The organism is Pseudomonas sp. CGJS7, assembly GCF_036961695.1.
Genome location: NZ_JBAMDI010000068.1, coordinates 1 through 57159, shown reverse-complemented (window position 1 = coordinate 57159; position 57159 = coordinate 1). Strand labels below are relative to the sequence as shown.

Here is a 57159-nt window from a genome sequence, read left to right as displayed (position 1 = left end):
CCGCCAATCCGGAGCGGGTTTACCCGCGAATACGGTGGCGGCGGCAACGGTGAGCGGCGGGTAGAAATTGGCCAGCAGGGCCGGCCTCTTCGCGGGTAAACCCGCTCCTACACGGCGGCCTGTGTCCAACCACCGATGTGCGCCCACCACCAATCCGGTGTAGGAGCGGGTTTACCCGCGAATACGGTAGCGGCAGCAACAGTGAACGGCGGGTGGAAATTGGCCAGCAGGGCCGGCCCTTTCACGGTTTACCCGCGAAGAGGCCGGCCCTGCAATAGTGAAGCGTTACTGCTGGGCCACCTTCTCCGACTTGCCGTCATAGCGCTTGCGCCATTCGGCCAGAATCTGGTCGCGGTTCTTCGAGGCCCAGGCAAAGTCGTTCTTGATCAGCCGCTGCTCATAATCCGCCGGTAGCTCGGTCTGCGGCTTGGCGATGCCCGGCGCGGCCAGTACGGCGAAGTTTTCCTTGTACAGTTCCATGGCCGCCGGGCTGGCCGAGAAATCGGCCAGGCGCTTGGCCGCATCTGCCTTGGGCGAGCCTTTGATCACTGCGGTTGCCTCGATCTCCCAGCCCAAACCCTCCTTTGGCAACACGATGTCCAACGGCGCGCCTTGGCGCTTGAGCTGAACGGCCGGGTATTCGAACGAAATACCGATCGGGAACTCGCCCGCCGCCGCCAGCTTGCACGGTTTGGAGCCGGAATGGACGTACTGGCCGATGTTCTGGTGCAGCGCATCCATGTAGGCCCAGCCCTGCGGCTCGCCAAAGGTCTGCAACCAGGCACTGACATCCAGGAAGCCGGTGCCGGACGAGGCCGGGTTGGGCATGACGATCTTGCCTTTGTACTCAGGCTTGGTCAGGTCCTGCCAGCTCACCGGTTTGCTCAGGCCCTGTTTCTCGGCCTCGATGGTGTTGAAGCAAATGGTGGCGGCCCACACGTCCATGCCGACCCAGGCTGGCGGGTTGGCGGCGTCGCGATAATTGCCGGAGATCTTGCCCAGGTCCTTTGGCGCATAGGCTTCGAGCATGCCGTTCTGGTCGAGGATGGCCAGGCTCGATGCCGCCAGCCCCCACACAGCGTCAGCTTGCGGGCGCTCTTTCTCCGCCAGCAGCTTGGCAGTGATGATGCCGGTGGAATCACGCACCCACTTGATCTCGATATCCGGGTTGGCTTTCTCAAAGGCCTGCTTGTAGGTTTTCAGCTGCTCGGCTTCCAGGGCGGTGTAGACCGTCAGTTGGGTATCGGCGGCCGAAGCCTGCAGGCTGAACACGGCGGAAACGGCAACGGCAAGTGCAAGGTGCTTGTGCATGGGTAGGTTCCTTACAGGTCAGACGGTCGCGGCGCGTTGGCGCCAGGCTTGGGAGCGGCGCAGCAGGCCGCGCGAGGCTGCAGCCAGCAACAGTGAAGCGCCGGCACTGGTCAGCAGGATCAAGGTGGACATGGCGGCGGCACCGCCAACGTTGCCGGCGTCGTCCATGTTCAGCACGGCAACGGCAGCCAGGATGGTGTCGGGGCTGTACAGAAAGATCGCTGCCGACACGGTGGTCATCGCCGATACGAACAGGTAGCGGATGATGTCCAGCAGTGCCGGCAGGCAAATCGGCACGGTCACGCGCAGGAAGTGCCTGTACAGCGGCGCTTTCAGCGACATCGCGGCAGCCTCGAACTCGCCGTCGAGCTGGCGCAGGGCGGTGGTCGCGGTCATCTGCGCGGTGGTCAGGTAATGGGCAATGGTGCACACCACCAGCAACCCCATGCCGCCGTACAGCACATGCAGCGGGTTACCGTTCAGGTTGAAGAAGAATACGTAGCCCAGGCCCAGCACCAGGCCCGGCACGGCCATGGGGATGAAGCTGAGCAGGCGCAGCGCATGGTTGAGCAGGCGTTGGCCCTGGGTCTTCTCCATCAGGTAGGCACCGGTGAAGATCACGATGCTGCCGATCAGTGCGGTGCCAATGGCCATGGTCACGCTATTGCGGTAGGCCAGCCAGCCGCCACCGGCAGTGTCTTCGAACAGGTAGTGGCGCAGCGACAACGACAGGTTGTAGGGCCAGAAAGTGACCAGCGAGGAGTACACCGCCATACCGATCACCACCAGCAACGCCGCGCACACCAGCAGCACAATGGTCAGGAAGCAGGCATCACGACCGCGTGATGGCTTGGGTTCGAACACCTGCGCACGGCCACCCATGGCGTCGCCCTGGCGTCTACGCAGCCAGGCGTCGACGGTAAAGCTGAACAGGGCCGGCAACAGCAGCACCATGCCGATCAGCGCGCCACGGCCGAACTGTTGCTGGCCCACCACCGCCTTGTAGGCTTCCAGCGCCAGCACTTGATAGTCGCCCCCCACCACGACCGGTACACCGAAGTCTGTGATAGTCAGCGTGAATACCAGGCAAAACGCCGCGAATACCGCCTGGCGCGAGGCCGGCCAGGTGATGCTGGTGAACGCACGCCACGAGCCTGCCCCCATACTGGAGGCCGCATCGAACAGGCGAGCATCGGCCAGTGACAGTGCCGACAGCAGAATCATCAGCGCATGCGGGAAGGTGTAGATGGCCTCGCCCAGCACGATGCCCCAGAAGCCGTAGATATTGTCGCTGAGCAACCCACGCAGCAGGCCCTGGTTGCCAAACAGGTAGACCAGGGCGATGGCCGGCAGCATCGACGGTGCCAGCAATGGCAGCAGCGAAATCCCCCGCCACAGGCCCTTGGCCGGAATCAACGTGCGTTGCAGGGCAAAGGCGAACAAATAGGCCAGCGGTACCACAATGGCCGCGACGGTGAAGGCCACCGACAGGCTGTTGCCAAGCAACCAATGGAAGCTGGCGCTGGTGAACAGTTCACGGGCCGCCAGCAAGCCACCGCCCTGGCCCGCTTCACCGCTGAAACCACGCCAGAAGATCGCCAGCAACGGCATCAGCACGGCCAGCACCAACAGGATCAGCAGCAGGCTCTTGCCGCCGACGACGAACAGCCGGTCACCCAGGGCGATGCCAGCACGCGGCGCGGCTTTGGCCTGGCTCAACGGCAGGGACATTGGCGCGGCCATCTCAGGCAAACACCTGCAGGCTCTGCGGCGGCAACGCCACCCAGATGTCCTGCGAGCCCAGGCGCGGCATGGCCTCAGGGGCCAGCTCGGCCAGCAGGGCATGGCCTGGCAGGGCCTTGAGTTCAAAGCTCATGCGGCAGCGGTTACCGAGGAAGGTGATTTCGCGGACCATGGCCGGGAACAGGTTCTCTTCGTGCACCACCGGGTTGACCGTGATCGCTTCCGGGCGGCAGAACAGCCGGCCACTGCTGGCCTGGGCTGAACCCGGCGCCAGGCGCATGTTCATGTCGCCGACCAGGGCATGGCTGTCGCTGCGGCGCTGGAACGGCAGCCAGTTGCCCTGGCCGACGAACTCGGCCACGAACGGCGTGGCCGGGTGGTCGTAGATTTCCTGCGGGGTGGCGTACTGCTCGACCTGACCGTTGCTCATCACCGCAATGCGGTCGGCCATCAACATGGCCTCGTCCTGGTTGTGGGTAACCATCAACGTGGTGATGCCCAGTTGGCGCTGCAGCTGACGCAGTTCGGTGCACAAGTGCTCGCGCACCCGGGCGTCCAGCGCCGACATCGGCTCATCGAGCAGCAGCAGCGATGGCGACGGTGCCAGCGCGCGGGCCAGGGCCACACGTTGCTGCTGGCCACCGGAGAGCTGGCCTGGGTACTTCTTCTCGCTGCCAGACAGGCCAACCAGTTCGAGCATTTCGGCCACCCGCTGACGGGCCTGCTCGCGACCACTGCCCGTCAGGCCATAGGCGATATTGGCTTCGACGGTAAGGTTGGGAAACAGCGCATAGGACTGGAACAGGATGCCGTAGTCCCGCGCCTGGGGTGACAGCTTGGAGATATCGCGTTCGCCGATGTACAGCGTACCGCGATCCTGGCGCTCCAGGCCGGCAATGCAACGCAGCAGCGTGGTCTTGCCACAGCCGGATGGGCCGAGCAGGCACACCAGTTCGCCCGCGGCGATGTCCAGCGAGACATCGTTGAGCGCCGTAAAGGCACCGAAGCGCTTGTGGATGTTGCGCACTTTAATCTGTGCGCCGGGGGTGGTGTGGTTCATGGCATGGCCTCATCGAAGAGATGGGGCCATGCTAGGCAGGCTGTGCGAAGGTTCTGTGGCTTTAAGGCAAAAGCCGGTGATAGTGGTATAGGTAGATTTAGTAGTGGCCTGTACCGGCCTCTTCGCGGGTAAACCTGCTCCTACAACGGAATGCGTGTTTGCGGAAAATGCAGACATGCGTGTTCGCGGAAAATGCAGGCATGCGCGTTCGCAGAAATGCAGGCATGCGTGTTCGCAGAAATGCAGGAGCGGGTTTACCCGCGAACAAGCCAACACGAATCTAGAACTGCGAACCGGCCACTTCCTGCGCCACCCCCAGGAATGCCGCCGGCAACCGGGCCTGGCGCCGCTCCTTCAGGCAATACAGGTACTCATGCATCACCGGCGCATTTTCCAGCGCCAGCACCCGGAGTTCGGGATTGTGCGGCACCTCATGGCGGGCAATCACGCTGATGCCGATATTGCGCAGCACCGCTTCGCGGATCGACTCGCGGCTGCCGATTTCCATCATGGCGCTGGCCTTGACCCCAGCCTCCTGCATCATCTGCTCGGTCAGCTTGCGTGTGGTCGAGCCCTTCTCGCGCATCAGCAGGCAATGCCCCGACACCACCTCGATCGACACCGTCTGGCGATGGGCCAGCGGATGGTTGCGGTGCACCGCCACCACCAAAGGGTCAGTGCCCAGTATCCGCCGCACCAACCGTGCGTCCTCCACCCATTGCGACGACGCGGCAATGTCCACCCGGTAATCCTCGAGCATTTCCAGCACCTGCTGCGAGTTGCCGATCTCCACCGCCACTTCAACCTGCGGCAGGCGTTCGCGATAGATCTTGACCAGGTCGAGAATGTAGTAAGGCGCAGTGGCAGCAATGCGCAGGCTGCCCTGGGCCTGGCCACTGTTGCGCAGCTCGAACTCGATGTCGGCTTCCTGCTGCAGCAGCGCCTTGACCATCGGCAGCAGGCGTAAGCCCTCCTCGCTCAACACCAGGCGCCGCCCGCCGCGGTAGAACAGCTCCACGGCGTACTGGCCTTCCAGGCTGCGGATCTGCGTGGTCACCGTGGGCTGGCTGAGGCCAAGCTTCTTCGCCGCCTGGGTGATGCTGCCCAGACGGGCCACCATGTAGAAGGCCTTCAGCTCGGAACTCAGCATGTACGTCCTCTATTTGCGCAAAAGGCGCAAGCCGTTGAACACCACCAGCAAGCTCACGCCCATATCAGCGAACACCGCCATCCACATCGTGGCCATGCCGGCGAAGGTGATCGCCAGAAATATCGCCTTGATGCCCAACGCCAGGACGATGTTCTGCATGAGAATCGCCGCACTTTGGCGCGACAGCCTGACGAAGGCCGGGATTTTGCGCAAGTCATCGTCCATCAGCGCCACATCGGCCGTCTCGATGGCGGTGTCGGTGCCGGCAGCAGCCATGGCAAAACCGATTTCGGCGCGGGCCAGTGCCGGGGCGTCGTTGATGCCGTCACCGACCATGCCCACCCGATGGCCCTGGGCGTACAACGCCTCAATGGTTCTCAGCTTGTCGGCCGGCAACAGGTTGCCCTCGGCGCGGTCGATCCCCACCACGGCGGCAATGGCCTGCGCAGTATGCGGATTGTCACCGGTCAGCATGACAGTCTTGATACCCAGCTGATGCAATTCAGCGATCGCCTGACGGCTGCTGTCCTTGACCGTGTCGGCCACAGCGAACAGTGCCAGTGGCCCGGAGCGGTCAAGCAGCAGGACCACGGTCTTGCCCTGGCGCTCCAGCGCATCCAGTTGGGCCTCCAGCGCTGGCGAACACAGCCCCAGCTCCTCGACCAGGCGGTGGTTGCCCAAGTGGTAGACCTCACCCGCGATGACGCCACGTACGCCGCGCCCGGCCAGCGCAACGAAGTCACTGACCTCGCTCAAGGCCAGGCCTTGCTGCTTGCCGAACTCGGCAATGGCGCGGGACACCGGGTGGTCCGAACGCTCGCCCAGGCTGGCCGCCAAGGCTTGCGCACGGTCTTCGAACAGCGGCGCCAGCACCTTGGCGTCGGTCTGCACCGGCTTGCCATGGGTAATGGTGCCGGTCTTGTCTAGGGCCAGGAAATCCAGGTGGCGGCCACCCTCCAGGTACACGCCACCCTTGATCAGGATGCCTTTGCGCGCAGCGGCGGCCAGGCCACTGACGATGGTCACCGGGGTCGAGATCACCAGCGCGCAGGGGCAGGCCACCACCAGCAGCACCAAGGCGCGGTAAACCCAGTCGAACCAGGCGCCAGCCATGAACAGCGGGGGTAACAGCGCCACGGCCAGCGCAATGGCAAATACCACCGGGGTGTAGATACGCGAGAATCGGTCGACGAAGCGTTGGGTAGGCGCCCGCGCGCCCTGCGCTTCCTCCACAGCCTTGATGATCCGCGCCAGGGTCGACTGCCCGGCAGCGGCGGTGACGCGAAACTCCAGCGCCCCCGCCTGGTTGATGGTGCCAGCGAACAGCTTGTCGCCCACCCCCTTCTCCACAGGCAGGCTTTCGCCGGTAATCGGTGCCTGATCCACGCTGGATTGCCCGCTGGTCACTTCACCGTCCAGGCCGACGCGCTCACCAGGGCGCACCCGCACCAGTGCGCCGATGGCCACCTCACGCACTTCCAGCTCGCGCCACTGGCCATCGGCCTGCTGCACCGTAGCCATGTCCGGGGTCAGCTGCATCAACCCGCCGATGGCATTGCGCGCACGGTCCAGCGAGCGCGCTTCGATCAGTTCGGCAACGGTGAACAGCACCATGACCATCGCCGCCTCCGGCCACTGGCCGATCAATACGGCCCCCGTCACGGCGATACTCATCAGCGCATTGATGTTGAGGTTACGGTTTTTCAGGGCAATCCAGCCCTTCTTGTAGGTACCCAGGCCGCAACCGAGGATCGCGGCAAGCGCCAGTCCCGCTACCACCCACTCAGGGGCCAGTGCAGCAAAGTGCACGATTTCGGCGGCGATCGCGGCGACGCCCGACAATGCCAGTGGCCACCAGCGGGCCTTGGCCGGTTGTGGCACGCTGGCGCTGCCGTCGTCCTGGGCGGCAATCGGCTCGGCCTTCATGCCCAGGCTGTCGATAGCCCGCTCGATATCGGCGGTGCCGTCCAAGGTGTGGCGCACGCCAAGCACGCGGTTGATCAGGTTGAATTCCAGCTGTTCGATACCGGCCAGCTTGCTCAGTTTGTCCTGAATCAGGGTCTGCTCGGTGGGGCAGTCCATGGCCTCGATGCGGAAACGGCTGAGTTGTGCCTGGGCACTGGCCGTTTCGCTCAGTTGCACCAGCGGCGGCGCGGCTTTGGCGCCGCAGCAGCTGTGGCCGTGGGCAGCATGGCCATGGTCGTCATCACCATGAGCGTGATCGTGCGGATGCTTGTGTTCGTGGCTGACAGGCTGGTTCATGGGGTCATCCTTAAATTGAGCCTGTTGCCAAGTGAACACCCTGTAGCCACTATAGGGTCAAGCCACTTGCTGGAGATTTCGCGATGAAGATCGGAGAACTGGCCAAAGCCACCGACTGCGCGGTGGAAACCATCCGCTACTACGAGCGTGAAAACCTGCTGCCGGAGCCGGCGCGCAGCGAGGGCAACTACCGGTTGTACACCCAGGCCCATGTGGAGCGGCTGACCTTCATCCGCAACTGTCGCACGCTGGACATGACCCTGGACGAAATTCGCAGCCTGCTACGCCTGCGCGACAGCCCCGCCGACGCGTGCGGCAGCGTCAATGCGCTGATCGACGAGCATATCGAGCATGTTCAGGCGCGGATCGATGGCCTGGTGGCATTGCAGGAGCAGCTGGTGGAGCTGCGGCGGCGCTGCAACGCGCAGGGGAGTGAATGCGCGATCTTGCAGCAACTGGAGACGAACGGGGCGGTATCGGTGCCGGATACCGAGCATTCGCATGTGGGGCGGAGTCATGGGCATTAAGCCAGAAGCTTCGCGGGTGAACCCGCTCCTACATGGACCGCGCAGGACTTAGGCCTGTGCAGTACCCCGTAGGAGCGGGTTCACCCGCGAAGAGGCCAGTTCGAACAATGAAGATCTATCAGACCGCCATCGGCGCTGTCATCGGCGCATGGTGCTCATAGCCTTCCAGCCAGAAATCACTCGGTTCGATCTTCTCTAGCCACTCCGGCTCGTATTTACCAGTCTCGGCAAACGACGGCACACGGTCGCTGATGACCAGCTTCGGCGCTTCCAGCGGCTCGCGCTTGAGCTGCTCGTTGAGCATGTCCAGGTGGTTTTCATACACATGGGCATCGCCGATGAAGTAGGTGAACCAGCGCGGTGTATAGCCGGTCAGGCGGCCAAACAGCGACAGCAGCGCCGCGCCTTCGGTGAGGTTGAACGGCGTGCCCAGCCCCAGGTCGTTGGAGCGGATGTAGAGGGTCAGGGAAATTTCCCTGGTCTCGACATTCGGGTGGAACTGGTACAGCAAGTGACACGGTGGCAGTGCCATTTCGTCCAGTTGCGCGCAGTTCCAGCCGTGGAACAGGATGCGGCGGCTACCCGGGTCGTTGGCGATGGTGTCCAGGCACTGGCGCACCTGGTCGATCGCCTTGTACAGGATGACGAACGCGACGCCGTCCTCTTCGTCCTGGGCAATGCGGCGGAAACCGGCTTGCTCGGCCATTTCGATGGCCGCCGGGTTGCTCAGCGGGATGCGCTTGTAGCCCGGCCACTGGCGCCATTGCACGCCATAGATCTCGCCCAGGTCGTCATGGCCCTGGCGGAACGGGTTGGCCAGCCACTGGGCGTTTTCGTTGGCGTTCTGGTCCCAGACCTTGCAGCCAAGCTCACGGAACTCACCGGCGTTCTTCACGCCACGCAGGAAACCGACCATTTCACCGATCGCCGACTTGAACGCCAGCTTGCGCGTGGTAATGGCCGGAAAGCCCTTCTGCAGGTCGAAACGCAGCATCGCGCCCGGCAGGCTGATGGTGCGGATGCCGGTGCGGTTTCCCTGCAACGTGCCGTTATCAATGACGTCGCGGACCAGGTCCAGATACTGTTTCATGGCTTACCTGTAGCAAAAACGGCAGGGGGATCGCCCCTGCCGTGGGATTAATCAGGCGGGTTTCGCCGTGGGCTTGCGATTATAAGCCCACCAGATCAGACCGAGGCCAGCCAGGATCATCGGCACACAGAGAATCTGACCCATGGTCAGCCAGCCCCAGGCGATGTAACCCAGTTGGGCATCCGGCACCCGCACGAATTCGACGATGAAGCGGAAGATACCGTAGAACAGCGCAAACATGCCTGACACCGCCATGGTCGGCCGTGGCTTGCGCGAGAACAGCCACAGGATGACGAACAGCGCCACGCCCTCAAGGGCGAACTGGTAGAGCTGCGACGGGTGGCGCGGCAACTGGGCCGGATCGCTGAACGGCGGGAAGATCATCGCCCATGGCACGTCGGTGGGTTTGCCCCACAGTTCGGCGTTGATGAAGTTGCCGATACGCCCGGCACCCAGGCCAATCGGTACCAGCGGGGCGACGAAGTCCATCAGCTCGAAGAACGACTTGTTGTTGCGCTTGCCGAACCACAAGGCCGCCAGCATCACGCCGATGAAGCCGCCGTGGAACGACATACCGCCTTTCCATACCTCGAAGATCAGCGTCGGGTTGGCCAGGTAGGCGTGCAAGTCGTAGAACAGCACATAGCCCAGGCGCCCGCCGACAATCACCCCCATCGACAGCCAGAACACCAGGTCGGACAGCTTCTCGCGGCTCCAGGTGGGGTCGAAGCGGTTCAGCCGGCGTGAGGCCAGCAGCCAGGCACCGCCGATGCCGATCAGGTACATCAGGCCGTACCAATGGATTTTCAGCGGCCCGATGGCCAAGGCCACGGGGTCTATCTGCGGGTAAGGCAGCATGGAACTTCCTCTCGATTCAAATCAAAAAGCTGAGGCCGACACAGAACAGCAGGGCTGCGAACAGGCGTTTCAACAAACGGGGCGACAGCTTGTGCGCCAGGCGCGCGCCGAAGCGGGCGAAGAACATGCTGGTCACGGCAATGCCGACCAGCGCCGGCAGGTACACGTAACCCAGGCTGTGGGGCGGCAGGTGCTCCTCGTGCCAACCCAGCAGCATGAAGCTCAGGGCACTGGCCACAGCAATCGGCAGGCCGCAGGCCGATGACGTGGCCACTGCTTGCTGCATGGGCAGGCTACGCCAGGTGAGGAACGGCACCGTCAGCGAACCACCGCCAATGCCGAAAATGGCCGAGGCCCAGCCAATCACGCCACCTGCACCGATCAGCCCAGGTTTACCGGGGACGCCACGGCTGGCCTTGGGTTTGAGGTCAAGGGCCATCTGGGCGGCGATGACCAGGGCGAACACACCGATGATCTTCTGCAGCAGTGGGCCCTGGATCAGCGAAGCGGTCTTGGCACCGACACCGGCCCCCAGGAGGATGCCGATGGTCATCCAGATGAAGATCGGCCATTGCACCGCGCGCTTGCGGTGGTGCTCCCGCACGGCGTTGATCGAGGTGAAGACGATGGTGGCCAGTGACGTGCCGACGGCCAGGTGGGTCAGCACCGAAGCGTCGAAACCCTGCAGGGTAAAGCTGAACACCAGCACCGGCACGATGATGATGCCGCCGCCCACGCCGAACAGCCCGGCCAGCACACCGGCACAGGCGCCCAACAACAGATAGAGCACGAATTCCATTCGGCGTCCCCTAGAAATCAATCCGGCATGGTAACGGAAGCCGGGCTCGGGGCTCTAGTGAACTCTGTGTCAGGATGGATCCGCATCGTTCCTGTGGGTACAGTGACCAAAAAACAAAGAGGCCCAACCTATGTGCCTGATCGTATTTGCCTGGCGGCCGGGGCACACCCTGCCGCTGATCGTGGCGGCCAACCGCGACGAATTCTATGCCCGCCCCACTCAGCCCCTGGCGGCCTGGGAGGATGCACCTGGGGTGCATGCCGGGCGCGACCTGGAGGCAGGCGGTACCTGGCTGGGCGTAGGACCACAGGGGCGCTTTGCCGCGCTGACCAACATCCGCGACCCGGCCCAGGCGCAGGGGCCCCGCTCGCGGGGTGAGCTGGTGGCGGCGTTTCTGCAGGGCGAGCTAGGGGTCGAGGCTTACCTGGACCAGGTGGCCAGCCGTAGCGGGCAGTACTCGGGGTTCAACCTGCTGGTGGGTGATGGGCAGCAACTGGGTTATCTGCATGCCCGTGAGGCCACGCCGCGCCTGCTGAAGGCTGGGGTTTACGGGCTTTCGAACGCCGGGCTGGATACACCGTGGCCGAAGCTGGTGAAGGCACGTGACAGGCTGGAAAACCTGCTGGACACGCCGGAGCCGCACAGGCTGCTGGCTTTACTCGCGGATAACGAGCCCGCGGCTGATGGAGACCTACCCGAGACAGGCGTGGGGTTGGCGACCGAGAAGTTGCTGTCGAGCGTCTTCATCGCCAGCCAGAATTACGGGACCCGGGCGAGTACAGTGCTGATTGTGGATGATCAGGGGCAAAGGCGGCTGGTTGAGCGCAGTTTCGGGCCTTTTGGCGGGCATTTGGGGGAAATTGAGTTGTTGGTCTGAGTATTTGATGTTGTCTGTTCGGGCCTCTTCGCGGGTAAACCCGCTCCTACCACGTACACACATCTGAGGTTGGACACAGGCCGTTGTAGGAGCGGGTTCACCCGCGAAGAGGCCGGACCTGCTGGCCAATCTCCACCACCCGTTCACCGTTTCCGCCGCCATCGTATTCGCGGGTAAACCCGCTCCTACAATAATCGGGTGACACACATCGGGGGTTTAGGCGCTGGTCGGTTGTAGGAGCGGGTTCACCCGCGAAGAGGCCGGCACAGACAGCATCACCCTCACAGGGTTTTATTAGCCCCAGGCCCAATCATCCGCGCCAACCCAAGGTTCTTCAGCGCCAGTTGCAGCGAGCTGTGGATAACCTGCGGGTTGTCATGGCTCAAGGCCTCGGCCAGCAGTTCCTTGGCCTTGCCCATATTGATCTGGCGCAGCATCCACTTCACCTTCGGCAGGTTGGTGGCGTTCATCGACAGGCTGTCGAAGCCCATGGCCATCAACAGGACCGCCGCCGCCGGGTCACCGGCCATCTCGCCGCAGATGCTCACCGGCTTGCCTTCGCCATGGGCGTCGCGCACCACCGTGTTCAGCGCCTGCAGTACCGCCGGGTGCAGGTAATCGTACAGGTCGGCGACCCGCGGGTTGTTGCGGTCCACCGCCAGCAGGTACTGGGTCAGGTCGTTGGAGCCTACCGACAGGAAGTCCACCTGCCGCGCCAATTCCTTGGTCTGGTACACAGCCGCTGGAATTTCCACCATCACACCCACTGGTGGCATCGGTACATCGGTACCTTCGTCACGCACTTCACCCCAGGCTCGGTGGATCAGGTGCAGCGCCTCTTCCAGCTCGTGAATGCCGGAAATCATCGGCAGCAGGATGCGCAGGTTGTTCAGGCCCTCGCTGGCCTTGAGCATGGCGCGGGTCTGCACCAGGAAGATTTCCGGGTGGTCGAGGGTGACGCGGATGCCGCGCCAGCCAAGGAACGGGTTTTCTTCCTTGATGGGGAAGTACGACAGTGCCTTGTCACCACCGATGTCGAGGGTACGCATGGTCACCGGCAGCGGGTGGAAGGCCGCCAGCTGCTCACGGTAGATGGCCAGCTGCTCTTTCTCACTGGGGAAGCGCTGGTTGATCATGAACGGCACTTCAGTGCGGTACAGGCCTACCCCTTCGGCACCGCGCTGCTGGGCACGGGCCACGTCAGCGAGCAGGCCGGTGTTGACCCACAGGGGCATGCGATGGCCGTCGGGGGTGACGCACGGAAGTTCGCGCAGTGCATCCAGCCCTTGGGCCAGCTGGCGTTCCTCCTCGACCACTTCGCTGTACTGCTTGCGCAACACTTCGCTGGGGTTGGTGAACACCTCGCCCTTGTAGCCGTCGACGATCAGTTCAATACCGTCGACCTTGGAGTATGGCAGGTCGACCAGGCCCATCACCGTGGGGATGCCCATGGCCCGCGCGAGAATGGCGACGTGGGAGTTGCCCGAGCCGAGTACCGAGACCAGGCCGACCAGCTTGCCTTCCGGCACTTCACCGAGCATGGCCGGTGTCAGTTCCTCACTGACCAGGATGGTGTTGTCGGCATACACCAGCGACTGCGAGCGCGCTTCCTGCAGGTAGGCCAAAAGGCGGCGCCCCAGGTCCTTGACGTCGGAGGCACGCTCACGCAGGTAGTCGTCGTCCATCAGCTCGAAGCGGTTGACGTGCTCACCAACCACCTGGCGCAGGGCGCCCTGGGCCCATTGGCCGGTCTTGATGACCTCGGTCACCTCACCGCCCAGGGCTGCGTCTTCAAGCATCATCAGATAGACGTCGAACAGCGCACGCTCTTCCGGGCGCAGCTGGGTGGCCAGTTTGGCCGAAAGCTTGCGCATGTCGTCGCGCACACCTTCCAGGGCGTTCTGGAACAGCTTGAGTTCGGCGTCGATGTCATCGACTGTCTTGTCCGGGACCACTTCCAGGTCGGCCGGCGGCAACATCACCACCGCGCGCCCCACCGCGGCACCAGGCGAACCCGGCACACCCACGAAGCGCGCTTCCTGAATACCTTTGCCCTGACGGCCCAGGCCACGGATCGAGCCGGTAGCCTCGGCGTGGGCGATAACCCCGGCAAGCTGGGCGCTCATGGTGACCAGGAAGGCTTCCTCGCCCTCGTCGAACTGACGGCGCTCCTTTTGCTGGATGACCAGTACCCCGACCACACGGCGGTGGTGAATGATCGGCGCACCCAGGAAGGAGGCGAATTTCTCTTCGCCGGTTTCGGCAAAGTAGCGGTAACGCGGGTGGTCGGCGGCGTTTTCCAGGTTCAGCGGCTCTTCCCGGGTACCGACCAGGCCAACCAGGCCTTCGTTGGGGGCCATGCTGACCTTGCCGATGGAGCGCTTGTTCAGGCCTTCGGTAGCCATCAGCACGAAGCGGTTGGTTTCCGGGTCGAGCAGGTAGACCGAGCAGACCTGGCTGCCCATGGCTTCCTTGACGCGCAAGACAATGATCCCCAACGCCGACTTGAGATCTTTGGCGGAGTTTACTTCCTGGACGATCTTGCGCAGCGTATTGAGCATGGCTCGGGGTCGAACTCCGTCGTCAGTCGCGCGTCAACAGACGCGGTGCTAGCTCTTTCAGGGCGCGCCGGTACACCTCGCGCTTGAATGTCACAACCTGGCCCAGCGGATACCAATAGCTCACCCAGCGCCAGCCGTCGAATTCCGGCTTGCCGGTCAGGTCCATCCGCACCCGTTGTTCGTTGCTAACCAGGCGCAGCAGGAACCACTTCTGCTTCTGGCCGATGCACAGCGGCTGGCTGTGGGTACGTACCAATCGCTGGGGTAAACGATAACGCAACCAGCCACGGGTGCAGGCAAGAATTTCTACATCGTCGCGTTCAAGGCCAACTTCTTCGTTCAGCTCGCGGTACAGGGCGTCTTCCGGCGTCTCGTCAGGGTTGATACCACCCTGGGGGAATTGCCAGGCATCCTGGTTGATCCGTCGAGCCCATAGCACCTGCCCGGCATCATTCGTGAGAATGATCCCGACATTGGGGCGAAAACCATCCGGGTCGATCACGGCAGCAACCTCGCAAACGCATGTCAACGCATTGTTCCACAAAGCTTGCGAGCGCAGCAACGCGCCCGCCAAGCTTATGTGCAGCTGCGTGAAAACTGCGTATTCTGCGGGCCTACCCTGTGGCTGATGCGAGTGACCGCGATGCGCCTGGCTTTATTCGACCTGGACAATACCCTCCTCGGTGGCGACAGCGACCATGCCTGGGGTGACTATCTTTGCGAGCGCGGCATTCTCGACCCGGTCGCCTACAAGCAACGCAACGACAGCTTCTACCAGGATTACCTCAATGGCACCCTGGACCTGCAGGCCTACCTGGCCTTTTCCATGGAGATCCTGGCGGCAACACCCATGGCCCGGCTCGACGAATGGCACCGCGACTTCATGCGCGACTGCATCGAGCCCATCGTCCTGCCCAAGGCCCTGGCCTTACTGCAGCAGCACCGCGAGGCGGGCGACCAGCTGGTGATCATCACCGCTACCAACCGCTTCGTCACCGCACCGATCGCCCGGCGCCTGGGGGTGCGGGTGTTGCTGGCAACCGAATGCGAGGTGCGCGACGGCCGCTATACCGGGCGTAGTACCGATATACCGTGTTTCCGTGAAGGCAAAGTGACGCGGCTGGAGCGCTGGATGCTGGAGAACGGCTTTGATCTTGAGGACAGCTACTTCTATAGCGACTCGATGAATGACCTGCCGTTGTTGCAGCGGGTGACGCATGCAGTAGCAGTGGACCCGGCCCCGGACCTGCGGGCCGAGGCGGATAAGCGTGGGTGGCCGGTGATCTCGCTGCGGGATTGAGGTTTCGCGTGCCGGCCTTTTCGCGGGCACGCCCGCTCCCACAGGAATCACCACAGGCCTTGAGGGCTGCGCTGTACCTGTAGGAGCGGGTTCACCCGCGAAGAGGCCGGCACAAACAGCACAAGGCTGTCAGACCGGTTTGGCCCCCATCAGCCCGGCAATGGACAGGAAGCAAACCCCACTGAACACCGCCAGCGCCAAGGTAAACCGCAACCCCACCACCTCGGCCTTGCGCAGCCGGTTCAGCCGCACCAGTAGCCACCACACGGCAAACGCACCAAAGGTATAGATGACACTGGATGCCAACACCCAGGTCTGCCCCAGTGGCCAGCCCACCAGATGTACCAGCCACCAGCCGGTGAACGGCATGCTCACCAGGCACAGCCCCATCACCAGCCAGACAAACACCAACGGCCGGCGCAGCAGCTTGGCGTAGGCTTCGGCATCGCCCTGACGGCGAGCGCGCCAGGTCCAGATCGCCAGGCCCAGGGCGCCCAGAAACAGCAGCGCGGTGGCGATGATGTGCAGGGTCTTGAGCGTGGTCAGGTGTTCCATGTCTCGGTCGTCCTTAAACGGGCATTTTGCGGTCGCTTCTTCGCGGGCTTACCCGCTCCTGCCAAGGTATCTCAGGCCTTGAGGCCTGCGCGTACCTGTGGGAGCGGGCAAGCCCGCGAACGGGCCATCAGCCCTAGCTTAGCCGCTCAGCCCAGGAACAGTTTGTAGGCCGGGTTTTCGGTCTCGTCCCAGTACGGGTAACCGATCTTGGCCAGCGCTGCCGGCACCAGGTGACGTTCGTCCTCCGGCACCTGCAGACCCGCCACCACGCGCCCATCAGCCGCGCCATGGTTGCGGTAGTGGAACATCGAGATGTTCCAGCGCCCGCCCAGCTTGTTGAGGAAGTTGAACAGCGCCCCCGGCCGCTCGGGGAATTCGAAGCGCAGCACCATTTCGTCGCTGGCACCGGCCGAGTGGCCGCCGACCATATGACGAATATGCAGCTTGGCCAGTTCGTTGTCGGTCAGATCGGTAACCGGGAAGCCCTGCTCGGTCAGTTGCTGCACCAGCGCCGCGCGCGGGTCGTTTTCCGGGTGGGTCTGCACCCCAACGAAGATATGCGCTTCGTCAGAGGTGTGCTTGCGGTAGTTGAACTCAGTGATCTGACGCTTGCCGATAGCCTCGCAGAAGGCCTTGAAGCTACCCGGGCGCTCAGGGATGGTCACGGCGATGATCGCCTCGCGCTTTTCACCCAGCTCGGCACGTTCGGCCACATGGCGCAGGCGATCGAAATTGACGTTGGCACCGGAGTCGATGGCCACCAGGGTCTGGCCGCTGACGCCGTATAGCTCGACGTACTTCTTGATGCCCGCCACACCCAGCGCGCCAGCAGGCTCGGTGATCGAGCGGGTATCGTCGTAGATATCCTTGATTGCTGCACAGATTTCATCGGTACTGACAGTGACGACTTCGTCCACATGGTGGCGGCAGATATCGAACGTGTGCTGGCCAATCTGCGCCACCGCCACGCCATCGGCGAACAGCCCGACCTGCGGCAGCACCACACGCTCACCGGCAGCCATGGCCGCCTGCAGGCAGTTGGAATCGTCCGGCTCGACACCGATTACCTTGATTTCCGGGCGCAGGTACTTCACGTAGGCAGCAATGCCAGCGATCAGGCCGCCACCGCCCACCGGCACGAAGATCGCATCCAGCTGGCCAGGGTGTTGGCGCAGGATTTCCATGGCGACGGTGCCCTGCCCGGCGATGGTGTGCGGATCGTCGTAAGGGTGAACGTAGACGAAGCCCTTTTCATCGACCAGTTTCAGCGAATAGGCCAGTGCCTCAGGGAACGAGTCGCCATGCAGCACCACCTTGCCACCGCGCGAGCGCACGCCTTCGACCTTGATCTCCGGAGTAGTCTTGGGCATCACGATGGTGGCCTTGATGCCCATTTCACGCGCGGCCAGGGCCAGGCCTTGGGCGTGGTTGCCGGCCGAGGCGGTGACCACGCCACGGGCCAGTTCTTCCGGGCTCAGCTGGGCCAGCTTGTTATACGCGCCGCGGATCTTGAACGAGAACACTGGCTGCAGGTCTTCGCGCTTGAGCAAAATCTGGTTGCCCAGGCGCTTGCTCAGCTGCCCGGCGCTCTGCAACGGGGTTTCGACGGCAACGTCATAGACGCGCGAGGTGAGGATCTTCTTGACGTACTGTTCGAGCATCGGGAAAGCATCACTGGGCCGCGGGACGAGGGCTGGGAGTCTACCCTAGCGCTACGTCGGGCGACCACAGCAAAGCCGTGCGAGCCGTTATACTAGGCAACTTTGAAACCGCCCTGCCCCTTCCGGAGCCCGCATGACCCAGGACCAACTCAAACAGGCCGTCGCCCAGGCCGCTGTCGACTTCATTCTGCCCAAGCTGGATGAAAAGAGCGTCGTAGGCGTCGGTACCGGTTCGACCGCCAACTTCTTCATCGATGCCCTGGCTCAGCACAAGACCGCGTTCGACGGCGCAGTCGCCAGCTCCGAAGCCACTGCCCAGCGCCTGAAGGGCCATGGCATCCCGGTCTACGAACTGAACAGCGTCAGCGAGCTTGAGTTTTACGTGGACGGTGCTGACGAGAGCGACGCACACCTGCACCTGATCAAGGGCGGCGGCGCAGCGCTGACCCGCGAAAAGATCGTCGCGGCCGTGGCCAAGACCTTCATCTGCATCGCCGACGGCAGCAAGCTGGTGCCAGTACTGGGGGCCTTCCCGCTGCCGGTCGAAGTGATCCCCATGGCCCGCAGTCACGTGGCGCGTCAGCTGGTGAAGCTGGGTGGCGACCCGGTGTACCGTGAAGGCGTGGTCACCGACAACGGCAACGTGATCCTGGATGTGTACAACCTGCAGATCACCAACCCGGTGGAGCTGGAAGCGCAGATCAACGCCATCGTCGGCGTGGTGACCAACGGCCTGTTCGCGGCGCGGCCGGCGGATCTGCTGCTGCTGGGTACCGCTGAAGGCGTGAAGAGCCTGAAGGCCGAGTAAAACCCTTCGCGGGTAAACCCGCTCCTACAAGGTACCCCACAGGCCTGGAACCGTGGCGATCCCTGTAGGAGCGGGTTTACCCACGAATAGGCCCTGACAGGCGATCAGTCAGCCGGCTGCTTGAACACATAGAACAGGTTCGGCTCACTGACCAGGTAAATGGTCCCCGCTTCATCCATCGCAATCCCCTCCGCCTGCGGCACCGTCGCCTGCAACCCCTGGAAGCCCTTGCGCAACGACAAGGTACTCAGCGGCTGGCCCTGTACATCCAGCTCCAGCACCAACCGAGACTCGTCCGACAACGCCAGCAAATGCCCGCTGCGTTCATCGAACTGCAAGCTCGACAAGTCCCGCACAAACAACCGTGAATCGCGCTTGCGGTCCTGCACCACATGCACGGCGTAGGGCTTTTCCGGATTGTCATGCGGGAAGCCATGCACCTCATAGATCAGCATCGGGTCACGCTCTTTCGCCACGAACAGGCGCTTGCCCGCCGAATCGTAGGCCAGGCCCTCGAAGCCTTTGTTGCCATTGAGGCCAATACCCAATGTCAGCTGTTCGGCATCACCGGCATCGAGAAACATCGTGTCGTCTTCCAAACGTACGCGAATCAGCCGTTGCTGACGCTCGTCGGTGATCACATAGCTGTTAGGCCCAACGTACTCCACAGCCTCCGGGTCGCCGAAGCCAGTCAGCGGCACACGGCGCAGGATACGGCCATCCAGCGACAGCTCGATCAGCTCCGAACGGGCGTTGGTGACCGTGAAGAGGGTTTTGCGGTCGGGGTCGTAGGTCAGCGCCGAAATGTCATCATCCAGCCCTTCGATCGGTTGCGCCTCCAGCACCACCCGGTAGCGATCCAGGCCAATGCTGCGCTCCACAGGCTGCCACCAGGTCTTGAGATTGAACCAGCCACGCTCGAACAGGCGAAACTCCTGCCCGGCCCAGCCAAGCAGCAGCAGACCAAGGGCAGCCAGAACAAGGAACAGGCGAACAAAACGACGCATAGGGACAGACTCGACACAAGGATGGCGAATCTAATCATGAATGGCTGAAGCAAAGCTTAATGCAAGCGTCAGGCAAATCTGATGATGTTGTCAGTTTTTTTGGAATCGATAGAAAAGCGCCGGCTCGCTGACCATGTACAAGGTGCCCTTGTCGTCCATGGCCACCCCTTCCGCCCGCGGAATGGTGCCTTCAAGCCCGTTGAAGCCGCCCAGCAGCGTCATGAAGCTGACTTGCTGGCCCTGCTCGTCCAGCTCCAGCAGCATGTTGGAGTCGGCCGAAAGCACCAGCAAGTGGCCAGTACGCGGGTCGACACCCAGCGCAGACAGGTTGCGCAAGTCGAGTTCATCGCTAGGCAACGGCTGCTTCTCACCCTTGAGCGGGCTGCGGCCATCGGTGTTCCAGGTGTACAGCTTGGGCGGGCGCTCCTCGCCAATGATCAGGCGCTGGCGCAGCGGGTCCCAGGCGATGGCCTCGAAGCCCTTGTTGCTCTTGATCGAAGGGCCCAGGTCGTGGCTCGGGAAGTCGTCGTGATTCAGTGCGGTGGTCTGCGCGTCCACCTTGACGACGGTCAGATCGTGCAGGCGCTCGTCGGTGATGGCCAGGTTGCCGTCTTCCAGCACCGCGACGCCCTCGGGGTTGTTCCAGCCGTTGAGCGGGATCTTGCGCAGTACATCGCCCTCCAGGCTCAGCTCGACCAGGAACGGGTTCTTGCCCATGACCGCGAACAGGGTGCGGGTCTGCGGGTTGAAGGCCACATCCGAGGCTTCATCATCGTCCATGCCCGGCAGCGGTTTGGCGTCGATGTCCACCTGGTAATCCGGCAGCCACACGCTTTCGCTGCGCTCGGCGGTGCTTTCGAAGCTTTCTTTTACCCACAGTGCACCGCGGTCATCCCAGTGCATGGCCACGGCCACGCCATAGCCAATCACCGCCGCCACGGCCAGGCCGAAGGGCCAGCGCAGGTAGAAGCGACGCTTGGGAGTTGCCGGGGCGCTGGAGGAGGATGGCATGCGGTGATCCTGGGAAAATGGGCGTAGGTGCGCGCATTATCCGGATTGGGTGTGAAAAATCGGTAAACAGGGCCGGCCTCTTCGCCGGTAAACCCGTGCCCAAGGTACTGCACAGTGTTCAAGGCCCTGTGCAACCCCTGTAGGAGCGGGTTTACCCGCGAAGAAAGCGACGCGGTTTCGAGTCAAAGCACCCGGCTTTCGAAGCGGCTCACACCCGGCAGCTCCAGCACCAGCTCGTCACCGACATTGAACGGCCCGACGCCAGCCGGGGTACCGGTGAGGATCACATCCCCCGCTTGTAGCGAGAAATGCGCTGCCATGTACTGAATCATCGGCACGATCGGGTTCAGCATCATCGCGCTATTACCATCCTGGCGTACTTCGCCGTTCACGGTCAGGCGCACCGGGATGTCTGTCACGTCCTCGAAGCTGGCGGCCGAGACGAACGGTGGCAGCACGCAAGCGCCGTCAAAGCACTTGGCCAGCTCCCAAGGCAGGCCCTTTTCCTTCAGTTTGGCCTGCACGTCGCGCAGGGTCAGGTCCAGAGCCGGTGCGTAACCGGAAATGGCGTCCAGCACCTCTTCCTCGCTCGGGTGGGTCGACAGCGGCTTGCCCAGCAGCACGGCAATTTCAACCTCATAGTGCACCGACCCACGCTCGGCCGGGATCTTGAAGCCACCTTCGGCCGGCACCACGCAGCTGCCTGGCTTGATGAACAGCAGCGGCTCGGTGGGGATCGGGTTGTCCAGTTCCTTGGCATGCTCGGCATAGTTACGGCCGATGCACACCACCTTGCCCAGGGGGAAGTGAATGCGCGTGCCGTCTACGTACTGGTGCTGGTAACTCATGGCCGACTCCTTCTGGATACTGCTTTTTATTCAGGTGCGAAGATCTTACCCGGATTCATGATGCCGTTAGGGTCGAACACGGCCTTTATTGCCTTCATGCAGGCGATTTCTTCGGGGGAACGGCTGTAGCCCAGGTAGTCGCGCTTGGTCATGCCCACGCCATGCTCGGCAGAAATCGACCCGTTGTAACGCTCGACGATCTCGAACACCCACTTGTTGACCTTGGCACACGAAGCGAAGAAGTCGTCCTTGCTCATATGCTCAGGCTTGAGGATGTTCAGGTGCAGGTTGCCGTCACCAATATGGCCGTACCACACCACTTCATAGTCCGGGTAATGCGCTGAGACGATGGCGTCGATATCGCGCAGGAACGCAGGCACTTTCGAGACGGTGACGGAAATGTCGTTCTTGTACGGTGTCCAGTGCGAAATGGTTTCCGACAGGTACTCGCGCAGCTTCCACAGGTTTTTCAGCTGGGTTTCGCTCTGGCTCATCACCCCATCCAGCACCCAACCCTGCTCGACGCAATGCTCGAAGGTAGCCAATGCTTCGTTGGCCACGTCTTCAGTGCTGGCCTCGAACTCCAGCAGCGCATAGAACGGGCAATCCGTCGCGAAGGGCGCAGGCACATCGCCGCGGGCGAGGATCTTGGCCAACCCCTTGTCGGAGAAGAACTCGAAAGCGGTCAGGTCCAGCTTGCCCTGGAAGGCGTGCAGCACCGGCATGATCGAGTCGAAGTCCGGTGTGCCCAGCACCATGGCGGTGAGGTTGCGCGGTGCGCGGTCCAGGCGCATGGTGGCCTCGACCACGAAGCCCAACGTACCCTCGGCACCAATGAACAGCTGGCGCAGGTCGTAGCCGGTGGCGTTCTTGATCAGGTCTTTGTTCAGCTCCAGCAACTCGCCCTTGCCGGTGATCACTTTCAGCCCGGCCACCCAGTTGCGGGTCATACCGTAACGAATCACCTTGATCCCGCCGGCATTGGTGCCGATATTGCCGCCAATCTGGCTGGAACCGCTGGAAGCGAAGTCCACCGGATAATAAAGGCCTTGCTCTTCGGCGTAGGTTTGCAGCTGGCGGGTGACGACCCCTGGCTGGCAAACCACAGTACGGTCGAAAGCATTGAAGCCAAGGATCTGGTTCATGTAGTCGAAGGCGACGACAACCTCGCCATTGGCCGCCACGGCGCCGGCAGAAAGCCCGGTGCGCCCGCCAGAGGGCACCAGCGCCACCTTGTGCGCATTGGCCCAGTGCACAATGGCTTGCACCTGTTCTATCGTTTTGGGAAAGACGATGGCGCTGGGCGCAGGCGGGTAATGCTTGGTCCAGTCCTTGCCATACGCTTCGAGGGAAACCGGGTCAGTCAGGACCTTGCCAGGGTCGACAAGGGTCATCAGTTCTTCAATAACAGCGGGATGGGTCATCGCTGGAACTCTCGACTTATTCATGGTCACCCTGAGCACTCTTCACCTGTCGGGATAAGCTCAGATTGTGTCGCGTATGCTAGCATAGCCCTCCCGCTGTTCATGCTAAGGCTGCCCTCGCGCCTGGCATCACCCCTCGCCAATTTATCTCCGGGATACAGGTTTACGCAGATGAGCAAGACTTCTCTCGACAAGAGCAAGATCCGGTTCCTTCTTCTTGAAGGTGTGCACCAGAACGCGGTCGATACCCTCAAGGCCGCCGGCTACACCAACATCGAATACCTCACTGGTTCGTTGCCGGAAGCCGAGCTGAAGGAAAAGATCGCCGATGCCCACTTCATCGGCATCCGTTCGCGTACCCAGCTCACCGAAGAGATCTTCGACTGCGCGAAGAAACTGGTCGCAGTTGGCTGCTTCTGCATCGGTACCAACCAGGTTGACCTGGAAGCTGCCCGCGAGCGCGGTATCGCCGTGTTCAACGCGCCATACTCCAACACCCGCTCGGTCGCCGAGCTGGTACTGGCCGAAGCCATCCTGCTGCTGCGCGGCATCCCAGAGAAGAACGCCTCCTGCCACCGTGGCGGCTGGATCAAGAGCGCGGCCAACTCGTTCGAAATCCGCGGCAAGAAACTGGGCATCGTCGGCTACGGCTCGATTGGTACCCAGCTTTCGGTACTGGCTGAGAACATGGGCATGCAGGTGTACTTCTTCGACCCGCTGACCAAGCTGCCACTGGGCAACGCCGTGCAGGTCACCAGCCTGAACGAGCTGCTGAGCCTGGCCGACATCGTCTCGCTGCACGTGCCTGAGCTGCCATCCACCCAGTGGATGATCGGCGAGAAGGAAATCCGCTCGATGAAGAAGGGCGCGATCCTGATCAACGCCGCCCGTGGCACCGTGGTCGAGCTGGACCACCTGGCCGCTGCCATCAAGGACAAGCACCTGATCGGCGCCGCCATCGACGTGTTCCCGGTCGAGCCACGCTCCAACGACGAAGAGTTCGAGAGCCCGCTGCGCGGCCTCGACAACGTGATCCTGACCCCGCACATCGGTGGTTCCACCGCCGAAGCCCAGGCCAACATCGGCCTGGAAGTGGCCGAGAAACTGGTCAAGTACAGCGACAACGGTACTTCGGTGTCCTCGGTCAACTTCCCGGAAGTGGCCCTGCCAGCGCACCCAGGCAAACACCGTCTGCTGCACATTCACGAAAACATCCCGGGCGTGCTCAGCGAGATCAACAAGGTCTTCGCCGAGAACGGTATCAACATCTCCGGTCAGTTCCTGCAGACCAACGAGAAAGTCGGTTACGTGGTAATCGATGTTGACGCCGAGTACTCGGACCTGGCGCAGGAAAAACTGCAACAGGTCAAAGGCACCATCCGTTCGCGCGTCCTGTTCTAAGGTCGCTGGAGGTATGAAAAAGGGAGGCCCTGGTGGCCTCCCTTTTTTTATTTCACTTCAACCGTGATCTTCTTCGACTCGACGCTAGGCTTGAACGGCACATGATACTGGTCACCCAGAATCAGTTGCAGGGTGTGCTTGCCCGGGGTCAGGGTAATGCTGGTTTCGGTCTGTGCCTTGCCGAAGTGCAGCACTTGCGGCCCCTTCGGCAGTGCGACGCCGGCCTCTGGCATCAGGCTGGTCGGCAGCGGCATGTCAGCCACCGGCTCTTTGTCGACATCCACCAGCAGATGGTGGTGCCCGGTGTGCGGGGTTTGGTCACCCGCAGGTTTGAGGCCCATACCCTCGATACCGAACTTGACGGTGAAGGTCTTGTCGACCGTGGCACCATCGGCGGGGGAAACGATGAAGACCTTCGCCTCCTTGGGCGGCTCCTGGCTCTTCAGGGCGTCTGCGGCACTGGCGAACACCGACGCTCCCATCAGCAGACCGGCAACGGCAGCACGCGAAAATAGGCTGTTCATTCACTTCTCCTGTGGTTCACTTATTGACCGCAGCTGTCATCCAAAAGCGGCGGTAGTTCACCTTAGTTGAAATAACCGCCAAGGTGTTCACATTGCCTGATAGAAATATTTCCGTCAGGGTTAAACAATGCCGAGGCTTGAAGGTCATAGGCTGCGCTCGATCACGGCGAGGAAGAAAGCCGTGGCGATCGATTTCAAACTGCTAAAAGAAAAGGGGCATACATGCGTTCGACCATAGGGGTACTGCTGGCAGTACTGATCAGTCCATTGGCTCAGGCGGAGCTGATCGACGAAATCGCCGACCGGGGCGAACTGCGCATTGCCGTACAGGCCGAGAACTCGCCATACGCCTTCAAGCAAGACGACCACCTGACAGGTTTCGACATCGAATTTGGCCAGGCCCTGGCCAAGGAACTGGATTTGCGCGCCGAGTTCGTCGAAGCCCCGGCTACCGAAGTGCTGGCGGGTGTCGAGAGTGGCAAGTACGACATCACATTCACCCCGTCGAGTGAATCGCTCACAGGCGACGGCCCGCTCGATGTAAGCCTGCCGATTGGCGAGAAGAAGCTGGTGATCCCGTTCCAGAAGGACAACCCGGCTTTTGAAAGTGCTGTAAACAATGCGTTGCAACGTTTGAAAGACAGTGGCCGGACTGCCGAACTTGAGCAGAAGTGGTTCAAGGGTGTGCAGGAGACTGCAGGCGGGCAGTGAGGTCTTGTTTGCAACCTATGCCGGCCTCTTCGCGGGTAAACCCGCTCCTACGGCGGCCTGGGTCCAACCCTCGACGTGTGTCCACCACCAATCTGTGTTGGAGCGGGTTTACCCGCGAATACGGTAGCGGCGGCAACGGTGAACGGCGGGTGAAAATTGGCCAGCAGGCCTGGCCCTTTCGCGGGTAAACCCGCTCCTACACGGCGGCCTGGGTCCAACCCTCGATGTGTGTCCATCAGCGGGTTCACCCGCGAAAGGGCCGGCACAGGTTCAAACAGATATATCAGCCAAAGCCCGCTGCGCCTGGTCCAGTTCCAGCTCGCTGAACACCTGCACTCCCGCCCGCCGCAGCAGCGCCGTGGTTACCCCTTCCCCCGCCACTTTCACACCACTGAAGGTGCCATCATAGGTCAACCGGTTGCCACACGAAGGGCTGCCAGACTTCAGCACCGCTACACGAATGCCATGCCGCCGCACCAGTTCCAGCGCCATCTGCGCTCCGGCCAGAAACGCGGCACTGACATCTTCACCCGTCACTGTCAGCACCTGTGTGTCACCCTCGAGCACTGCGCTGCCCTGCCCTCCCGGGATCTCCGCTGGCGGCCGCGGTGTCGGCAAGCCGCCTGCTACCTCGGGGCACAACGGCACTACGCGCCCTTCGGCCTGCCACTGCTGCAACAAATCGGGATGGCCGCTGGCCCGGCCGTCATAGCGAACTGGCTGCCCCAACAGACAGGCGCTCACCAGCACCTTGGGCCTATCAGAACGGGTCATTGCCACGCCGCCTGAACCAGCCGGTCAATGACAGCCGCTCACGCCCGGCCGGCAGTACTTCGTGAGGCACTTCGCCCGACAGGAATACCACCAGGCAACCGGCCACTGGCTCGACATCGTGCTCGACACCGTCGGCCAGGAACATGCGCAACTGGCCACCGTCATGCGGTTGCCAGCCTTCATTGAGGTAAAGCACCGCCGAGACCATGCGCCGGTCATCGTCGCGAAAACGATCCAGGTGCCGGCGATAGAATGCCCCCGGTGGATACAGGGCAAAGTGGCATTCGAAGTCTTCCAGGCCCAGGAAAAGGCCTTGGTTGATTGCAAGGCGCAGCTGATCCATGGCCGCCAGGTACTGGTCGCAGGCCTCGGCCTGCCCCGGGTCGATCCACTGGATCTGGTCACCGCGAATGGTTTCGCGCACCTCCTGGGTAGCTCCCCGCCCAACCCCTGCGGGGTTGAGTTCGCCTTCGGCATCACGGCGCCGGCACTCGGCTGCAAGTGCGCGCACCAGGTCGGCAGGCAAAAAGTGCGCCTGCTGGGACCAGCCATGGGTGGCCAGATCGTCGACGACGGCCGCAAGCATCGGGTGTTCAGGGGATATGTGCATGGCGCGCATCATATCCATTCGCCCTGTCGCCGCACAGCGCCACTTGGCCGAGAAACACGCGGGTATCTCGACAAACCGGCGCCGGGCCAAGGACAATAGCCACCTGCCGACAGGAGTCCTGAATGCGCCGTCTGTTTTCCCTGATTCTGCTGATGATCTGCACCATGCCTGTCTGGGCAGACAACCTGGATCAACTGTACAAGGCCGCCGGCTGGCCCGACCAGCGCGCCCACTTCAACGATGCCCTGACCGCTGCCCAGGAGCGCTACCGCAACAGTTTGCCACCCGCCGTCTACCAGGCGCTGGTCAACAACAGCAACCAGCGCTTCCAGGCCCAGGCGGTGGACCGTCGCGCCCAGGCAAAGCTGCGCGCCACCCTGGCCAACCCGGCACCGGCCCTGGCCTTCTTCCAGTCACCGCTAGGGCGCAAAGTGGTGGCGGCCGAGCTCAAGGCCACCCGCAAGGACGAACTGGCCAAGAACGCCAAAGGCCTGCCCAAGATCCAGGCCAGCGACGATCGCCTGCTGGTCATCGGCCACCTGGCCCAAGCCCTGCCTGCGCGTGAAGCCGGCGCCGAAGTGAGCCTTGCCATCGCCGGTGTAGCCGCCGACAGCCTCAGCTCGATGATCCCCGGCCTGTTCGGCGGCGGCCAGGCCCAGAGCCTGCTGGATGGCCAGCGCCAGCGGTTGATGGGGCAGATTGGCGAAGACCTGAACAACACCCTGCTGTACGTCTACCGCGACCTGTCCGATGCCGAGCTGGAAGCGTTCGCCACCTTTGCCGAGTCGCCCGAGGGCAAGGCTTACTACCAGGCGGCCCTGGCCGCTGTACGTGCCGGCCTGGCGGTTGGCCAGAGCACCAACGACCTGAAGTGATCAGCCCAGGCGCTGGTCGATGAAGTCGAAGTAGCGCTGGCGGATGCCCGGCAACTCGTTGGCCAGGTGGTGACGGGCCTCGGGCAGCATCAGGATCTGCGGCTCGGCAAACTTGGCCTTGAGCACTTCGAGGTTGTAGGGCCAGTCCACCGTGCCATCTGCCTCCCCCTGCACGATCAATGGCCGACGCGCACTGCGCGGCGCGGCCTCGATGCGTTTGACCCAGGCGATCAGTGCGCCCACCCAGGCCGTTGGCAGGCGACGCGGTTGCAGCGGGTCGGCCTCCAGGAACGGCAGGAAGGCCGGGTCGTTGGTGTTCTCACTGAAGCGCCGTTCGATGCCATTGACGAAGTGGCGCAGCACGCAATAACTGAACTTCGACCAACGCCAGGAACTTGGCCGCACCAGCGGGGCCAGCAGGATGACCTGGCCATCGACGGGGCTGCGTGCGCCCTGGTGCAGCAGATGGTCCACGGCAATCGCCCCCCCCGTGCTCTGCCCACAAAGGTGCCACGGGTGCGGCAGTTGCAGCGTGTGCGCCTGTTCGAACAGGGCCTCCAGCACCTGCTGGTACACCGCGAAGTCAGTGATGCTGGCCCGCTCGCCGCTGGACAGGCCGTGGCCGGGCAGGTCGCAACTGATCACCGCAAAACCTTGCTTGAGTGCCCACGCAATCACATGCCGGTAGAGGCCCATGTGGTCGTAATAGCCGTGCAGCAGGAACAACGTCGCGCTGGGCTGCTCGGGTAGCCAGGCCTGCCCGACCAGGTCGAACCCCGCCGCCTGAAAGCTGCCCAGCCAGCTGTGTGCCGGCAGGTTTAGGCCATAGAAGCGCTGGTAGTCCTGCGCTTGTGCCGACAGGGGCTGGCGAGTGGTGAACGGCGCCAGGCTGGTGCGCAGGCGGTCGGGGTGAAAGGCAGGGGGCATCGGGTACATCCACATTGATGCAAGTATTGATCTGGAATCTTCAGCTCTGGCCGGCGCCATGGCAAGCTTGCTCACCTCGAACAACCAGCATCGAACTAATTGTGGGAGCGGCCTTTCGCGACGCAAGGCCGCTCCCACAGGGATCGCGCCAGCTTTTAGAAACTGAGCAAGACAGTTGCTACCACAAGGGCCACCGACTCTTCATGAATAGCCGAATCATCAAACCGCTGTGCACGGTCATCGCCTTGTTGGTCGGCGCCGTAATCCTCTGGCAGGCCTATAGCGCCTTTCAGGCCCGCTACCTGCGCCCGTTCGACAACCAGGCCACGCTGTTCGACGGCAGCCAGTTACAGCTACCTGCCGAGCTGGCCGGTGCTGGCCCGATCCGCGTGGTGCATTTCTGGGACCCGGCCTGCCCATGCAACGTCGGCAACCAACAGCACCTGGGCGACCTTATCAGCCAGTTCGCTGGCCACGACGTTACCTTCCATGTGCTGCAAAAACCCGGCAGCCACGGCCAGCTGCCGGCCAATATCGGCAGCTTGCAACCCATCACCCACCTGCCCGGCAGCGAGCACCTGCCGGCGTCCCCGGCCGTGGCCATCTGGGACCGGCAAGGCCGCCTGGCTTATTTTGGCCCCTACAGCGAAGGTGCCGTGTGCAACGCCAGCAACAGCTTCATCGAGCCAATCCTCAAGGCTTTGCTCGACGGCCGCCAGGTCAACGCCTCCAATACCCTGGCGGTAGGCTGCTACTGCCCTTGGTCGGGCTGACGGACCCTCGCCGGGTTACCCACCACCGTCGCGCCCGCGGGCACATCCCGGGTCACCACACTGCCGGCGCCGACGATGGCGTTATCACCGATGGTCACCCCCGGCAGGATGATCGCCGCACCGCCAATCCACACGTTGTCGCCGATGGTCACCGGCCGCCCGCTCTCCAGCCCGCTGCGCCGCACTTCAGGATCGAGCGGATGGTCGGCGGTATAGATCTGCACGTTGGGGCCGATCTGGCAGTCCTCGCCGATACGCACCGGCACCACGTCGAGGATCACGCAGTTGAAGTTCATGAAAGTATTACGGCCAACGCTGATGTTGTAGCCGTAGTCGCAATAGAACGGCGGGCGAATCACCGCGCCTTCGCCAACCTGGCCAAAGTGCTCCACAAGCAGCCCGTGGCGTGCGTCGTTGAGCAGTTCGACACTGTTGTTGTAGCGATGCATCCAGTGCTTGTTGGCGATCTGCTCGGCCTGCAGTTCAGGGCAGCCAGCGTGGTAGAGCTGGCCGGTGAGCATTTTGTGTTTTTCGCTGAGGGACATGGAAACTCCTTCCTGGGGCTATGCTCTGTTCGCGAATCCGCCGATGATCGGACCACATTTTTCGTTTGAATGCACAAGGAGTCTGAATGAAGCGCAGCCTGACCCTGCTGGCGGTGGTAGTCACCGTGGCCGCTGGCGCCTCCGGGTACTGGTACGTTCAGGGCAAGCTGCCGCAGCGCGAGGGCGAGGTCGCCGTTGCCGGCCTGCAAGCGCCGGTCAGCGTGCGCTACGACGCACGCGGCGTGCCCCACCTGCAGGCACAGAGCGAGCCGGACCTTTACCGCGCACTGGGCTACGTGCATGCCCAGGACCGATTGTTCCAGATGGAGATCATGCGCCGCCTGGCCCGTGGCGAGCTGGCCGAAGTGCTCGGCGACAAGCTGCTGCCCACCGACACCCTGTTCCGTAGCCTGCGCATACGCGAGCAGGCCGCGCTGATGGCCAAGCGGCAGGATCCGCAGGCGCCGGCATGGCAGGCCCTGCAAGCCTACCTCGACGGGGTCAACAGTTGGCAGGCCAGCCACCCCAAGCCCACGGAATTCGACCTACTCGGCATCACCCCGAGCCCGTTCACCGCCGAGGACACGCTGAGCATCGCCGGCTACCTGGCCTACAGTTTTGCCGCCGCGTTCCGCACCGAGCCTGCTCTGACCTACATCCGCGACCAGCTGGGGCCTGACTACCTGAAAATATTCGACCTTGACTGGCAACCCGAGGGCGCACTGGGCACGCCACTGGCCGCTGCCGACTGGCAAAGCCTGGAAACACTTGCGCGCTTAAGCGATGAGGCGCTGGGCGACGCCGGCATCCCGCAGTTCGAAGGCAGCAACGCCTGGGCGGTCGCGGGTAGCCGCACCCGCAGTGGCAAGCCGTTGCTGGCTGGCGACCCGCACATCAGCTTTGCCGTACCTGCGGTGTGGTACGAGGCCGAGCTGTCAGCGCCCGGATTCAACCTCTACGGCTATTTTCAGGCACTTAACCCGTTCGCTCTGCTCGGCCACAACCGTGACTTCGGCTGGAGCCTGACCATGTTCCAGAACGACGACGTCGACCTGATCGCAGAAAAGACCAACCCTGCCAACGCTGACCAGGTCATGGTCGATGGCCAGTGGCGCACACTGGAAAAGACCGAGCAGCAGATTGCAATCAAAGGCGAGCAACCGGTCACCATCAACCTGCGCCGCTCACCCCACGGGCCAATCGTCAACGAAGTCCTCGGCGCCACGGCAGGGGCCACGCCGATTGCCATGTGGTGGGCGTTCCTCGAAACCGAGAACCCGATCCTCGAAGGCTTTTACCAGCTCAATCGCGCCGACACCCTGGGCAAGATGCGCGAAGCGGCTGCCAAGGTGCAGGCGCCGGGGCTGAACTTCGTCTGGGCCAATGCCCGTGGCGATATCGGCTGGTGGGCGGCGGCGAAACTGCCGATTCGCCCGGACGGTGTGAACCCGGCGTTCATCCTCGACGGCGCCAGCAGCCAGGGCGACAAACCCGGCTTTTACCCCTTCAGCGTCAACCCGCAACAGGAGAATCCGGCCAGCGGTTATATCGTCTCGGCCAACTACCAGCCACCCGCCGTGGTGCCGATACCCGGCTACTACAACCTCGCCGACCGCGGCCGCCAGCTCGATCGCCAGCTGGCCAATCCGGAGGTGAAATGGGACATGCAGAACAGCCAGGCGCTGCAACTCGATACGGCCAGCGATTACGGCCCGCGCACCTTGGCACCGCTGCTAGCGACGTTGCGTCAGATCGCCCAGGGTGACGAGGAAGAGGAACTGGTCGAGCAGCTGGCTGCCTGGCGCGGCGACTATCCACTGGACTCAACCAGCGCCACGCTGTTCAACCAGTTCCTCTACGAGCTGGCCTATGCCGCGTTGCATGACGAATTGGGCGACACCTGGTTCCCGGTGCTGATCAGCACCCGTGCCATCGATGCCGCGCTGCCACGCCTGGCCGCCGATGCCGAGTCGCCCTGGTGGAACACCCGCGGCGCCAACCAGCGCACTGACCGCAGCTCGATCGTGCGCGAAGCCTGGCAGAAGAGCCTTGGCCACTTGCGCGACACCCTCGGCAAGGACCCAGCCAGCTGGCAATGGGGCAAGGCCCATACCCTGACCCACAACCATCCGCTTGGGGTGAAAAAGCCGCTGAACCTGCTGTTCAACGTTGGGCCTTTCGCCGCACCTGGTACCCATGAAGTGCCGAACAACCTCTCGGCGAAGATCAGCTCTGCGCCATGGCCGGTGACCTATGGGCCGTCGACGCGGCGGCTGATCGACTTTGCCGATGCCGGGCAGGCGCTGACCAGCAACCCGGTTGGGCAGAGTGGCGTGCCGTATGACCGCCATTACGCGGACCAGGCCGAAGGGTATGTGCAGGGGCAGTATCAGAAGGCACAGATGGGGGTAATACCGGCGCAGAGTACCTTGCGATTGGTGCCAGGGCCGTAAGGGGCTGCCTTGCTCAAAACCCAAAAGCTTGCGCGAGCACTGTGGGGCTTTAGCCGCGAACACCGGCGCAGCCGGTGCCATGCACCGCGTTGGATTCTTCGCGGGTAAACCCGCTCCCACAGGGATCGCGCCAGCTTTCAGAGATCCCAGCAATGAAAACGCCGACACAAAGGTGTCGGCGTTGGGTCATGCAAGGTGAAGCAAGCGCATCAGAACGCCGGCAGCACCGCACCTTGGTACTTCTTGGCAATGAATTCCTTCACTTCAGGGCTGGTCAGGGCCTTGGCCAGTTTCTGGATGGCCTCACTGTCCTTGTTGTCCGGACGGGCGACCAGGAAGTTCACGTAAGGCGAGTCGGCACCTTCGATCACCAGTGCATCTTTAGCCGGGTTCAGGCCAGCTTCCAGGGCGTAGTTGGTGTTGATCATGTCCAGGTCGACCTGGTCCAGCACACGGGGCAGCATGGCCGACTCAAGCTCGCGGAACTTCAGCTTCTTCGGGTTCTCGGCGATATCCTTGGGGGTGGCCAGGGCATTCTTCGGGTCTTTCAGGGTAATCAGGCCGGCCTTCTGCAGCAGCAGCAGCGCGCGGCCGCTGTTGCTGCCCTCGTTAGGGATGGCAACGGTTGCGCCTTCTTTCAGCTCGCTCAGGGCCTTGACCTTCTTCGAGTAGCCACCGAAGGGCTCTACGTGTACACCCACCACGGTTTCCAGGTGGGTGCCCTTGCCTTCGTTGAAGTTCTGCAGGTACGGCAGGGTCTGGAAGTAGTTGGCGTCCAGACGCTTCTGGTCCACCTGCACGTTCGGCTGCACGTAATCGGTGAAGACCTTGATCTGAAGGTCCACGCCTTCTTTTGCCAGTGTCGGCTTGATCAATTCGAGGATTTCGGCGTGCGGTACCGGGGTAGCGGCAACCACCAGTTTCTCGGCAGCAGCGGCCAGGCCGGAGAACGACAGGGCAGCAGCCAGGGCAGTGGTCAGCAGGGTCTTCTTCATGGTGGTCCTTGTTCTGAATCTGGGCCATCGACGATGGCGAATCGGGTGCCCAACCGGTTCACCAGTGGGCGTGAGGCGGACGATACCCAAATTTTTTATTCCGCAACAATATCTTTTGCTTAGCTGCTTATTCCAAAAACAGAATGGCATCAGCCTCTTTACCCAGGAGCGATATCTAACGCGCGGGGTCAGGCAGGTCGAGGTCTTCGGGCAGGATCTCTTCGCCGTCATTGACCAGCAAGGCAAAGTGGATGACGTTCTCCAGTTCGCGGGTATTGCCGGGCCAGAAATGCCCCTCCAGAACCCGCTGCGCCGCCTCGCTCACCAAGGGCACAGGCCGCTGCAGGCGCACGCTGTAGATACCCGCGAAGTACTCGGCCAGCGGCAGGATATCGCCCGGCCGCTCGCGCAGCGGCGGCAGTTCCAGCGCGCCCTCGCGCAAATACTGGTACAGGCGCTCGTTGAAGCGCCCTGCACGCACCACACGGGCCAGGTCGATGCTGGTGGCGGCTACCAGACGCACATCCACCGGCTGTGGCTGCTGCGCGCCCACCCGAGTGACCTCGCGGTTTTCCAGAGCCGCCAGCAGCTTGCCCTGGATCGCCAGTGGCAAGTCGGCAATCTCGTCCAGGTACAAGGTGCCGCCGCTGGCCGAACCGAACCAGCCGGCGCGGCTGCTGGCCGTACCGCCATGGCTGCCGGCGCTATAGCCAAACAGCTCGGCATCGGCGTAGGTGGGGCTGATGGCCGCGCAGTTGACGGACACGAACAACCCTCCACGGTCGCTGGTACGGTGGATCTGCCGGGCCAGCAGCTCCTTGCCCGTGCCGGTCTCGCCACGGATCAGCACCGGCAAAGGTTGTGGCGCCAGGCGCTCAAGGTCCTCGCGCAGCTGCTGCGAGCGCGGGTCGATAAACACCAGCGCCTTGGCACGAATGCTCAGCGGGCTCTTGTCCAGCTCGGGGAAGGTCAACAGCGGCTGGCCGAACGGGTTTTGAAAAGTCATGACGAACTCCCGCCCCAGGCCCGTAATGGCCAGGCGTCAGGCAAAGGGTGAACAATAAGGCCGATCAGGCGCGGCGCAGTGCGCGCTGCTCAATCCGGCTCTGCAAGCGATACAGGTAGGCGAAACCTTGTTCCCAGCGCTCATGACCGGACTTGACGTTGATGTGCCCGGCATTGCTCAGCAAACCCGCTTCGGCGCCCCATGCCTGGGCCAGGTACAGCGCCCGTGGCACGTTCACGGCTGGGTCGTTGTCCGAGCTGACGACCTGGCTAGGGAACGGCAGCACCTCGGTAGGGATCGGCGCAAAGTTGCGCAGCACGGGTGCGCAAGTGGGCCGTTCGACATCTGCCGGCGCCACCAGCAGTGCACCACGCACCTGCCGTAGCAAGGCCGAGCTTGCCTGCGCTGCCCAATGGGCGACAGTGATGCAACCAAGGCTGTGGGCAATCAGGATCACCGGCGAGCGGTCGGCGGCAATCGCCTGCTCCAACGCGTGCACCCAGTCCTGCCGCTGCGGGGTGAGCCAGTCTTGCTGTTCAACCCGTGCACTGTTGGGCAGGGTGCGCTGCCAGTGACTCTGCCAATGGTTGTCTGGCGATCCTTGCCAACCCGGCACAATCAGGTAGCGAATCGACTCATTGCGCATGGGGACGCCTCCAGTAAGTTTGCGTGCTTGGAGACAAGTATAGGGAGGGGTGAATATTCGTAAAGGAATAAGAAGATATTTATTAATACCCATATTGCATAACAAGCAGGCTACAGCCACTCGCTTGAGAAAGGCTGCAAAGCTGCCCTGTCACGCGTTCAGGCAAGAAAAACCCGGGACCATGCCCGGGCTCTCTTTGCCTTGTGCGATTTAGATATCCGCCACCTTCTGCCACACCTTCGGCCGGAAGAACAACGTCTCTCCCCGCGCCAACCCGGTCAGGCTGTCATGGTCTTTCACCACTTCGGCCTCGATCAGCTCACTCTGACCTTCCACCTTCAAGGTCACCCGCGTGGTTGCACCCAACGGCCGAATGTCGCGCACCTCGGCCGCATGGTGCCCTTCGGTCTCGTGCCGCGACAGCGACACCTCGTGCGGGCGAAACAGCACGTGATGCCCTTCGCTCAAGGCCAGGCGGTTGGAGTCACCGAGGAAGTGGTAGACGAAATCGTTGGCCGGCTGATCGTACACTTCACCCGGCGAGCCGATCTGCTCGATCACGCCCTTGTTCATTACCACGATGCGGTCGGCTACTTCCATGGCTTCTTCCTGGTCGTGGGTAACGAACACCGACGTCAGGTTGATATCCTCGTGCAGCCGCGCCAGCCAGCGACGCAGCTCCTTGCGCACCTTGGCATCCAGCGCACCGAATGGCTCGTCCAGCAGCAGCACCTTCGGCTCCACCGCCAGGGCGCGGGCCAGGGCGATACGCTGACGCTGGCCACCGGAAAGCTGCTCGGGGTAGCGGTCGGACAGCCAGTCCAGTTGCACCATGTTCAGCAGCTCATGCACCTTCTCGGCAATCTTGCTCTCGCTCGGGCGCTCGCCCTTGGGCTTCATGCGCAGGCCGAAGGCAACGTTGTCGAACACGCTCATGTGGCGGAACAGCGCGTAGTGCTGGAACACGAACCCGACGTTACGGTCACGCACATCATGGCCGGAAACGTCCTCGCCATGGAACACGATGTTGCCCTGGTCCGGGGTTTCCAGGCCGGCAATGATGCGCAGCAGGGTGGTCTTGCCACAGCCGGACGGGCCGAGCAAAGCCACCAGCTCGCCGCTGTTGATGTCCAGGTTGATAGCGTTCAGGGCCTGGAAGCTGTTGAAGCGCTTGCTGACGTTACGAACTTCGATCGACATGAATCATTCCTCCGCGGCGCTGTGGCGCAGGCGGTTAATACGGTTCTCGCTCCACTGCTTGAGCAGCAGGATGAAGAGCGCCAGGATCAGCAACAGGCTGGCCACGCTGAAGGCCGCGACGTGGTTGTACTCGTTGTAGAGGATCTCCACATGCAGCGGCAAGGTGTTGGTCACGCCACGGATGTGGCCCGACACCACCGACACCGCGCCGAACTCGCCCATGGCCCGCGCGGTACACAGCACCACGCCGTAAATCAGGCCCCATTTGATGTTCGGCAGGGTCACGTGCCAGAACATCTGCCAGCCGTTGGCACCGAGCAGCCGTGCAGCCTCCTCCTCTTGCGTGCCTTGCTCCTGCATCAGCGGGATCAGCTCACGGGCCACGAACGGCACGGTCACGAAAATGGTCGCCAGGACAATGCCCGGCAGGGCGAACACGATCTGGATATCGTGGTCCTGCAGCCACGGCCCGAGCAGGCCTTGCGCGCCGAACATCAGCACGTAGACCAGGCCGGCGATCACGGGGGACACCGAGAACGGCAGGTCGATCAGGGTGACCAGGATGCTCTTGCCACGGAAGGTGTACTTGCTCACGCACCAGGCGGCGCTTACGCCAAATACCAGGTTGAGCGGCACCGAGATAACCACGGCGAGCAGGGTCAGCTTCAGCGCCGACAACGCATCGGGTTCGAATATCGCCTCGAAGAAGGTGCCAAAACCGTTCTTCAGCGCCTGCGATACCACGATCACCAGCGGCAGCAGCAGGAACAGGGCGAACACCAGCCAGCCAAGGCCGATCAGGATACGCCGTGACGTGGCGCTGCCACGGCGGGCGGCGTTGGCTGCGGCACTTGCACTCAGGGATGAACTGGACATGCCGGCCTCCTTCAGGGGGTTTCGATGCGGCGCTGCAGCAGGTTGATCAGCAGCAGCAGGATGAAGGAAACCACCAGCATCAACACGCCGATGGCGGTCGCGCCGGTGTAGTCGTACTGGTCGAGCTTGACCATGATCAGCAGCGGCAGGATCTCGGTCTTCATCGGCATGTTGCCGGCAATGAAGATCACCGAACCATACTCGCCCACGCCACGGGCGAAGGCCAGGGCAAAGCCGGTGAGCCATGCCGGCAGCAGGGCCGGCGCCAGGATGTGGCGGAACACCTGCAGTGGCTTGGCCCCCAGGCAGGCTGCGGCCTCTTCCACTTCACGTGGGATGTCGGCCAGCACCGGCTGCACCGTGCGCACCACGAACGGCAAGGTCACGAAGGTCAGTGCCAGGGTGATGCCCAGCGGGGTGTAGGCGATCTTGAAGCCAAGGTCGGTGGCGAACTGGCCGACCCAGCCCTGCGGCGCGTACAGGGCCGTCAGGGCGATACCGGCAACCGCGGTGGGCAAGGCAAACGGCAGGTCGATCATCGCATCGATGATCTTGCGCCCGGGGAAGGTGTAACGCACCAGCACCCAGGCCAGCAGGGTACCGATCACACCGTTGATGATGGCGGCGAACAGGGCGGTGCCGAAGCTCAGCTTGAGCGCAGCGATCACTCGCGGCGCACTGATGATGTTCCAGAACTGCTCGAAGGTCAGCTGCGAGGCATGGATGAACATGGCCGCCAGCGGTATCAGCACGATCAGGCTGAGGTACACCAAGGTGTAGCCCAGCGTCAGCCCGAAGCCGGGTATGACGGGGGAGATACGACGCGACATAAATATCCCTGGTTGAACGCACTAAGCCCGGAAACAATCCCGGGCCGGTGCAAGCTTTTGAATCCTGGGGCTGCTTGGCAGCCCATTCGCGACACAAGGCCGCTCCCACAGGGGATCATGGTTCCTTGTGGGAGCGGCCTTGTGTCGCGAATGGCCCGCAACGCGGCCCCGCTTTCCTTTGGCCCTTACTGTGCCTGATAGATCTGGTCGAACACACCGCCATCATTGAAGAATTTCGGTTGTGCAGTCTTCCACCCACCAAAGTCCTTGTCGATGGTCACCAGGTCCAGTTTCGGGAACTGCTTGCCGAACTCCGCAGCGACTTTCTCGTCACGCGGGCGGTAGAAGTTCTCGGCGGCAATCTTCTGCCCGGCCGGGCTGTACAGGTGCTTGAGGTATTCGGTGGCAATCTCGGTATTGCCCTTCTTCTCGGCGTTTTTGTCGACCACAGCCACTGGCGGCTCGGCAAGGATCGACAGCGACGGCACGACGATCTCGAACTTGTCGGCACCACCGTCTTCCTTCAGGGCCAGGAAGGCTTCGTTTTCCCAGGCCAGCAACACGTCGCCCTGGCCATTGTTGACGAAGGTGATGGTCGAACCACGGGCGCCGGTATCCAGCACCGGTACATGCTTGAACAACTCCTGCACATAGGCCTTGGCCTTCTCTTCGCTACCGCCGGCCTTCAGGCCGTACGCCCACGCTGCGAGGAAGTTCCAGCGTGCACCGCCGGAGGTTTTCGGGTTCGGAGTGATGACCGACACGTCCTTCTTGATCAGGTCGCCCCAGTCCTTGATGCCTTTCGGGTTGCCCTTGCGCACCAGGAACACGATGGTCGAGGTGTACGGGGTGCTGGCGTCAGGCAGGCGGGTCTGCCAGTTCTCGGGCAGGGTCTTGCCAAGCTTGGCCACTTCGTCGATGTCACCGGCCAGGGCCAGGGTCACCACGTCGGCGCGCAGGCCGTCGATCACCGCACGGGCCTGCTTGCCCGAACCCCCATGGGATTGCTGGATTTTCACCTTGTCACCCGGGTGGGCCTGTTGCCAGTGTTTGATGAACTCGGCGTTGTACTGCTGGTACAGCTCACGGGTCGGGTCATAGGACACGTTGAGCAGTTCGTAGTCCTTGGCGATGGCGGAACCGGCAAAAACAGCACTGGCCACGGCGGCGAGCGCATAACGGCGGATGGACATGGTGAAGCTCCCGATTGGCATTTTTCTAGTTTTGGATGTTGTGGCGCCGATCAGCCGGGCTTGTTGCCGGGCTGTTGCAGGCGGAACTTCTCCTTGCGCTCGATCTGTACGACCTGAGCGTTGTGCACGGTAATCTCCACCGCACCGAAACGCAGGTCGCGCAGGGCGCTCTGGATTTCACGCAAGATGGTGGCTTCGTCCTGACCGTCGATGCTACGCAGAGATGCACTCATGCTCGTTCTCCTTGGAGTGAGGGCGCCGGGCAGAGGTTTGAAGGGGATTTGCGCCTGGCTTGAGGGCAATAGTAGTGAGGCGGGATTATTCTTAAAAATACTGTTTAAGAATTTTTATATAACCATTTAAAAGCACACGCCCCTTGTAGGAGCGGGTTTACCCGCGAATACGGTGGTCGATGCACCATCGCATTCGCGGGTAAACCCGCTCCTACAAGGGGCCATATGGGCCTTCAGGCGTGTTTCTGCGGCTCGCGGATCTTGTACCAGGCCACGTACAGCGCCGGCAGGAACAGCAGCGTCAGCAAGGTCGCCACGATGATCCCGCCAATCATGGCGTAGGCCATGGGGCCCCAGAACACCTCGCGTGCAATCGGGATCATGCCCAGGCTCGCCGCCGCCGCGGTCAGCAGGATCGGCCGGCGCCGATGGTTGGTGGCCTCCACCACCGCATCCCACGGCGACAGGCCTTGGGCTTCGAACTCGTCGATCTGGGTCACCAGGATCACCGAGTTACGAATGATGATGCCCGCCAGCGCAAGGATGCCGAGGATCGCCACAAAGCCCATCGGCGTACCCGTAGGCACCAGCGCCAACACCACGCCAATCAGCCCCAGCGGCGCCACGCTGACCACCAGGAACAGCTTCTGCACGCTGTGCAACTGGATCATCAGGAAGGTCGCCATGAGGAACAGCATCAGTGGGATGACCTTGGCGATCGGCCCCTGGGCCTTGCTGCTTTCTTCAACCGTACCCCCCGTGGCCACTTCGTAACCGACCGGCAGCTTGCTGGCGAACTCGTCAATTTTTGGCTTCAGCTGGGCCACCAGGTCAGTGGGCTGGATCTCGCCATTGACTGAGGCCTTGATGGTGATGGTCGGCTTGCGGTCGCGGCGCCACACCAGCGGCTGTTCCAGTTCGTAGCGCACGGTGGCGAACGACAGCAGCGGGATCGACGTGCCGTTAGGGGTGAGAATTTGCAGGTTCTGCAGGGTATCAGGCGAGCCACGCTCGCTGTCTTCGGCGCGCGCGACCACATCGACCAGGTAGATGTTGTCGTTGACCTGGGTGATCTGCACGCCACTGACGATGCTGTTCATCACATTGGCAACATCTTCGGACGACAGCCCCAGCTGGCGTGCCTTGTCCTGGGCAATTTCCACGCGCAGCACCTTACCCGGCTCGTTCCAGTCGTAGATCATCTCGCCGATGTGCTCGTTCTGGTCGAGCAAGGTGGCCAGCTCGATGGCGTGTTTGCGCACCTGGTCGATGTCGGCACCGCTGACCCGGTACTGGATCGGCCGGCCTACCGGCGGGCCCATCTCCAGCGATTGCACGTTGGTGCCGACGCCGACGAACTCTTCGTGCAGGATCTTCCGCAGGCGGTCCATCATGGCCTCACGCTCTTCGAAGCCCTTGCTGACAATCACCAGCTGCGCGTAGTAAGGGTTCTGCAACTGCTGATCGAGGGGCAGGTAGAAGCGGATCGCGCCCTGGCCGATGTAGGTACTCCAGTGCACCAGGTCCGGGTCGTCCTTGATCCGTGCCTCGAAGCGGTCGACCACCTTGCGCGTCTCCTCGATCGAGGCGTTCTGCGGCAGGTTGAGGTCGACGAGAATTTCCGGGCGGTCCGAGGACGGGAAAAACTGGTTCTGCACAAAACGCATGCAGAAGATCGCCAGGGCAAACAGCACCACGGTGCCGATGATGGTCAACCAGCGGTTGCGCATGCACCACAGCAACCCGCCTTCAAATGCCCGCCCGACCCGGCCAGGCTCAGCCTCGTGAGCCTTGAGCTTGTCGCCTTTGAGAATATGCACGCCAAGCACCGGCGCGAAGAACACAGCCACCACCCACGACACGATCAGGGCCACGGCAATCACCGCGAACAGGGTGAAGGTGTATTCACCCGCAGAGCTGGCGTTGAGGCCGATAGGCACGAACCCGGCCACGGTCACCAAGGTGCCGGTAAGCATGGGGAAGGCTGTGGAGGTGTAGGCGAACGTCGCCGCCTGCTCCTTGCTTTCACCCATTTCCAGCCGCGTGACCATCACCTCCACGGTAATCATCGCATCGTCCACCAGCAGGCCTAGTGCAATGATCAGCGCACCCAGCGAAATCCGCTGCATGGTGATGCCGCTGTACTCCATGAACACGAACACCATGGCCAGCACCAGTGGGATCGAGCAGGCCACCACCAGCCCGGCGCGCACGCCAAGACTGACAAAGCTCACGGCCAGCACGATCACCACCGCCTCGAACAGCGCGCTGGTGAAACCGCCGACCGCCTGCTTGACCACCACGGCCTGGTCAGAAACGGTGTGTACACCGACACCCACCGGCAGGTCCTGGACCACCTGGTCCATGCGCTTTTTCAACGCCGCACCGAACACCTGGATGTTACCGCCGGCCTTCATGCCGATGGCGAGGCCAATGGCTGTCTGGCCGTTGTAACGGAACATTGGCGAAGGCGGGTCGACGTAGCCGCGCTCGATGTCGGCGATATCGGCCAGGCGGAAGAAGCGGTCGTTGATCCTCAAGTTGACGGTTTGCAGGTCTTTTTCCGAGGCAAACTGCCCGGACGTACGCACCGAGATACGCTCCGGGCCGGCCTCGATCATGCCGGCCGGCGTTACCGCGTTCTGCGCTTGAAGTGCCTGCATCACCTGGCGCTGGTCAATGCCCAGGGCTGCCAGCTTGCGGGTGGAGAAGTTCAGGTACAGCACTTCGTCCTGGGTGCCGACCAGCTCGATCTTGCCGATGTTGGGTACATCGCGGACCTCGGCCCGTGCCTGTTCCACGTAGTCCCGCAGTTGGCGCAGGGTCAGGCCGTCAGCGGTAAAGGCATAGATCGAGCCGAATACATCACCGAATTCGTCGTTGAAGCCCGGCCCCTGGATACCGGCGGGAAATTCGCCACGAATATCCTGGATTTTCTTGCGCACCTGATACCAGATATCCGGAATGTCCTTGGCCTTGGTGGTATCGCGAAGGTACACGTAGACCGTGGATTCGCCGGGGCGGGTGTAGCTTTTGGTGTAGTCGAGCGAGTCGAGTTCTTCGAGCTTCTTCTCGATGCGGTCGGTAACCTGGTACAGGGTTTCGTCCTGGGTCGCACCGGGCCACCGGGTCTGGATGACCATGGTCTTGATGGTGAACGACGGGTCTTCCTCGCGGCCCAGGTTGAAGTAGGAAAAAATCCCCATCAACAGGCTAACGAACATCAGGTACCAGACGAACGATTGATGCTTGAGTGCCCAGTCGGACAGGTTGAAGCTTCCTTTCATTGCGCATCCTCGTCGAAGGTGACCTTCTGGCCAGGCTTGAGGCTGTTGACGCCGGCGGTGACCACACGCTCACCGGGCTGCACACCGGCGCTCAGCACGATGCTGTCAGCGGTGCGGTCGATCAGCGCCACGTCACGGGTGGCCACGGTCTTGTTCTGCGTATCAATCACCCACACCTGGGTCTTGCCATCGCGCTCGAGCAAGGCACTCAAGGGCAGCTCGCTGCGCGGGGACACTTCCGAGCTAAGGGTCACACTGATGGCGGTGCCGAGGTGAAAGGCCGCCGGTGTGCTGGCCAGGGTAAGGCGAGCGCGGCGGGTACGGGTGGTAGCATCGGCCTGGGGCTCCAGTTCACGCAGGCTGGCCGTGGTGTTGATGGTCGGGTCCAGTTGCGAGGCAACGGTGAAGGTCAGGCCTTTGCTCAACTGCTCGGCCAGGCCGATCGGCAGGTCGATTACCGCCTCCTTCACGTCCGGGCGGGCCAGGGTCACCACGGCTTGCCCGGCGGTAACGGTTTGCCCGGCTTCGGCCTGCCACGCGGTAATCACGGCAGCGTGGTCTGCACGCAGGGTGCTGTAATCGAGCTGGTCACGGGCCTGGCTGACGGCGGAGCGCGCCTGCTCCAACGCCGCACTGGTGGTTTTCAGGTTGGTCTGGGCGATATCCAGCTGTGCCTGGGCGCCAACCCCACGGTCATACAACTGCTGCTGGCGACGGGCATCGGCCTGGGCGTTGATCCACTGTGCCTGCACCTTGGCCAGATCGCCTTCGGCGGCGCGCAGCTGGTTCTGCTGGTCGGTCGGGTCCAGGGTGGCCAAGGTGTCGCCCGGCTTCACCTGGGCGCCCACGTCCAGCCAGCGTCGGGCAATGCGCCCGGAAACCCGGAAGCCCAAGGTGCTTTCGAAGCGCGCCTGGATACTGCCGGCGAAGCGGCCCAGCTGCGACTGCACCTGAGGTTCGACCTTGACCGACAGCACGGGCCGGATCGCCTCGGGTGCCTCTTCTTCGCTACTGCAACCGACCAGCAGCACAGCGGCCGAGAGCATCAGCAACAGACGCTTCATAGCTCACCCCCTGGGCCCTTGGCATCGACCTTCTGTACCTGCATGCCGGGGTGCAGCAACTGGCCGCCGTTGACCACTACGGTCTCGCCGCCTTTCAGGCCGCTGGCGACCACGATCTTGCCGGTGAGGTAACGGCGGATTTCGACCTTGCGCAGTTCCACCTTGTCGCCCTCGCCCACCACCCACACGGCAGGCTCATGCAAGGCCTTGGTCAGTGCCGACCATGGCAGCTCGATGCTGGGCCGGCCCTGGGCGTTGGTGGTGGCAGTAACCGGTGCCCCCAACTGCATCCCGGGCGGCACGTCCTTGAGCCCTACCTTGACCTGCACGGTGCCGCTTTGCGCCGATACGGTGGGGGTGATTTCACGTACGAAGCCATGGGCCTGGACCTTGGGATCGTCCAGCAGGCTCACGACTACCCCGGCATCGCTGGGCGGCGCCACCAGCAGCGACTCGTAGACGTTGAACACCGCATCGCGGTCGCCATCGACGGCCAGGCTAAAGATCGGCATGGTCGCCTGCACCACCTGGCCAACCTCGGCCTGACGCTCGGTGATCACCCCGGCGGCCTCGGAGACCAGTGCGGTGTAGCTGAGTTGCTCGTTGGCATTGGCCAGTTGCGCCTGGGCGGCCTTGAGTGCGCTCTGATTGCTGCGCAGCGCGGCCTCGGCAGCATCGTACTCGCTCTGGCTGGTGTAGCCCTTGGGCAGCAGTTTTTGCTGGCGCACGAAGGCCGCACTGGTCTGGGTGACCCGCGCCTGCGCGGCGAATACCTCGGCCTTGGCCGAGTCGACATTGTTCTGCAGGTCTTTCGGGTCAAGCCGGGCGAGCACCTGGTTGGCCTTGACGTGATCGCCCACGTCGACGCTACGCGAAATGATCTTGCCGCCGACGCGGAATGACAAATCGGTCTGCACCCGCGCCTGCACGTCGCCGGTCAAAGTGACCCTGGCAGCGAAATCGGTGGGTTGTACCTGCTGCACACCCACCCGAGGCAGTGTCTCGGGGACCTCTTCCTTGCTACAGCCGGTGAGCATGTACAACAGCCCCAGGCAGACGACCGACAGCGGACGCATCAACGCCATGCTGGCTCCTTGCTTGTGCACAAATGATTTGTGGGATGCGACTGTGAGCGTAGTTCAGGGTTCGATAAACATCACTGGCGGGGGATCATTCCGACATTTTCACAGCCGGTGCGGGCCTCGCACAAATGAATCGTGGGATGCGAGGGAAAGCGTCGATCAGGGTTCATTGAACGTCATGAACCTGAATGCTTTTAGCCGCATCCAAGCAGCAGGAAAAGCGCAGCTAATTCACAAAAGCACTCGCTGAGACCTGATATTTCTAATAGTTGCCAAACGGCCAGAAAAGTAGAGAGTCAACCTGTAAAGGAGGACCTAAAAATGACGAAGCTGAGCGATACCAATCGAAACCATACATTCACCCCCTACGGGCACTCAAAGACGCCCCGTAACCCTACCAACTCTTTACAGTTTCACGGCGAATTTCTACACAGCACAGTGGGCTTATACTTTCTTGGTCTTGGCGCCCGAACATACAACCCCAGAATTTTTCGTTTCCACTCCAGCGATAGCTTGAGTCCTTTTTCGCTTGGCGGTATCAACTCATATACCTATTGCTTAAGTGACCCCATAAACCTATCCGACCCAACAGGCCGCTCACCCCTATTACTTCGCCCCAAGACAATAACACTCGATACAAACTGGACATTGAAATCCAGACCTGACTATGTGCAAAAACAGCTTCGCTGGGGAAACTCGAGCGCTAAAATCTTCAATTCAGATGAGAGCCCAGCTACGCTATCAACTACGCCACCATCCAAACAACAACTCCATGAATCTTCACATAGCATACTACCCTCACGACGAGCTCCCGAACACATTAACGTAGCCCCTCAAGCAATCGCTAGGCTTCCTGACAGCACTCGCATTTCTTTAAGAGGTTATATTCGCACTGCAAATCAGCACAACGACTTCAAAGCTCAGAACGTTCGGCACCTTCCTTCAAATTCGCCAATAGTCAAGGATTTCATTCAAAATTTCGGTGAAGCCAGGCGCCTACGCACTGCCTTGAAAGAAATCTACAGAACCACTTTCGATGAATTTGAACGTAATTTGCTGTCTACCGTTCTCCGCGTCAGGCTGTGAAGCGTACTCAAAGATAGCCCTGCGGCTAAAGGAAAGTAGTATCTCGTCGCCAGTACTCGCAACGCAGCGACGTGAGTTCATGAAAGTCATACACCTTCAGGGCCTCTTCGCGGGCACGCCCGCTCCCACAGAGAGAGCGCACTATCTGAGGCTTGCGCGGTACCTGTGGGAGCGGGCGAGCCCGCGAAGAGGCCTCCACAGCCATGCATCAGTATCTGCCATATCCAGAAACCATCAGGCATCGGCCATCCCCGCTCCAACCGCTACCTTTCACAGGGAGGTTCACATTCAAGGAAGATCAAAATGCCGTTAGCCGAATCCCACCGATTGCGCCGTGGGCGCTTCTCCGAGCCTGGCAGGCTCTACATGCTGACCACCATCACGCATCAACGCAAACCACTGTTCCGCGACTTCCACCATGCCCGCCTGGTGGTCAAACACCTTCGGGTCTCAGATGACATTCAGGACTGCCGATCGTTGGCCTGGGTAGTGATGCCGGACCATCTGCATTGGCTGATTGAGCTGAAAGAAGTGACATTGGGAACGTTGATGCGCAAGTTCAAATCACGCACAGCGATTGCCTTGCGCAAGGCCGGTGTCGGGCACAAGCCGATATGGCAACCGGGTTACCAGGACCATGCGCTGCGGCGGGAAGAGTGTGTGGTTCATGTAGCCCGGTACATTGTTGCCAATCCCTTGAGGGCTGGATTGGTCAGAAGTATCAGGGACTATCCACATTGGGATGCGGTATGGCTTTGAATCGGTGCTGGAGCCTTCGCGGGCATGCCCGCTCCCACAGGGCTCAGCGCAACCCTGAAGGCTGTGATACCCCTGCCCCACAGGGCTCAGCGCAACCCTGAAGGCTGTGAGGTCCCTGTGGGAGCGGGCGTACCCGCGAAAGGGCCAGGTCAGGCCGACGCAGCCACCTGCGCCGGGCGCTTGACCTGCGGCTGCGAAGCGTTGGCTGCAGCACCCTCTTCGATCGCCTGCTGAATCGCCTTGCGACGACGCTCTTCGGCCTGGCGGCTGAAGTACCAGACGAAGAAGGTCACCAGCGATACCGACAGCAAGATCAGGCTGGCCACGGCGTTGATCTCCGGTTTCACACCCAGACGCACCGCCGAGAACACTTCCATCGGCAAGGTGGTCGAGCCAGGCCCGGAGACGAAGCTGGCCAATACCAGGTCGTCCAGCGACAGGGCAAACGACATCATGCCGCCCGCCGCCAGCGATGGCGCGATCATCGGGATGGTGATCAGGAAGAACACCTTCCACGGCTTGGCACCCAGGTCCATCGCCGCTTCCTCGATCGACAGGTCCAGCTCACGCAGGCGAGCCGACACCACCACCGCCACATACGCCGCACAGAACGTTGTATGGGCGATCCAGATGGTGACGATACCCCGCTCCTGCGGCCAGCCGATCATCTGCGCCATGGCCACGAACAGCAGCAACAGCGACAGACCGGTGATCACTTCGGGCATTACCAGCGGCGCAGTGACCAGGCCACCGAACAGCGTGCGGCCCTTGAAGCGGGTGACCCGGGTCAGCACGAAGGCCGCCAGGGTACCCAGCGCCACTGCCGCCACCGCCGTGTAGCAAGCGATTTCCAGCGAGCGCATCACCGAACCCATCAGCTGGGAGTTGTCGAGCAGGCCGACGTACCATTTGATCGACCAGCCGCCCCACACCGTCACCAGTTTGGAGGCGTTGAACGAGTAGATCACCAGGATCAGCATCGGCAGGTAGATGAACAGCAAGCCGAGCACCAGCATCAGCTTGGAGAAACTGAAGCGTTTCATGCGCGGCCCTCCATCTCTTTGGCCTGGCTACGGTTGAACAGCAGGATCGGCACGATCAGGATCGCCAGCATCACCACCGCCAGGGCGGATGCCACCGGCCAGTCACGGTTGTTGAAGAACTCCTGCCACAGCACTTTACCGATCATCAGGGTTTCCGGGCCACCCAGCAGTTCCGGGATCACGAACTCGCCCACCACCGGGATGAACACCAGCATGCAGCCGGCGATGATGCCGTTCTTCGACAACGGTACCGTGATCTTCCAGAAGCTGTTGAAGGTGCTCGAACCCAGGTCGGAGGCAGCTTCGAGCAGGCTCGGATCATGCTTAACCAGGTTGGCGAACAGCGGCAGGATCATGAACGGCAGGTACGAATAGACCACGCCGATGTACACCGCCAGGTTGGTGTTGAGGATCTGCAACGGCTGGTCGATCAAGCCGGTCCACAGGAGGAAACCGTTGAGCAGGCCGTTGTTGCTGAGAATACCCATCCAGGCATAGACGCGGATCAGGATCGCGGTCCAGGTTGGCATCATGATCAGCAACAGCAGGACCGTCTGGGTCTCCTTCTTGGCGTTGGCAATGGCGTAGGCCATCGGGAAGCCGATCAGCAGGCACAGCAGGGTGCTGAAGAACGCCATCTTCAGCGAACCCAGATAGGCCGAGAGGTACAGCTCATCCTCGGTCAACAGCCCGTAGTTGGCCAGGTTGAGGACCAGCTGGATCTTGTCTTCGACGTAGGTGTAGATCTCGGTATACGGCGGAATTGCCACGTCAGCTTCGGCAAAACTGATCTTCAGGACGATGAAGAACGGCAGCATGAAGAACAGGAACAGCCAGATGAACGGCACGCCGATCACCAAGTGCCGCCCCTCCGGGACCAGACGCTGGAAGGCTCGCTTGAGCTTGCGCAGTTTCATGACCGCAGTACCACGCCGCTGTCGTCTTCCCACCATACGTACACTTCATCGCCCCAGGTAGGACGGGTACCTTGGCGCTCGGCGTTGGCAACGAACGACTGGACGACCTTGCCGCTCGGCAGTTCCACATAGAACACCGAGTGGCCGCCCAGGTAGGCGATGTCGTGGATCTTGCCGCGCGACCAGTTGTGCTCGCAGGTTGGCTGCTGGGTGGTGACCAGCATCTTTTCCGGGCGCAGGGCGTAGGTGATGTGCTTGTCTTCCACCGAGGTGGTGATGCCGTGGCCCACGTAGATCTTGCGCTCCAGCTCCGGGCTGGCAATGATCGCGTAGCCTTCGGCGTCGTCGACCACGTCACCTTCGAACAGGTTGACGTTACCGATGAACTCGCACACCAGGCGGCTGGTAGGTGTCTCGTAGATGTCCACTGGCGAGCCGATCTGGGCGATCCAGCCCAGGTGCATGATGGCGATGCGCTGGGCCATGGTCATGGCCTCTTCCTGGTCGTGGGTCACCATCACGCAGGTTACACCCACGCGCTCGATGATCTCGACCAGCTCCAGCTGCATCTGCGAACGCAGTTTCTTGTCCAGTGCACCCATCGGCTCGTCGAGCAGCAGCAGTTTGGGGCGCTTGGCCAGCGAGCGGGCCAACGCCACACGCTGACGCTGGCCGCCCGACAACTGGTGCGGCTTGCGCTTGGCGTACTGGGTCATGTGCACCAGCTTGAGCATCTCGGCCACGCGGGCATCGATCTCGGCCTTGGGCATCTTGTCCTGCTGCAGGCCGAAGGCGATGTTCTGCGCCACGGTCATGTGCGGGAACAGTGCGTAGGACTGGAACATCATGTTGATCGGCCGCTCGTAGGGCGGCATGTCGGTGATGTCGACGCCATCGAGGAAGATCCGCCCTTCGGACGGGCGCTCGAAGCCGGCCAGCATGCGCAGCAAGGTGGACTTGCCGGAACCGGAGCCGCCCAGCAGGGCGAAGATCTCACCCTTGCGGATTTCCAGGGACACATCGTCCACGGCTACCGTTTCGTCGAACTTTTTCGTGACCCGGTCGATCTTGACCAGCACCTGCTTGGGTTGCTGGCCACCCTCGAGGGCTTTTTTATAGGCACCGGAGGCAACTGCCATGAGTGAAACTCCCAACAAGATTTTTGTGCCCGCGTGGCCAGTTCTACGGCGCCGTCGCGGGTCTGGATTTTTTACTTGCCCGACTTGACCTTGGTCCAGCTGCGGGTCATCAGCCGTTGCACCTTGGGTGGCAACTCTGAGTTCACGAACATCTTGTCCAGTACTTCCTGCGGTGGGTAAACCGCGGCGTCAGTCCTTACGGCCTGGTCCATCAGGGCGCCAGCCTTGGGGTTCGGGTTGGCGTAACCGACGTAATCACTGACCTGGGCGATAACCTCAGGTTTCAGCAAATAGTTGATGAAGGCATGCGCCTCTTTGACGTTCTTGGCGTCCTTGGGGATCGCCAGCACGTCGAACCAGAGGTTGCCGCCTTCCTTGGGAATGGCGTAGGCCAGGTTCACACCCTTCTTCGCTTCTTCAGCGCGGGCCTTGGCCTGGAATACATCACCCGAGAAACCTGCCGCGACGCAGATGTCGCCATTGGCCAGGTCGGTGATGTACTTGGACGAGTGGAAGTAGGTCACGTACGGGCGCACCGCCAGCAGCTTCTGCTCGGCCTTGGCGTAATCCTTGGGGTCGGTGCTGTTCGGGTTGAGGCCCATGTAGTTGAGCACCGCTGGCAGCATTTCGTCCGCCGAGTCGAGGAAGGCCACACCGCACTTGGAGAGCTTCTTCATGTTTTCGGGTTCGAACAGCACGGCCCAGGAGTCGATGGTGTCCACGCCCAGCGCGGCCTTGACCTTGTCGACGTTGTAACCGATGCCGTTGGTACCCCACAGGTAAGGCACCGCGTACTGGTTGCCCGGGTCGTTCTTTTCCAGGCGCTTCATCAACGCCGGGTCGAGATTGGAATAGTTGGGCAGCAGGTTCTTGTCGAGCTTCTGGAAGGCGCCCGCCTTGATCTGCTTGCCGAGGAAATGGTTGGACGGCACCACCACGTCATAGCCGGTGTTACCGGCCAGCAGCTTGCCTTCCAGGGTTTCGTTGGAGTCGAACACGTCTTGCACAGGCTTGATGCCCGTGGCTTTCTCGAAGTCCGCGAGTGTGGTCGGGCCGATGTAGTCGGACCAGTTATAGAAGTGCACCGTCGGCGCCGCTTGGACGCTGCATGCCAGCGTCAGGCCCGCGCCAGCCATCAAGGCCTTGCGGAATACAGAAATAGACAAGTGGGGGTCCTCACAATCAGTGCCTGGGTAGCGAAAATGCTGCCGCACACGCAAAACCGGCGCGCAACTTAACTTCGCAGCTTCGATGCCGCAATCATCAATTACCTTTCAATGGCTCTGGGCCGAAAAACCCGGCCCAGAGCTGTCGCATCGGGCTTACTTGCCCGACTTGATCTTCGTCCAGCTGCGGGTGATCACTCGCTGCACAGAAGCGTCAGGCGCAGCGATCGCGTACAGCTGCTTCTTCACTTCGGCAGGCGGGTAGATGCTTGGGTCGCTGGTGATGTCTTTGTCCACGAACGGGGTGGCAGCAGCGTTACCGTTCGGGAAGCGTACGGCGTTGGTGATTTCAGCCATGATTTCCGGCTGCATCAGGAAGTTCATGAACTGGTAGGCAGCGTCTTTATGTTCGGCATCTTTCGGGATGGCGACCATGTCGTAGAAAGTACCGGCACCTTCCTTCGGAATGACGTAGTCCACTTTGACCTTGTCGCCCGCTTCATGGGCACGGGCCTTGGACTGCTCCAGGTCACCCGAGTAACCGACGGCTACACAGATGTTGCCGTTGGCCATGTCGCCGATGTACTTGGACGAGTGGAAGTAGGTGATCGAAGGACGGATCTTGAGGAACAGGTCCTCGGCGGCCTTCAGGTCTTCTTTCTTGGTGCTGTCGGTCGGTTTGCCGAGGTAGTGCAGCGCAGCCGGGAGCATTTCGGTCGGGGCGTCGAGGAAGCTCACGCCGCAGCTCTTGAGCTTGGCGATGTTCTCAGGCTTGAACACCACGTCCCACGAATCGATCTTGTCCACGCCCAGCGCAGCCTTGACCTTCTCCGGGTTGTAGCCGATGCCGATCGAGCCCCACATATAAGGGAAGGCATGCTTGTTGTCCTTGTCGCTGGCATCGCCAACGGCCTTGAGCAGGTCAGGATCGAGGTTCTTCCAGTTCGGCAGCTTGGAACGGTCCAGCTCCTCGTACACGCCCGCCTTGATCTGCTTGGCCAGGAAATTGTTCGAAGGCACGACGATGTCATAGCCCGACTTGCCTGCCAGCAGCTTGGCTTCCAGGGTTTCGTTGCTGTCGAAGACGTCGTACTTGACCTTGATCCCCGTCTGCTTCTCGAACTTGGCGATGGTGTCCGGAGCGATGTAGTCCGACCAGTTATAGACGTTCAACACTTTGTCTTCAGCCTGAACAGCGGAGGCCATGGCACCCATCAGGGCGGCGGCCAGCAACGTCTTGCCCATTTTATTCATGCGTAATGCTCCAGAATTTTTATTTAGCAACTGTCCAGCAGCCAGAACCCACGGTGCAGAGCGCGCGGCGACTGAAACAGTCGCTAGTCTGGCAAGTTACAAGGCCCTGTATCAAGGAAAGCAGGGCCATGTAACGACTTAATGTCACAACGCTAGCCTAGCAAACGCTTATTGAATCGCCTCAAGGGTCAGGTCCAGGCACTTGCGCGCCTTTTCCACCAGTTCGTCGATCTCCGCATGGCTGATTACCAGCGGCGGCGCGATGATCATGGTGTCACCCACCGCACGCATGATCAGGCCGTTCTCGAAGCAGAAGGTGCGACAGATCATGCCAACGCCCTTGCCCTCGTAACGGCTGCGGGTGGCCTTGTCCTTGACCAGCTCGATCGCACCCAGCATGCCCAGGCCGCGCACTTCACCCACCAGTGGATGGTCCTGCAGCTCGCGCAAACGCTTTTGCAAATACGGTGCCGCTTCCGTGCGCGCCTTCTCGACAATTTTCTCGTCACGCAGAATGCGCAGGTTTTCCAGGCCCACCGCGGCCGCCACCGGGTGGCCGGAGTAGGTGAAACCGTGGTTGAAGTCGCCGCCTTCGCTGATCACCTTGGCCACGGTGTCACGCACGATCACACCGCCCATGGGGATGTAACCGGAGGTCAGGCCTTTCGCGATGGTCATCAGGTCGGGCTTGAGGTCGTAGTAGTCCGAGCCGAACCACTCGCCGGTACGGCCGAAGCCGCAGATCACCTCGTCGGCGACGAACAGGATGTCGTACCTGGCGAGGATCTCCTTCACCTTCGGCCAGTAGGTTTCCGGCGGGATGATCACGCCACCAGCGCCCTGGATCGGCTCGGCGATGAAGGCAGCGACGTTGTCTTCGCCGACTTCGAGGATCTTCTTCTCCAACTGCTCGGCGGCCCAGACACCGAATTCGTCAGGGGTCATGTCGCCACCCTCGCCGAACCAGTACGGCTGAGGGATGTGCACGATGCCCGGGATCGGCAGGCCACCCTGCTCGTGCATGCCGCTCATGCCGCCCAGGCATGCACCGGCGAAGGTGGAGCCGTGGTAACCGTTGATGCGGCCGATGATGGTCTGCTTGTGCGGTTTGCCCTTCAGCGCCCAGTAGTGACGCACCATGCGCAGCACAGTGTCGTTGCCTTCGGAGCCGGAGCCGGTGAAGAACACATGGGTCATACCTTTCGGCGCCACGTCGGTGATCGCCTTGGCCAGCTCGAGCGCAGGCGGGTGAGCGGTCTGGAAGAACAGGTTGTAGTACGGCAGCTCGCGCATCTGTTTTTCCGCCGCCTGCACCAGCTCTTCACGTCCGTAGCCGACCGCCACGCACCATAGACCGGCCATGCCGTCGAGGATCTTGTGCCCCTCGCTATCCCACAAATGCACACCCTGGGCCTTGGTGATGATGCGCGGCCCCTTCTCCTTCAGCTGCTTGTAGTCACTGAAAGGTGCGAGGTGATGCTCCCCGCTCAGGGTTTGCCATTCACGGGTTTGCGGGTTGTTGACGCTCATGTGCTTCTCCGTTATTGGACCGCCGCGCTCCTGCGGCACCAGGGTTGATCAGACAGCGAACAGCAGGAACTCACGCTCCCACGAACTGATGACACGCTTGAAGTTTTCGTGCTCGGCGCGCTTGGTAGCGACATACCCGGTGATGAATTTCTTGCCCAGGTACTGCACCAGCGCACGGCTGTTTTCCATGCGTTCCAAGGCGTCTTCGATGGTCAGGGGCAGGCGCAGGTTGCGGCGTTCGTAACCACGGCCCTGCACTGGCGCGCTGGCCTCGATACCTTCGACCATGCCGATGTAGCCACACAGCAGGCTGGCGGCGATGGCAAGGTACGGGTTGGCGTCGGCGCCCGGCAGGCGGTTTTCGACGCGCCGGCTTTGCGGGCCGGCATCCGGTACACGCAGGCCGACGGTGCGGTTTTCTTCGCCCCACTCCACGTTCACCGGCGCCGAAGTGTCGGGCAGGAAGCGGCGGAACGAGTTGACGTTGGGAGCGAACAGCGGCAGCGCCTCGGGGATGAACTTCTGCAGGCCGCCAATATGGTTGAGGAACAGCGCGCTCATGCTGCCGTCTTCATTGCTGAAGATGTTCTTGCCGGTGGCCACGTCGACCACACTCTGGTGCAGGTGCATGGCACTGCCCGGCTCGCCGGTCATCGGTTTGGCCATGAAGGTGGCAGCCACGTTGTGCTTGAGCGCCGCCTCGCGCATGGTGCGCTTGAACACCAGGATCTGGTCGGCCAGGTGCAGGGCGTCGCCGTGACGGAAGTTGATTTCCATCTGCGCCGTGCCGTCTTCGTGGATCAGCGTGTCGAGGTCCAGCTGCTGCAGCTCGCACCAGTCGTAGACGTCTTCGAACAGCGGGTCGAATTCGTTGGCAGCTTCGATCGAGAACGACTGACGACCGGTTTCCGGGCGACCGGAACGGCCTACCGGGGGCTGCAGCGGAAAGTCCGGGTCTTCGCTGCGCTTGGTCAGGTAGAACTCCATCTCGGGGGCGACGATCGGCTGCCAGCCCTTGTCAGCGTATAGCTTGAGCACTTTCTTCAGCACGTTGCGCGGCGACAGTTCGACCGGGTTGCCCTTCTTGTCGTAGGTGTCGTGGATGACCTGTGCGGTCGGCTCGATGGCCCACGGCACGAGGAACACGGCGTTCTCGTCAGGGCGGCAGATCATGTCGATGTCTGCCGGGTCGAGCAGTTCGTAATAGATGTCGTCGTCGACGTAGTCGCCGGTCACGGTCTGCAGCAGCACGCTCTCGGGCAGCCGCATGCCTTTTTCAGCGATGAATTTGTTGGTTGGCGAAATCTTGCCGCGTGTGATGCCGGTCAGGTCGCTGATCATGCATTCGACTTCGGTGATCTTGTGCTCTTTCAACCAATCGGTGAGCTGGTCGAGGTTGTTACTCATAAATACCTCAGGAGGTAAGGTGGCCCGCGACTTGATTCTGGATGGAGTCGATTGCTAAAGCAAAAACCCACGCGCAGAGCCACAGTGGATACACTGAAATCAGCTGTGTCCGTAATGAGTTCAAAAGGCAGGAAGGTGAAGCGAAAGGCGGCAAGCCGCTGCGAGGACCGGTCCGGGAACGCGAAACGTCAATTATTGCGGCCAGGGCGACCACGCCATTGACGAAGCTTGCAAAAACGACGGATGTACCCGATGGCACTGCGCAGGCAATGCTTTCAGGTCGCGGCAAGCGGACCATGTGACCCTCGTATTATTGTGTTTTGGGTTGAAACCGAGCTTAGCCTTGTTCATTTTTTTACACAACACCTCCGTAAAAAATAAAACACGGCGCACCGGAGATAGCCCTTTACCCGGGAAATAGCGGATAATGGATTGCCCCGATATGCAGCAAATCTGCCGTAGATGTGCCATTTCAGGGCATCATGGGGTCGGCTTGACATCAGTATCTCTTTTCGATTGACTGGTCTTGCAAGCCCCCCTTGATTGATATTTTTAACAACAAAGGTGTTGCATCATGTCGGTACCCCCGCGTGCCGTTCAGCTTAACGAAGCGAACGCGTTCCTTAAGGAACATCCTGAGGTTCTCTACGTTGACCTTCTGATTGCAGATATGAATGGTGTGGTGCGTGGCAAGCGCATAGAGCGCACCAGCCTCCACAAGGTTTACGAGAAAGGCATCAATCTGCCGGCCTCCCTCTTTGCCCTGGACATCAACGGTTCCACCGTCGAAAGCACCGGGCTGGGCCTGGACATCGGCGATGCTGACCGCATCTGCTATCCAATCCCCGACACGCTCTGTAACGAGCCATGGCAAAAGCGCCCCACCGCCCAGCTGCTGATGACCATGCACGAGCTGGAAGGCGAGCCCTTCTTCGCCGACCCGCGCGAAGTGCTGCGTCAGGTGGTGACCAAGTTCGACGAACTGGGCCTGACTATCTGCGCCGCATTCGAGCTGGAGTTCTACCTGATCGACCAGGAGAACGTGAACGGCCGCCCGCAGCCACCACGCTCGCCAATTTCGGGCAAACGCCCGCAGTCGACCCAGGTGTACCTGATCGACGACCTCGACGAATATGCCGACTGCCTGCAGGACATCCTCGAAGGCGCGAAAGAACAAGGCATTCCGGCCGACGCCATCGTCAAGGAAAGCGCCCCGGCGCAGTTCGAAGTCAACCTGCACCACGTGGCCGACCCGCTCAAGGCCTGCGACTACGCGGTACTGCTCAAGCGGTTGATCAAGAACATCGCCTACGACCATGAAATGGACACCACCTTCATGGCCAAGCCCTACCCGGGCCAGGCAGGCAACGGCCTGCACGTGCACATTTCCGTGCTGGACAAAGATGGCAACAACATCTTCACCAGCGAGGATCCCGAGCAGAACGCCGCGCTACGTCACGCTGTCGGCGGTGTGCTCGAGACCCTGCCCGCGTCCATGGCCTTCCTTTGCCCGAACGTCAACTCGTACCGCCGCTTTGGCGCGCAGTTCTACGTGCCGAACGCGCCAAGCTGGGGCCTGGACAACCGCACCGTAGCGCTGCGCGTACCGACCGGCTCGGCCGATGCCGTGCGCATCGAGCACCGCGTCGCTGGTGCCGACGCCAACCCGTACCTGATGATGGCTGCCGTACTGGCTGGCGTGCACCATGGCCTGACCAACAAGATCGAGCCAGGCGCGCCGATCGAAGGCAACTCGTACGAGCAGCTGGAGCAGAGCCTGCCGAACAACCTGCGCGATGCCCTGCGCGAGCTGGACGACAGCGAGATCCTGAACAAGTACATCGATCCGAAGTACATCGACATCTTTGTCGCGTGCAAGGAAAGCGAGCTGGAAGAGTTCGAGCACTCGATCTCCGACCTCGAGTACAACTGGTACCTGCATACCGTGTAAACGAAAACGCCGCCCCTCAAGGGCGGCGTTTTTGTTTGAGACCGGTGTCG

General features: G+C 61.9%; 52 protein-coding genes. 13 read left to right on the top strand and 39 right to left on the bottom strand.

From position 1 onward, the window contains the following. Nucleotides 1-285: 285 nt before the first annotated feature. From V7787_RS31680 to V7787_RS31660, 5 genes are all read right to left on the bottom strand, one after another. Entirely contained in the window at nucleotides 286-1311 is a 1026-nt protein-coding gene (locus V7787_RS31680) for a putative 2-aminoethylphosphonate ABC transporter substrate-binding protein (RefSeq protein ID WP_014592747.1), read from the bottom strand. Nucleotides 1312-1329: 18 nt separating this feature from the next. Beyond that, nucleotides 1330-3054 carry a putative 2-aminoethylphosphonate ABC transporter permease subunit gene (locus tag V7787_RS31675; protein WP_104886935.1) on the bottom strand — a complete coding sequence of 575 codons (1725 nt, stop codon included), beginning with the start codon at nucleotides 3052-3054 and terminating at the stop codon, nucleotides 1330-1332. 1 nt (nucleotide 3055) lies between these two features. After that, complete coding sequence (locus V7787_RS31670) at nucleotides 3056-4114, bottom strand: putative 2-aminoethylphosphonate ABC transporter ATP-binding protein (RefSeq protein WP_336091368.1); 1059 nt, start codon at nucleotides 4112-4114, stop codon at nucleotides 3056-3058. Nucleotides 4115-4394: 280 nt separating this feature from the next. Next, nucleotides 4395-5264, bottom strand: a complete 870-nt coding sequence (locus V7787_RS31665; protein WP_010955674.1) for a LysR family transcriptional regulator — start codon at nucleotides 5262-5264, stop codon at nucleotides 4395-4397. Between the two features lie 9 nt (nucleotides 5265-5273). Beyond that, nucleotides 5274-7526, bottom strand: coding sequence for a heavy metal translocating P-type ATPase (locus tag V7787_RS31660; RefSeq protein ID WP_336091366.1), 2253 nt, complete (start codon nucleotides 7524-7526; stop codon nucleotides 5274-5276). An 83-nt stretch (nucleotides 7527-7609) separates the two neighbouring features. Between V7787_RS31660 and cadR the strand changes: the two genes are divergently transcribed. Beyond that, nucleotides 7610-8053: a cadmium resistance transcriptional regulator CadR gene (gene cadR / locus V7787_RS31655; protein WP_019439122.1), complete on the top strand. Its 444-nt coding sequence runs from the start codon at nucleotides 7610-7612 to the stop codon at nucleotides 8051-8053. A gap of 118 nt (nucleotides 8054-8171) precedes the next feature. Here cadR and V7787_RS31650 read toward each other — a convergent pair whose 3' ends face one another. The 3 genes from V7787_RS31650 to V7787_RS31640 are packed head-to-tail and all read right to left on the bottom strand — an operon-like array spanning nucleotide 8172 to nucleotide 10800. Further along, complete coding sequence (locus V7787_RS31650; protein ID WP_003249029.1) at nucleotides 8172-9143, bottom strand: thymidylate synthase; 972 nt, start codon at nucleotides 9141-9143, stop codon at nucleotides 8172-8174. Between the two features lie 51 nt (nucleotides 9144-9194). Further along, nucleotides 9195-10001 (bottom strand): prolipoprotein diacylglyceryl transferase, encoded by an 807-nt coding sequence (gene lgt / locus V7787_RS31645; RefSeq protein WP_003249027.1) that lies wholly within the window; start codon nucleotides 9999-10001, stop codon nucleotides 9195-9197. Nucleotides 10002-10017: 16 nt separating this feature from the next. Further along, nucleotides 10018-10800, bottom strand: a complete 783-nt coding sequence (locus V7787_RS31640; RefSeq protein WP_003249024.1) for a sulfite exporter TauE/SafE family protein — start codon at nucleotides 10798-10800, stop codon at nucleotides 10018-10020. A 130-nt stretch (nucleotides 10801-10930) separates the two neighbouring features. Between V7787_RS31640 and V7787_RS31635 the strand changes: the two genes are divergently transcribed. Next, nucleotides 10931-11677, top strand: a complete 747-nt coding sequence (locus V7787_RS31635; RefSeq protein ID WP_064492973.1) for an NRDE family protein — start codon at nucleotides 10931-10933, stop codon at nucleotides 11675-11677. A 281-nt stretch (nucleotides 11678-11958) separates the two neighbouring features. Here the strand turns inward: V7787_RS31635 and ptsP are convergent, their stop codons facing one another. Beyond that, complete coding sequence (ptsP, locus tag V7787_RS31630) at nucleotides 11959-14238, bottom strand: phosphoenolpyruvate--protein phosphotransferase (RefSeq protein ID WP_003249020.1); 2280 nt, start codon at nucleotides 14236-14238, stop codon at nucleotides 11959-11961. 22 nt (nucleotides 14239-14260) lie between these two features. Next, nucleotides 14261-14740, bottom strand: a complete 480-nt coding sequence (locus tag V7787_RS31625; RefSeq protein WP_003249017.1) for an RNA pyrophosphohydrolase — start codon at nucleotides 14738-14740, stop codon at nucleotides 14261-14263. A gap of 141 nt (nucleotides 14741-14881) precedes the next feature. Here V7787_RS31625 and V7787_RS31620 point away from each other — a divergent pair, with 141 nt between their 5' ends. After that, the gene (locus V7787_RS31620; RefSeq protein WP_010955680.1) at nucleotides 14882-15538 is read left to right on the top strand and encodes an HAD family hydrolase; all 657 of its coding nucleotides are present in this window, start codon (nucleotides 14882-14884) and stop codon (nucleotides 15536-15538) included. A 129-nt stretch (nucleotides 15539-15667) separates the two neighbouring features. Here the strand turns inward: V7787_RS31620 and V7787_RS31615 are convergent, their stop codons facing one another. Both V7787_RS31615 and ilvA read right to left on the bottom strand, forming a co-directional pair. Beyond that, complete coding sequence (locus V7787_RS31615) at nucleotides 15668-16093, bottom strand: DUF2269 domain-containing protein (protein ID WP_010955681.1); 426 nt, start codon at nucleotides 16091-16093, stop codon at nucleotides 15668-15670. 146 nt (nucleotides 16094-16239) lie between these two features. Beyond that, entirely contained in the window at nucleotides 16240-17754 is a 1515-nt protein-coding gene (gene ilvA / locus V7787_RS31610) for a threonine ammonia-lyase, biosynthetic (protein ID WP_003249006.1), read from the bottom strand. Between the two features lie 133 nt (nucleotides 17755-17887). Here ilvA and rpiA point away from each other — a divergent pair, with 133 nt between their 5' ends. Continuing rightward, entirely contained in the window at nucleotides 17888-18562 is a 675-nt protein-coding gene (gene rpiA, locus V7787_RS31605) for a ribose-5-phosphate isomerase RpiA (protein ID WP_003249004.1), read from the top strand. Nucleotides 18563-18666: 104 nt separating this feature from the next. Here rpiA and V7787_RS31600 read toward each other — a convergent pair whose 3' ends face one another. From V7787_RS31600 to V7787_RS31585, 4 genes are all read right to left on the bottom strand, one after another. Beyond that, nucleotides 18667-19569 carry an SdiA-regulated domain-containing protein gene (locus tag V7787_RS31600; protein WP_104886931.1) on the bottom strand — a complete coding sequence of 301 codons (903 nt, stop codon included), beginning with the start codon at nucleotides 19567-19569 and terminating at the stop codon, nucleotides 18667-18669. A 90-nt stretch (nucleotides 19570-19659) separates the two neighbouring features. Beyond that, nucleotides 19660-20580, bottom strand: a complete 921-nt coding sequence (locus V7787_RS31595) for an SdiA-regulated domain-containing protein (protein WP_104962746.1) — start codon at nucleotides 20578-20580, stop codon at nucleotides 19660-19662. 182 nt (nucleotides 20581-20762) lie between these two features. Then, nucleotides 20763-21428, bottom strand: coding sequence for a fumarylacetoacetate hydrolase family protein (locus V7787_RS31590; RefSeq protein ID WP_010955685.1), 666 nt, complete (start codon nucleotides 21426-21428; stop codon nucleotides 20763-20765). 26 nt (nucleotides 21429-21454) lie between these two features. Then, nucleotides 21455-22852, bottom strand: coding sequence for an FAD-binding oxidoreductase (locus tag V7787_RS31585; protein WP_336091359.1), 1398 nt, complete (start codon nucleotides 22850-22852; stop codon nucleotides 21455-21457). Nucleotides 22853-23023: 171 nt separating this feature from the next. Here V7787_RS31585 and serA point away from each other — a divergent pair, with 171 nt between their 5' ends. Next, the gene (gene serA, locus V7787_RS31580; RefSeq protein WP_020189953.1) at nucleotides 23024-24253 is read left to right on the top strand and encodes a phosphoglycerate dehydrogenase; all 1230 of its coding nucleotides are present in this window, start codon (nucleotides 23024-23026) and stop codon (nucleotides 24251-24253) included. A 47-nt stretch (nucleotides 24254-24300) separates the two neighbouring features. On the opposite strand, the gene V7787_RS31575 is transcribed toward serA, so the two are convergent. Then, the gene (locus V7787_RS31575; protein ID WP_010955687.1) at nucleotides 24301-24777 is read right to left on the bottom strand and encodes a DUF4399 domain-containing protein; all 477 of its coding nucleotides are present in this window, start codon (nucleotides 24775-24777) and stop codon (nucleotides 24301-24303) included. A gap of 222 nt (nucleotides 24778-24999) precedes the next feature. Between V7787_RS31575 and V7787_RS31570 the strand changes: the two genes are divergently transcribed. Continuing rightward, nucleotides 25000-25488, top strand: coding sequence for a transporter substrate-binding domain-containing protein (locus tag V7787_RS31570; protein ID WP_104886929.1), 489 nt, complete (start codon nucleotides 25000-25002; stop codon nucleotides 25486-25488). A gap of 270 nt (nucleotides 25489-25758) precedes the next feature. On the opposite strand, the gene V7787_RS31565 is transcribed toward V7787_RS31570, so the two are convergent. Continuing rightward, nucleotides 25759-26262 (bottom strand): 2-thiouracil desulfurase family protein, encoded by a 504-nt coding sequence (locus tag V7787_RS31565; RefSeq protein ID WP_198748344.1) that lies wholly within the window; start codon nucleotides 26260-26262, stop codon nucleotides 25759-25761. Continuing rightward, nucleotides 26249-26881, bottom strand: a complete 633-nt coding sequence (locus V7787_RS31560; protein ID WP_049588366.1) for a 2OG-Fe(II) oxygenase — start codon at nucleotides 26879-26881, stop codon at nucleotides 26249-26251. The genes V7787_RS31565 and V7787_RS31560 overlap by 14 nt, the downstream gene beginning before the upstream one ends. 113 nt (nucleotides 26882-26994) lie before the next feature. Between V7787_RS31560 and V7787_RS31555 the strand changes: the two genes are divergently transcribed. After that, nucleotides 26995-27747 carry a DUF2059 domain-containing protein gene (locus tag V7787_RS31555; RefSeq protein WP_047603666.1) on the top strand — a complete coding sequence of 251 codons (753 nt, stop codon included), beginning with the start codon at nucleotides 26995-26997 and terminating at the stop codon, nucleotides 27745-27747. Here the strand turns inward: V7787_RS31555 and V7787_RS31550 are convergent, their stop codons facing one another. Continuing rightward, nucleotides 27748-28674, bottom strand: coding sequence for an alpha/beta hydrolase (locus V7787_RS31550; protein WP_336091355.1), 927 nt, complete (start codon nucleotides 28672-28674; stop codon nucleotides 27748-27750). A gap of 203 nt (nucleotides 28675-28877) precedes the next feature. On the opposite strand from V7787_RS31550, the gene V7787_RS31545 reads away from it, so the two are divergent. Beyond that, a complete protein-coding gene (locus tag V7787_RS31545) occupies nucleotides 28878-29447 on the top strand; it encodes a DUF6436 domain-containing protein (protein WP_010955693.1) in 570 nt (189 codons plus the stop codon). On the opposite strand, the gene V7787_RS31540 is transcribed toward V7787_RS31545, so the two are convergent. Continuing rightward, complete coding sequence (locus tag V7787_RS31540; protein ID WP_004575846.1) at nucleotides 29426-29992, bottom strand: sugar O-acetyltransferase; 567 nt, start codon at nucleotides 29990-29992, stop codon at nucleotides 29426-29428. The two genes, V7787_RS31545 and V7787_RS31540, sit on opposite strands and share 22 nt — an antisense overlap. 86 nt (nucleotides 29993-30078) lie before the next feature. On the opposite strand from V7787_RS31540, the gene V7787_RS31535 reads away from it, so the two are divergent. Further along, a complete protein-coding gene (locus V7787_RS31535) occupies nucleotides 30079-32445 on the top strand; it encodes a penicillin acylase family protein (RefSeq protein ID WP_064491249.1) in 2367 nt (788 codons plus the stop codon). 209 nt (nucleotides 32446-32654) lie between these two features. On the opposite strand, the gene V7787_RS31530 is transcribed toward V7787_RS31535, so the two are convergent. The 11 genes from V7787_RS31530 to V7787_RS31480 form a co-directional block, all read right to left on the bottom strand. Further along, the gene (locus V7787_RS31530) at nucleotides 32655-33440 is read right to left on the bottom strand and encodes a MetQ/NlpA family ABC transporter substrate-binding protein (RefSeq protein WP_019439108.1); all 786 of its coding nucleotides are present in this window, start codon (nucleotides 33438-33440) and stop codon (nucleotides 32655-32657) included. Nucleotides 33441-33615: 175 nt separating this feature from the next. Beyond that, nucleotides 33616-34446, bottom strand: coding sequence for a sigma 54-interacting transcriptional regulator (locus tag V7787_RS31525; protein WP_010955696.1), 831 nt, complete (start codon nucleotides 34444-34446; stop codon nucleotides 33616-33618). Nucleotides 34447-34510: 64 nt separating this feature from the next. Continuing rightward, a complete protein-coding gene (locus V7787_RS31520; protein ID WP_020191300.1) occupies nucleotides 34511-35092 on the bottom strand; it encodes an alpha/beta hydrolase in 582 nt (193 codons plus the stop codon). A gap of 210 nt (nucleotides 35093-35302) precedes the next feature. Continuing rightward, nucleotides 35303-36292, bottom strand: a complete 990-nt coding sequence (locus V7787_RS31515; protein ID WP_003248965.1) for a sulfate/molybdate ABC transporter ATP-binding protein — start codon at nucleotides 36290-36292, stop codon at nucleotides 35303-35305. Between the two features lie 3 nt (nucleotides 36293-36295). Beyond that, nucleotides 36296-37168, bottom strand: coding sequence for a sulfate ABC transporter permease subunit CysW (gene cysW / locus V7787_RS31510; RefSeq protein ID WP_010955698.1), 873 nt, complete (start codon nucleotides 37166-37168; stop codon nucleotides 36296-36298). 11 nt (nucleotides 37169-37179) lie between these two features. Then, entirely contained in the window at nucleotides 37180-37998 is an 819-nt protein-coding gene (cysT, locus tag V7787_RS31505; RefSeq protein WP_010955699.1) for a sulfate ABC transporter permease subunit CysT, read from the bottom strand. A gap of 185 nt (nucleotides 37999-38183) precedes the next feature. Then, nucleotides 38184-39191, bottom strand: coding sequence for a sulfate ABC transporter substrate-binding protein (locus V7787_RS31500; RefSeq protein WP_064491250.1), 1008 nt, complete (start codon nucleotides 39189-39191; stop codon nucleotides 38184-38186). A 50-nt stretch (nucleotides 39192-39241) separates the two neighbouring features. After that, complete coding sequence (gene oscA, locus V7787_RS31495) at nucleotides 39242-39424, bottom strand: sulfur starvation response protein OscA (RefSeq protein ID WP_003248957.1); 183 nt, start codon at nucleotides 39422-39424, stop codon at nucleotides 39242-39244. Nucleotides 39425-39657: 233 nt separating this feature from the next. Next, the gene (locus V7787_RS31490; protein WP_336091351.1) at nucleotides 39658-42711 is read right to left on the bottom strand and encodes an efflux RND transporter permease subunit; all 3054 of its coding nucleotides are present in this window, start codon (nucleotides 42709-42711) and stop codon (nucleotides 39658-39660) included. Next, a complete protein-coding gene (locus tag V7787_RS31485) occupies nucleotides 42708-43775 on the bottom strand; it encodes an efflux RND transporter periplasmic adaptor subunit (protein ID WP_020192410.1) in 1068 nt (355 codons plus the stop codon). Before V7787_RS31485 ends, V7787_RS31490 begins: the two co-directional genes overlap by 4 nt. Further along, complete coding sequence (locus tag V7787_RS31480; RefSeq protein ID WP_014592777.1) at nucleotides 43772-44860, bottom strand: efflux RND transporter periplasmic adaptor subunit; 1089 nt, start codon at nucleotides 44858-44860, stop codon at nucleotides 43772-43774. Before V7787_RS31480 ends, V7787_RS31485 begins: the two co-directional genes overlap by 4 nt. A gap of 318 nt (nucleotides 44861-45178) precedes the next feature. On the opposite strand from V7787_RS31480, the gene V7787_RS31475 reads away from it, so the two are divergent. Beyond that, a complete protein-coding gene (locus V7787_RS31475; RefSeq protein WP_336091347.1) occupies nucleotides 45179-45943 on the top strand; it encodes an RHS repeat-associated core domain-containing protein in 765 nt (254 codons plus the stop codon). A 303-nt stretch (nucleotides 45944-46246) separates the two neighbouring features. Further along, a complete protein-coding gene (locus tag V7787_RS31470) occupies nucleotides 46247-46702 on the top strand; it encodes an REP-associated tyrosine transposase (protein WP_064491253.1) in 456 nt (151 codons plus the stop codon). 149 nt (nucleotides 46703-46851) lie between these two features. Here V7787_RS31470 and V7787_RS31465 read toward each other — a convergent pair whose 3' ends face one another. From V7787_RS31465 to V7787_RS31435, 7 genes are all read right to left on the bottom strand, one after another. Next, entirely contained in the window at nucleotides 46852-47745 is an 894-nt protein-coding gene (locus V7787_RS31465; protein WP_010955705.1) for an ABC transporter permease subunit, read from the bottom strand. Beyond that, nucleotides 47742-48662: an ABC transporter permease subunit gene (locus tag V7787_RS31460; RefSeq protein WP_003253736.1), complete on the bottom strand. Its 921-nt coding sequence runs from the start codon at nucleotides 48660-48662 to the stop codon at nucleotides 47742-47744. Before V7787_RS31460 ends, V7787_RS31465 begins: the two co-directional genes overlap by 4 nt. Next, the gene (potA, locus tag V7787_RS31455; RefSeq protein ID WP_010955706.1) at nucleotides 48659-49801 is read right to left on the bottom strand and encodes a polyamine ABC transporter ATP-binding protein; all 1143 of its coding nucleotides are present in this window, start codon (nucleotides 49799-49801) and stop codon (nucleotides 48659-48661) included. Before potA ends, V7787_RS31460 begins: the two co-directional genes overlap by 4 nt. 71 nt (nucleotides 49802-49872) lie before the next feature. Beyond that, nucleotides 49873-50967, bottom strand: a complete 1095-nt coding sequence (locus V7787_RS31450; RefSeq protein ID WP_010955707.1) for a polyamine ABC transporter substrate-binding protein — start codon at nucleotides 50965-50967, stop codon at nucleotides 49873-49875. A gap of 156 nt (nucleotides 50968-51123) precedes the next feature. Next, a complete protein-coding gene (locus tag V7787_RS31445; protein ID WP_014592782.1) occupies nucleotides 51124-52221 on the bottom strand; it encodes a polyamine ABC transporter substrate-binding protein in 1098 nt (365 codons plus the stop codon). 168 nt (nucleotides 52222-52389) lie between these two features. After that, nucleotides 52390-53751 carry an aspartate aminotransferase family protein gene (locus tag V7787_RS31440; protein ID WP_010955709.1) on the bottom strand — a complete coding sequence of 454 codons (1362 nt, stop codon included), beginning with the start codon at nucleotides 53749-53751 and terminating at the stop codon, nucleotides 52390-52392. Nucleotides 53752-53799: 48 nt separating this feature from the next. After that, nucleotides 53800-55158 (bottom strand): glutamine synthetase family protein, encoded by a 1359-nt coding sequence (locus tag V7787_RS31435; protein ID WP_010955710.1) that lies wholly within the window; start codon nucleotides 55156-55158, stop codon nucleotides 53800-53802. Nucleotides 55159-55199: 41 nt separating this feature from the next. Between V7787_RS31435 and V7787_RS31430 the strand changes: the two genes are divergently transcribed. Beyond that, on the top strand, nucleotides 55200-55460 hold the full coding sequence (locus V7787_RS31430; protein WP_020193883.1) for a hypothetical protein: 261 nt from the start codon (nucleotides 55200-55202) through the stop codon (nucleotides 55458-55460). A 272-nt stretch (nucleotides 55461-55732) separates the two neighbouring features. Next, nucleotides 55733-57109, top strand: coding sequence for a glutamine synthetase family protein (locus tag V7787_RS31425; RefSeq protein ID WP_010955711.1), 1377 nt, complete (start codon nucleotides 55733-55735; stop codon nucleotides 57107-57109). Nucleotides 57110-57159 lie beyond the last annotated feature (50 nt).

Coding starts and splice junctions, on each gene's coding strand:
- V7787_RS31680 (WP_014592747.1), bottom strand. CDS start 1,311: ATGCACAAGCACCTTGCACTTGCCGTTGCCGTTTCCGCCGTGTTCAGC.
- V7787_RS31675 (WP_104886935.1), bottom strand. CDS start 3,054: ATGGCCGCGCCAATGTCCCTGCCGTTGAGCCAGGCCAAAGCCGCGCCG.
- V7787_RS31670 (WP_336091368.1), bottom strand. CDS start 4,114: ATGAACCACACCACCCCCGGCGCACAGATTAAAGTGCGCAACATCCAC.
- V7787_RS31665 (WP_010955674.1), bottom strand. CDS start 5,264: ATGCTGAGTTCCGAGCTGAAGGCCTTCTACATGGTGGCCCGTCTGGGC.
- V7787_RS31660 (WP_336091366.1), bottom strand. CDS start 7,526: ATGAACCAGCCTGTCAGCCACGAACACAAGCATCCGCACGATCACGCT.
- cadR (WP_019439122.1), top strand. CDS start 7,610: ATGAAGATCGGAGAACTGGCCAAAGCCACCGACTGCGCGGTGGAAACC.
- V7787_RS31650 (WP_003249029.1), bottom strand. CDS start 9,143: ATGAAACAGTATCTGGACCTGGTCCGCGACGTCATTGATAACGGCACG.
- lgt (WP_003249027.1), bottom strand. CDS start 10,001: ATGCTGCCTTACCCGCAGATAGACCCCGTGGCCTTGGCCATCGGGCCG.
- V7787_RS31640 (WP_003249024.1), bottom strand. CDS start 10,800: ATGGAATTCGTGCTCTATCTGTTGTTGGGCGCCTGTGCCGGTGTGCTG.
- V7787_RS31635 (WP_064492973.1), top strand. CDS start 10,931: ATGTGCCTGATCGTATTTGCCTGGCGGCCGGGGCACACCCTGCCGCTG.
- ptsP (WP_003249020.1), bottom strand. CDS start 14,238: ATGCTCAATACGCTGCGCAAGATCGTCCAGGAAGTAAACTCCGCCAAA.
- V7787_RS31620 (WP_010955680.1), top strand. CDS start 14,882: ATGCGCCTGGCTTTATTCGACCTGGACAATACCCTCCTCGGTGGCGAC.
- V7787_RS31615 (WP_010955681.1), bottom strand. CDS start 16,093: ATGGAACACCTGACCACGCTCAAGACCCTGCACATCATCGCCACCGCG.
- ilvA (WP_003249006.1), bottom strand. CDS start 17,754: ATGCTCGAACAGTACGTCAAGAAGATCCTCACCTCGCGCGTCTATGAC.
- rpiA (WP_003249004.1), top strand. CDS start 17,888: ATGACCCAGGACCAACTCAAACAGGCCGTCGCCCAGGCCGCTGTCGAC.
- V7787_RS31600 (WP_104886931.1), bottom strand. CDS start 19,569: ATGCGTCGTTTTGTTCGCCTGTTCCTTGTTCTGGCTGCCCTTGGTCTG.
- V7787_RS31595 (WP_104962746.1), bottom strand. CDS start 20,580: ATGCCATCCTCCTCCAGCGCCCCGGCAACTCCCAAGCGTCGCTTCTAC.
- V7787_RS31590 (WP_010955685.1), bottom strand. CDS start 21,428: ATGAGTTACCAGCACCAGTACGTAGACGGCACGCGCATTCACTTCCCC.
- V7787_RS31585 (WP_336091359.1), bottom strand. CDS start 22,852: ATGACCCATCCCGCTGTTATTGAAGAACTGATGACCCTTGTCGACCCT.
- serA (WP_020189953.1), top strand. CDS start 23,024: ATGAGCAAGACTTCTCTCGACAAGAGCAAGATCCGGTTCCTTCTTCTT.
- V7787_RS31575 (WP_010955687.1), bottom strand. CDS start 24,777: ATGAACAGCCTATTTTCGCGTGCTGCCGTTGCCGGTCTGCTGATGGGA.
- V7787_RS31570 (WP_104886929.1), top strand. CDS start 25,000: ATGCGTTCGACCATAGGGGTACTGCTGGCAGTACTGATCAGTCCATTG.
- V7787_RS31565 (WP_198748344.1), bottom strand. CDS start 26,262: ATGACCCGTTCTGATAGGCCCAAGGTGCTGGTGAGCGCCTGTCTGTTG.
- V7787_RS31560 (WP_049588366.1), bottom strand. CDS start 26,881: ATGCGCGCCATGCACATATCCCCTGAACACCCGATGCTTGCGGCCGTC.
- V7787_RS31555 (WP_047603666.1), top strand. CDS start 26,995: ATGCGCCGTCTGTTTTCCCTGATTCTGCTGATGATCTGCACCATGCCT.
- V7787_RS31550 (WP_336091355.1), bottom strand. CDS start 28,674: ATGCCCCCTGCCTTTCACCCCGACCGCCTGCGCACCAGCCTGGCGCCG.
- V7787_RS31545 (WP_010955693.1), top strand. CDS start 28,878: ATGAATAGCCGAATCATCAAACCGCTGTGCACGGTCATCGCCTTGTTG.
- V7787_RS31540 (WP_004575846.1), bottom strand. CDS start 29,992: ATGTCCCTCAGCGAAAAACACAAAATGCTCACCGGCCAGCTCTACCAC.
- V7787_RS31535 (WP_064491249.1), top strand. CDS start 30,079: ATGAAGCGCAGCCTGACCCTGCTGGCGGTGGTAGTCACCGTGGCCGCT.
- V7787_RS31530 (WP_019439108.1), bottom strand. CDS start 33,440: ATGAAGAAGACCCTGCTGACCACTGCCCTGGCTGCTGCCCTGTCGTTC.
- V7787_RS31525 (WP_010955696.1), bottom strand. CDS start 34,446: ATGACTTTTCAAAACCCGTTCGGCCAGCCGCTGTTGACCTTCCCCGAG.
- V7787_RS31520 (WP_020191300.1), bottom strand. CDS start 35,092: ATGCGCAATGAGTCGATTCGCTACCTGATTGTGCCGGGTTGGCAAGGA.
- V7787_RS31515 (WP_003248965.1), bottom strand. CDS start 36,292: ATGTCGATCGAAGTTCGTAACGTCAGCAAGCGCTTCAACAGCTTCCAG.
- cysW (WP_010955698.1), bottom strand. CDS start 37,168: ATGTCCAGTTCATCCCTGAGTGCAAGTGCCGCAGCCAACGCCGCCCGC.
- cysT (WP_010955699.1), bottom strand. CDS start 37,998: ATGTCGCGTCGTATCTCCCCCGTCATACCCGGCTTCGGGCTGACGCTG.
- V7787_RS31500 (WP_064491250.1), bottom strand. CDS start 39,191: ATGTCCATCCGCCGTTATGCGCTCGCCGCCGTGGCCAGTGCTGTTTTT.
- oscA (WP_003248957.1), bottom strand. CDS start 39,424: ATGAGTGCATCTCTGCGTAGCATCGACGGTCAGGACGAAGCCACCATC.
- V7787_RS31490 (WP_336091351.1), bottom strand. CDS start 42,711: ATGAAAGGAAGCTTCAACCTGTCCGACTGGGCACTCAAGCATCAATCG.
- V7787_RS31485 (WP_020192410.1), bottom strand. CDS start 43,775: ATGAAGCGTCTGTTGCTGATGCTCTCGGCCGCTGTGCTGCTGGTCGGT.
- V7787_RS31480 (WP_014592777.1), bottom strand. CDS start 44,860: ATGGCGTTGATGCGTCCGCTGTCGGTCGTCTGCCTGGGGCTGTTGTAC.
- V7787_RS31475 (WP_336091347.1), top strand. CDS start 45,179: ATGACGAAGCTGAGCGATACCAATCGAAACCATACATTCACCCCCTAC.
- V7787_RS31470 (WP_064491253.1), top strand. CDS start 46,247: ATGCCGTTAGCCGAATCCCACCGATTGCGCCGTGGGCGCTTCTCCGAG.
- V7787_RS31465 (WP_010955705.1), bottom strand. CDS start 47,745: ATGAAACGCTTCAGTTTCTCCAAGCTGATGCTGGTGCTCGGCTTGCTG.
- V7787_RS31460 (WP_003253736.1), bottom strand. CDS start 48,662: ATGAAACTGCGCAAGCTCAAGCGAGCCTTCCAGCGTCTGGTCCCGGAG.
- potA (WP_010955706.1), bottom strand. CDS start 49,801: ATGGCAGTTGCCTCCGGTGCCTATAAAAAAGCCCTCGAGGGTGGCCAG.
- V7787_RS31445 (WP_014592782.1), bottom strand. CDS start 52,221: ATGAATAAAATGGGCAAGACGTTGCTGGCCGCCGCCCTGATGGGTGCC.
- V7787_RS31440 (WP_010955709.1), bottom strand. CDS start 53,751: ATGAGCGTCAACAACCCGCAAACCCGTGAATGGCAAACCCTGAGCGGG.
- V7787_RS31435 (WP_010955710.1), bottom strand. CDS start 55,158: ATGAGTAACAACCTCGACCAGCTCACCGATTGGTTGAAAGAGCACAAG.
- V7787_RS31430 (WP_020193883.1), top strand. CDS start 55,200: ATGGAGTCGATTGCTAAAGCAAAAACCCACGCGCAGAGCCACAGTGGA.
- V7787_RS31425 (WP_010955711.1), top strand. CDS start 55,733: ATGTCGGTACCCCCGCGTGCCGTTCAGCTTAACGAAGCGAACGCGTTC.